Raw genomic sequence first — 56,996 nt, 5'->3', positions numbered from 1 at the left:
CAGGATTTCCTGCACGGCTGTTTTTTGCTTACTTAACTTCATGGCCTCCCGAATGCAGATGGGGAATGCCGCCGCTGTTGACCTCGTGCTCCTGCGCAGCCGCAGGGAGCAGGAAGCCGAGCAATAACGGGAGAAGGAACAATCCGTAGACAAGAAGGCTTTTTAGAGGGGACATGGAATGATCGTGATCGTGGTCATGATTGTGGTCGTGGTCATGGTCATGATGGGAATGAATATGGCCGCATTCCTCGCAGTCCGCATCGGGCTTGCGCTTCATGGCCAGCATAGCCTGGTGAATGGCGGCGACGTTCAGGACAACGGCCGACAGCTTGACGTATAGCTTAATCCCGGGGGATACATACAGCGGCAGCTGGCCTAACCGGTCGAGGTAAATGATCAGAAAGGCAAATCCCGCAAGAAAGCCAGCCCGTATCCAGTTATGATTCATCGCAGCACCTCCAGCAGCCATACGCTAACCAGCACAAGGGCGAAGGCCATCAGCGTAACCGATAGAACGATTCGCGCGCGGAAAGCGGACAGCATCATCAGCGTATTTTTCAAATCGATCATAGGGCCAAACACGAGAAAAGCAAGCAGCGGTCCCGTATGGAACATGCCTCCGAACGAAGCGGCTATAAAAGCATCCGAGGTCGAGCAGATGGACAGCAGAAAGGCTAGCCCCATCATGAAGAAATAGGAGAGAAGCGGCTGACCGGCAACGGCCTCAAACGCCTGACGGTCAATGAAGGACTGGATAAAGGCCGTGAGCAATGCGCCAAAGATCAAATATTTGCCCATGTCGAAAAACTCGTCTGAAGCATGGCTAAGCGTTGCCGACAGTCGCCTGTTTTTCTTGACCGGTTCGGGCGAATGTTCCTTTGCATGCCGATGTGCATGTTCAATGTGATGTTCATGGCGATGCGCAGGGATGTTGACGGACGACGCTTCTTTCAGAGGGCTGCCTTTCATGAACCGGTGAAGGAGAAGCCCGATGACAACCGTAACGATAAAAGCAATGATAAGGCGGTCGTAGGCCATTTGCGGCTGCGAGCGGAAAGCGGCATAAGTGGACGTAAAGACAATCGGGTTAATAATGGGTCCCGCGAGCAAGTACACAATACCGATATAAGCGGGCATGCCTTTTCGGATCAAACGCCGCACAACGGGAATCATTCCGCATTCGCATAACGGGAACACAAGACCAAGCAGGGTGCCGAAGAGAATGCCGACCAAGTGATGCTTGGGCGTGAGCTTCCGGATCATCTCGTCGGTTACGAATACCTGGAGCAGGGCAGAGAAGATAACGCCAAGAAGGATGAAAGGAAAAGCTTCCAATATAATGCTTAAACATACAATTTTAAACTCTTGAGCGCCATCGGACTCGAGCAGAGCAAGGGACCAGGGTTGTCCTGCCAATATGAGGCAAATCATCACAAGACATCCGATCCCGAGCAGCGGGGTCCCAAACCGGAATAACATGTTCAGCATGAGCCAACCTCTCTTTGATTACCAAGAAATGTTTACGTTACTAATCAGCTTATGCGAGGCTTGACCGGGATAGGACAACTTTTGCGTCATAGGCTTGACATGCCGGTAGAGACTTGCGCTATAATCAGGGTACGAAATGCGATGAAGGGAACAAGTAAGCAGCAGGGATTAATGCGTTACAGAGAGCTGGCGGACGGTGCAAGCCAGTGCAAGCCTGATTGCTGAATGGATCCTGGAGCCGAGAGCGGAACGCAGACTTCTGAAGTGCTGTCTATGCTTATCCGGCCGTTCCCCGTTACGGAACAATGAAGGCTTATTGTCTTTAACCCGCCCCGATGCGTTTCGGATATCAGCGGGGGGCAATGAGTAAATTAGGGTGGCACCACGGTCCCTCGTCCCTTGCGGCGGGGGATTTTTTGCGTTCGAATACGCACTAGAAACTGATTAGCAGAAGAGGGGACGAGCATTTTATGAAAAAGGTACTTTCTGGCATTCAGCCGAGCGGACAGCTTACGCTGGGCAATTATATCGGCGCCATGCAAAACTTTGTAAAGCTGCAGGAAACGGAAGAATGCTTCTTTATGGTCGTGGATCTTCACGCGATTACCGTGCCACAGGAGCCGGCTATGCTGCGCGAGCAGATCGAATCCGTTGCGGCTTTGTTTATTGCTGCGGGCCTTGACCCGGCTAAAGCAAACATCTTCGTGCAATCCCATGTGCGCGCGCATGCCGAGCTGGGCTGGATTATGACGACTCTGACCGGTATGGGCGAGCTTGAGCGCATGACGCAATTCAAGGACAAATCGGCCGGCAAGGATTCGGTTGGCGCGGGCTTGTTCGTTTATCCTTCGCTGATGGCCGCGGACATTCTTGTGTACAATGCGGACCTTGTGCCGGTAGGCGACGATCAAAAGCAGCATCTGGAGCTTACCCGCGACCTCGCGAACCGCTTCAATTCAAGGTTCGGAGAATATTTCACGGTTCCCGAACCTTACATCCCGACGGTTGGCGCAAGAATCATGTCGCTTGACGACGCGAGCAAGAAGATGAGCAAGAGCAATCCGAATGCCGGCAGCTATATTGCCCTTCTCGACGAGCCAAGCGTCATCCGCAAAAAAATCAGCCGCGCCACAACGGATTCCGGCCGCGAGGTGAAATATGATCCGGCGAACAAACCGGAGATCAGCAACCTGATCAGCATCTACTCGCATTGCGCGAACATGACCATCGCCGAGGTAGAAGCCCGTTACGAAGGCCAAGGCTACGGTCCGTTCAAGAAGGATCTGGCCGAGCATGTCGTAAACGTCCTTGAACCGCTGCAGCAGAAGTACAAGGAGATCCGCGAATCCGGCGAGATTCACGCGATCCTGAAGCAAGGCGCGCAGCGCGCATCGGAGCTTGCGGACCGCACGCTTGCCGGGGTCAAAGAAAAGATGGGCTTTCTTGCCCCGCGAAATTAATAAAAAATAAAAGGCTGGCGCTATTAGCGTCAGCCTTTATTTTCGTTGCGGCGCCGGATTCTTGCTTTCACCACAAAACCTCCGCCAATCATGCACAGAGTCAGAATAGCAAACAGAATGGCCAGCCAGGCGTTAAAAGATATCGAAATCGCGGTAGCGCACATAAGCAGAACAGAGACGACGGCGAAGAACAGGGATAGCGGTTTAGACAAGGCGGAAACTCTCCTTTACGGATGCTTAATATTATTTTTTCGAGCTTAGCATATTTTGCGTCAACATGCTCATAATAAGCTTGCAAGCTTGCAAAACATCACAGCTCTTAACTGAAGGGAGATTATCAGCATGGCTAGCAACAGATCGAGCAATCAATTGGTGGTACCACAAGCACAACAAGCTCTTAACCAAATGAAAATGGAAGCAGCTTCGGAGCTTGGCGTACAAATTCCGGCAGACGGTTACTACGGTAACGTTACATCGCGCGAAACAGGCGCGTTGGGTGGTTACATTACTAAGAAACTTGTCCAAATCGCTGAACAACAATTGTCCGGCGGCAGCTTCCGCTAATCGTTTATAAATACACAACGCTTCAGAGGAAGCCACGAAGCTCAAGGGTAAAACCTTGAGCTTTTTCCATGCGCGCCAGCCAGCGTGATCACGAAAAAAAGCCCCTTCTTATTGTGCGTCAGGGGCTTTCCTTCGTCAAGTCGGATTGTTAATAAGAGTTCATGCGAAGCCGCTTCATTAAGCGGTCGTCGCTTAACCAGCCGACATAAGAGCCAACCGTTTCATATTCCTTGTTCATGAGGAGCACGGCTACAAACGGATATTGCTTGCGGTGCCGGTACCGGACATCCGACCAGCGGACTTCATAGCCCCAAGGATGCTCCTTTACTTCGGCGCAGGCGAATTTGGTGAAATACAAAAAGCTTCGAATCGCGTTGTCATTCCTGGATTTGGCAACGGCTGGATGGTCGGAGCAGCGGACATTGTCCAGCCATCTGAGCTTGTTGCCGCGAAGGTCCCCGATAACAAAGCTGCCGTCCGTTGCGCGCTTGACGATATTCCAATGCGACAGCGAGATCGTTGGAATGGCTACGTACGCTTGCGTTCCGTCCGGTTCGGGGTCCAGGGATTGAAGCCTGCGAAGCGTGCTTCTGTGAGCGAGCGTCCGCCATGTATAATAGATGATGGTAAGCACGTACAAAACCGGAAAGACGGCAACGGGACTCGCAAGACCAAACGCCCAAAACAATATCGCAATCACATGGGTAGTGAAGATAACCGGATCAAAGATATGGATGATGTTCCAGGAGATCCATTTCTCCGTGAACGGCCGCATGGCTTGGGTTCCGTAAGCGTTAAACAAATCGGTGAATACGTGAAGGCAGACGGCTAACAGCACCCATGAGCCGACATGCAGCCAAGGGAGGCTGCCGCGGTAAACGAGCTGAATCAATCCCGTAATCAGAATCGTCCAGATGGCAATAGCCGGCAAGGAATGGGAGATGCCGCGGTGATTCCGGATATAGCTGGCATTTCCTTTCAGCCTTAGAAAGGTGTCAAAGTCCGGGGCCTGCGAGCCGATGACGGTTCCGACCAAGACCGCGGCGAAGATGGATGGGTTATTGGCGACAACGGGATCGATGCAGGCCAGTCCGGCAAGTCCGATACCCATGACAAGATGCGTTCCTGTATCCATGTCTAGAGACCTCCTTATCATTATTGCGGGGACTTTAACTCAATTAGCTGTAGTATCAACGGAGGAGCTTTACTTTATCAGTGGTAAAAAGAAAGGGGTTATCGACAACGATGTATATTTGTTTCGCTGAATATAAAATCGCGGCGGGCGAAAGGGATGCTTATTTAGCCTATGTACATGCATTAATGAAGGAATCGGGGCAGAACGTCCAAATATATGAGGGTACGGATCAAATCAACCTGTTTGTCGAGATCTGGACGGCTGCAACCGAAGAGGAAGCAGAAGCCATAAAAAAAGAACGCTGCGATGAGCGTTCTTCTTGGTACCGGGTTGCCGAATGGATTCCCGGCGGTGCGGACAAAATGCATGTATGGACATTCAAGCCGGCGGGGGCAGGCTTAAATGCAGGGTAGCACTTAGCCTTCGCGGCTTGTCAGCGGAGTCGTATTCGTGATTGTTCCGCCTTGGAACGGGTATTCGTACGCGATTTCGCCTTCGAAAGTTACATAATCCAGGTTCAAAGTGAGCAGCAGGTAACGCATGCCTGTGGAAGGATCGCTAATAATGATATGGTCGCGGCCAGCTGCTTCGATAATGCCGCGGAATACTTTGGCGTTCCATTCGCGGTTGTTTTCGTATGTCATGTAAAAGGTAGCCATTTTGCCGCGGTTTAGACGCAAAATGTTCTCTACATAAGATTCTTCCACACCCACTGTTACAATGTTTCCGCCGGTTGGCGTAATGAACGAACCGCTAGGCACCTGCGGAGGCGATTGCACTCCAAGCGTTCCTTGCATAGCTGGCATACCTTGCATAGCTGGCATACCTTGCATACCTGTCATACCTGGCATAGCAGGCATAGGCATTGGCATTGCCATGTTAGGCATAGTTGCGGCAGGAGATACGGCATTCGGGAAGCCGCCGCCGAAACCGCCGCCTGCAAAAGGGCTGACTCCACCGTAACCGCCCGTGCTGGCCGGACTTACTGCATTTTTGTAACCATAACCGTAAGACATGCTGTTGATCCTCGCTTTCAATCTTTGAAATTTGTTGACTGATCCTTACACTCGTGGACGCTTGCTTTGTTCGGATTATTCCTTGTCGCGTGCGCTCTGCACAGAAGAAACCTTGCTATTGCGTAGCCTCAAAGCCTCCGGGATTCTGATGCTGATGACTGCCGTATGTTCGGGCTCTTTGCTTCCCTTTACCCTATACAGAGCTGGGCACTTGACTACATACCTATAGTATTGAAGAGCGGTCAAAAGGGTTCCACATTTATTGTCACAATTTGAATGGCGAATTGATGAACAATAGCTCCGAACGTTGTCATGGCATCTATTTTTCTGTATGATTAAGAACGATTCATCAATGAAAATGTATAGGCGCGCGTGCTTGCGTGCCTTGTTGCATAACTCGGGAGGCTCGCTTCGTGTTGAAAGATTTAATTGCATTGACCAAACCACGGCTGCTCCGGCTTAATGTATTTGCCGCAATTGGCGGTTTTTGGGTCGCTTCCAAATGGGATATTGACTGGCTGACATTGCTGTGGGTCGTTATTGGCTCAGCGATTACGATAGGTTCGGGTTGCGTCATTAATAATTATTGGGACCGAGAGCTGGATAAAAAGATGGAGCGCACGAAAGAACGCGCGTTGCCGATGGGTCGCCTTCAGCCTGGCTTTGTGCTCGGATACGGCATCGTTCTTGGCATAATCGGCCTTGCGATATTGTTTGTTCTGGTAAATCCGGTTACGGGCTGGCTTGGCTTTTTGGGCTGGTTTGTTTATATCTTCATTTATACAATCTGGTTGAAACGCACGTCCACCTGGAGCACGTCGATCGGCGGTATTTCCGGGGCAATGCCTCCGGTGCTGGGTTATTGCGCCGTAACGAACGAAGTGGATATGGGAGCATGGCTGCTGTTTGCCTTCTTGTTCCTGTGGCAGCCGGCGCATTTCTGGTCGCTTGCCATCCGCCGGGTTGAGGAATACCGTACGGCCGGATTTCCGCTGCTTCCGGTTGTGAAAGGCATTAAACGGACCAAGCTGCAAATGATTCCGTATGTCGTCCTTCTGATTCCAACCTGTGTACTGCTATACACCTACGGATACACGGGCATTGTATTCCTGATCCTGTCTGTGATCGCCGGGGTTGTTTGGGCTGTTCACACGATCCAGGGCATTAAAGCGGAAAATACCGAGAAATGGGCGAAGGTCAACTTCCTTATTTCCGTTAACTATTTAATGGTTGTCTTTATTGTCATGATGGCAAATACCGTGAAGTAATCTGTTCAGCTATTGCTTTGGATGATTCCTATTAGGGAGGACGAGAACCGAAATGGCATTTCTCAAAAAGCACAGCTTCAAATTCGCTGTACTGGCGCTCTGCTTGGCAATGGGCATTTATTTATTCATTACGAACTACTCGCAGTCGAGCGGCGGCAGTAAAATGCCCGTCCAAATGGCTGCTCCGTCATTTGCATTGAAAGATATTAACGGCAATGAGGTTTCGCTGGATTCCACAAATGGCAAAGCGAGGCTGGTCTACTTCTATTGGGCAAGCTGTCCGGATGTATGCCCTCCAACAACGTTTATGATCTCCGAGGCAGAGGACCAACTCCGTGAAGCAGGGCTTCTCGGCACGAAAGCTGAGCTGATCTCGATTACTTTCGATCCGGCTCATGATACGCCTGATGTCATTCGGGACTTCGCAACCCGCAACTTTGCGCAGCTGGATGAAGGGGGCTGGGACTTTCTGCGCGGCGATGACGAGGAAGCCGCGATCAAGCTGGCAAGAGATTTTGGCGTCAGCGTGAAGAAGGATGAGGCAACCAAGTCATTCATCCATATGAATGTCATCACGCTCGTTGACAAGAAGGGCCAAATACGCAAATGGATTAACGGCAGCGATGAATCACTTACGCCCGAGAGCTTGGTGTCGGATTTGAAGCAGCTCGCGAAGGAATAAGCGATGGACATATTTTGGCATATATTATGGAGCAATGTCCTGCCGCTCACATTGATGATAGCTGTCGGCTTCACAATGCAGCGGCTTTTTTCTTTGGATATCAAAACCTTGTCGAAGCTGAACTTTTATGTATTTTCTCCGTCTGTTATTTTTAATTTGCTGTACACAACGGATATCTCCGCGGCTTTGATCGGCCAGGTCTTATTGTTCGTTATTCTGTTTATGACCCTGCAGGCTTCGTGCGTAGAGGCAACCGTCCGGCTGCGCGGGCTGGAGGGGGGCATGCGCGGGGCGATGCGCAACAGCGTCCTGTTCTATAACAGCGCCAATTACGGGATTCCGCTTAATCAGCTTGCTTTCTCGGCGAACCCTTATACGCTGTCGATTCAGATTATTGTAATGGTTACGCAGTCTCTGCTTCCAAATACATTCGGCATTTATAGCGTCAATGCGCATAGGATGAGCTTCCGCTCTACGCTTCGTACCATACTGTCGCAGCCGATTATTTACGTCATTCCGATTGCCTTTCTGCTTCACGGTCTTCAGGTGCAGCTGCCGCTATCCGTCGAGACGCCTATTACGTATTTGTCCAACGCCTTTATCGGTACGGCTCTGGTTACGCTGGGCGTACAGCTTGGCAATATGAAGTGGGAGCTTAACCCGGTTCTGATCAAAAACGTTCTGCTTTCGAACGGCTTGAGGCTGATAGGAGGTCCGGCTTTGGCCGCGCTGGTCGTGTGGGTGCTTGGATTCTTTATGACGATCGACCATATGATGGCGGCGGCGCTTATCGTATCGTCATCCGTGCCGACCTCGCTGAGCAGCGTGCTTCTCGCGGTCGAGTTCGACAACGAGCCGGAATTCGCCTCGCAGGCCGTATTCCTCTCAACCGTGATCAGCATTATTACGGTGGCCTTCGTTATTTTTCTTCTTCATATTTAACGGGATATTGGATGAATGCCTCCAGACCGGCCTTCTCCAATTGCTCGATCAGATAATCCTCCGGGGTATGCTCGACTCCAGGGTAACCCCGGCGGGTGTAGATATGCTCGGCGTCAGGGAACAAATCGCGGAGGATGCCGCGGATGCGCTTGCCCGATGAATCGTTGTCGGTGAAAATATAGACGTCCTTGTCCCCAACCTGCTTGCGCAGCTTCTCCAGCTGTACGGTACCCGGCGTACCAAAGGTGCAGAAGATGGGGACGGATTCATCGAGCACGCGGCGAATACGGCTTCTGTCGTTTTTTCCTTCTACAATAATGGCGATATCCATAGCAGTCACCAGCCTTTTATTCTGTAGCATCTTACATGTAGTGTAGCGATATTCGCCGGCCGCGGGCAAGAAAAAGATTGTTAATGGAAAAAGGGACGGAGCCAGTTGGGCTCCGTCCCTTTTCATATTCATAAAAGAGTTTCTTAGTATAATCCGCCGCCGCAAATCGTGCAAACGATGATAACGAGCAGGATGAACAATACGAGGATGGACCCCACATTGTTAAAGCCGCCACCGCGATGATCGTTTAAAGGTGAAACATGAATTTCAGACATCTAAGTCACCCCTCTCTAGCAAGCTTCAACGTCATGTCGACCGGGTAATGTTCCTTCCGGAGCAGCCGTCCTTCCGGAACATCCGTCCTTCGTGGCCACCTGACATAGTGCATTATATGCCCGGGTGAGCGAATGGCCTTGTGCATTCACCTAGACTTGGGAAAAATGGGTGTGAGCGTAGTTTTTCTGCGGTGAAAGGGCAATACGCAGACGCCAATCATCAGTCCAAGAAAGGCAAGATAGTAAGGGGACAGATTGTCCCGCAGATGGCCGGCAAGCATTGGTCCAAGGAAGGCGCCAACCGAGTAGGCGATGGAAAGAACCGAGAAGGTACGGCCGTACTTGGCGCCGCCGCTAAGCTCGATAAGCAGGGTTGAGATAGCCGGAAGAACGATGCCCTTGGCCATTCCGACAAATAGCAGTAGCATAAAGAAGGGCAGCGGGGGTTGGGCAGCGATCGTAAAGTAAACGAGAGCTAGTCCAAGCGCCCCCCACAAGGTCCGGTAATAAGATGAAAGCTTATTTAAGAAAAGCATGCTGAGCGTAATCAACGCGCCGATGCTGACGACGGAGAACAGAATGCCGGTCTCCATCATGCCCTCCGAGGACGTCGCCATCAGCGGCAGCTCGAACGAGAGGATGCCTTGCGCGCAGCTCATGGCAACCGGCAGAAGGAACACCAGCCAAGGGATGGGAGTCCCTTCGTTCAGAACAGGCTTCGCACTGCTTGGCGCGGGCTCAACCTGGGCGGCAGGCGCGGCCTTAATATCCCGGATGAAAAACAAGGCGCAGACCGCGGTAATAATGAGCACCCAGCCGAGTAGATAAAAAGCGGTTGTGAACCCGATTCTGGCAACCAGATACGCGCCGGCTGCCGGAGAGACAACCGTGGCCAGCGTATGCACCAGTCCGTTGCCGGCCATAAATTTGCCTTGCTTGGTTACGTCGCTTGAGATACGGGCCAGCAGGGCAAGACAGGCGGGAGACAGAAAGGCCAGCACGAATCCGCTGATCGAGCGGAGCACCAGCAGCTGCCACGGATCGGTTACTTTGGATTGAAACAACAGCACAACGCCCGCGCCCATCAGGCTGAATACGATAAACAATCTGCTTCCGAACCGGTCAACCCCGTATCCGGCCATAATATTGCCCGGCAGGTGGGTGATGGAGTACATGCCCATCATCAGTCCGATGAAGGAGGGTGCCGCGCCAAGGGAGATGGCGAAGGGCGTAAGGATCGGGTACTGCGCATGCAGATCAAAGAAAGCGACGAACAGAAATAGATAAAGCCAGATTGCGGTTTTCAACGGCCATGTTCCTCCTTGCATATCCTCTTAATTTACTTGTACGTGAAAGATGGACAGGATATGTCTTTCGGCGCGGATATGAGCCTTACGTTTACGGCATATTCTGGGTGGGTTATAATGTTTGATAATAGGACATTGCGCGAGTTATAATAGGGCTAATGCTTACGAACTGAGAAATTACCACAGTGTAAGCAAAATCCCGCCTGCTTGTGTAGATAATTCTTTTTGGGAGGGATTGTTTGTTGAAAAATTACTTTGATTTTTCCGGCTACGATTGGGATGCATGGAGCACGTTCCTGCAGGATCATTGGCTGGTGCTTGTCATTGCTCTGGTTGTACTGCTCTTTATTATCCGAGTCGTTAAGACCTTCGTGAAATGGGCACTGGTGCTCGTCATTGTTGTCGGTATTGTCGCTTACAGCGGATATACGCTGGATGACGTGAAATCGATTGGCACGCAGGCGATCGACAGCCTGAAGCAGGAAGCCGTATCGGCCATGGCGGGAGAAGTGGATAAAGCAACGTTTACCTCGAATTCCGACGGAACCTTTACCGTGAAAACCGAGAATCTGGAATTGACAGGTGTTCCCGGCTCCGGTGAAGTGAACGTAAAATTCCGCGGCAAATCGGTTGGTACGATGAAAATAGATTCAACCATTCAGGCGCTTATCGATCAAGCGAAGGCCAATGGTAAAGTATAGATAGAGAACAAATACAACAACGCAATGCAGGTAGAGGCAAGGAGGGGCAAAAGATGATGGAATGGATTCGCGCAGGGACGGCCTGGGAACCGGTCTCGCTTATCGTTCTTCTCCTTCTGCTGGTTTCGCTGCTGCAAGGAATGAGAAGAGGCGCGTCGGGTTCAGCGAGGCGCCTTTTCTTTTTTGTATGGGACGGCATTCTGTTAATCGTGTGTCTTGTGCTGGCCGGGAAAATCGCGGGCAGCTTGTCTCCGCTCGCAGCGGATTGGCTCAGCGGGCATGTAACCGTGCCGCAGAAGGAAATGGGTGCAACCTCCCAAGCTTGGTATACGTTTATAACAAGCCTGCGCGATTTCGCCCTGCTCCGGTACGGCATCCTGTTTTTGCTCTCGTATTTGCTGCTGCGGCTGGCCGCTTCCTTTCTTGCGCCGCTGCTGGAGACTTTGTTTGCCGGCAGACAGCAGCGCGGCAGACACGAGAGCATGGAGCGTCTTCCGGGTGGAGGAGCGGCAAGCCGCGCGGCGGGTGCGGTTTTCGGCACGGTTCACGGAGCGGGGCGGGCATTCGTATTCGTAGCCGCTTTGTTTATTTATGTCTCGCTGGCTCCTAACGGCCTCTGGTCCGGATTGATTCAGCAATCTCCGTTATACATGAAGGCATCGGATGTTCTTGAGCCGGTTGCCGGAGATATGCTGGCCGGACGCGGGCCCGTTCTGGCGGAAGCCGTGCAGGAAGAGTTCCAGAATGTGCTGCAGCGCAAATACGAGATAATCGACTACAATATCCCGTCGGACATTGAGCAGGCAGCCTTGCAGATTACGAAGGACAAGAATAGCGATGAAGAAAAGGCAAGGGCTTTGTATGACTGGCTCGGCAGCCGAATCGCATATGACTGGGACAAGGCTAATAATTATGTAGACAACGGAGTATGGAAGGAACAGAATCCGGAGGAGACGTTTGCAACGCGCAAAGGCGTATGCATCGACGTAGCCAGGCTGTACGCCGTGATGGCGCGTGCGTCGGGCCTGGACGTGAAGGTCGTTACCGGCACGGGGCTTGACGGGCGCGGAGGCTCCGGGCCGCATGCCTGGAACGAAGTGAAGGTAGGCAGTGCCTGGATTCCGCTTGATGCGACATGGGCATCCTCCGGCGATTGGTTTAACCCGGTTGATTTCGACAAGACTCATATCCGGGCCGTTTAAGTTAGAATTGGACAAGAGGTGAACAGGTTGCATGATGATCCGCAGAAACGGGAAATAACGAATCGGCGTCATTTCTCGTTTCGTTTGAACTTTTTCTTCTTTATCGTATTTGGACTATTTAGCGTTCTTATTATTCAGCTTGCTATCTTGCAGTTCGTCGAAGGCCCGAAGCTGAGCGCGCAAGGCAGCCAGAAGAGCACCAGAAGCGTAAAAATCGCTCCGATCCGCGGCAATATTTACGATTCGTCCGGCAATCCGATTGCCTATTCGACATCAACGCAATCGCTCTATTTCACGATTTCGCCTGATTTCAAGGACGGGGATGCGGAAGCGATTGCCGCAAAGCTGGCTGCCGTTTTTAAAGAAAAAGGCGATAAAACTCCTGAAAAACAAATGACGGTCGAGGATATTATCCGTCAGATGGACTTGGATTTCCGCCGGAATACGATTTCTACCCCGCGGCGGATAAAAACCGGCTTAACGGAGCAGGAGATCGCTTACTTTAGCGAACACAAGTCGGAATTCAAAGGGATCGATATCGTTGAGGAAAGCGTACGCAATTATACGAATGATTCGGTAGCTGTGCAATTGGTCGGCTATTTGAAGAAATTCAGAGGCGTCCGGGATACGCTTGATTTCTATAAGGATAAAGGGAACGAAGAGGATCCGCAGCTTCAATATCTGGATGACGAGGACGTTGGTTTTGACGGCCTTGAATATATGTACCAGGATATTTTGCGCGGCAAAAACGGTCTGAAAACTTATCCGGTTAATAACGCGGAGCGGATCATAGGTCCCGTACAGATTACCAACCCGAAAAAGGGCGATGACCTGTACCTGACGATCAACCGCAACGTGCAATTAACGACGGAGCAGGCGATTGTCGACCAGATTAAGAAAATCAGCACGTCGACCAATAAAGCGGAGCGTGCCGAATACGCGAAGATCGGCTTCGCCGTCGCGATGGAAGTAAACACCGGTAAAGTCGTCGCAATGGCGAGCATGCCGGATTACGACCCGAATATTTGGGCGGGCGGCAAGATCAGCAACGAAGACTATAAAAACTTCTCTTCTGTTCTAAACAACGGGACGATCAGAGAGGTATTCCCTCATTACGAAACCGAAAAAGAACGGAATCAGCATCCGTCGTCCTTGGTACCTCCCGGCTCGACGATGAAGCCGCTGTCCATTCTGATCGGTTTGAATGAGAAGCTGTTTACGACGACAAGCACGTATTACGATAACGGCGCTTACTTCTTTGGCGCCAAAGGCCATGAAGTACGGATCGGCAACGCCTCGAACCATGCTTACGGCTTGCTGGACCCGGCATCGGCGATTGCCCATTCCTCCAACCCGTTTATGGCAAAGATGGTAGGCAACAATCTTTATGAGAAATACGGCAAAAAAGGCGTCGACGTGTGGGATAATTACATGAAGCAATTTGGGCTTGGCGTCTTGACCGGCAGCGGTCTAAGAGGCGAATCCAAAGGCACGATCGACTACTACCACGAGCAGCAAACGGCCAGTTCCCAGTCCGCTCTTGTGCGGGCGGCGTTTGGCCAGCAAGCGCGTTACACGCCGCTGCAGCTCGTGCAATACGCGTCCATGCTCGCAAACCACGGCAAGCGGATGAAGCCGCAATTCGTCAACCAGATTAAAGACGCGGACGGCAATGTGGTTCAGACGTTTAAGCCGGAAGTACTGAACACGGTCGAGTTCCCCGAAGCTTATTGGAACGAAATCGAGGACGGCATGTCACGGGTTAACGTTCAAGGCTTTGATGGCGTAACGTACACGTACGAGAGGAAAACAGGTACGGCACAGTCTGACGTAGCCGGCCGCCGTGCGGATAATGCGGTATTTATCGCTTATGCGCCAAGGGAAAATCCGAAGCTGGCCGTAGCGGTTGTTATTCCGGACGGCGAGTTTGGCGGCTGGGGCGCGGCTCCAATCGCACGGAAAATTTTCGATGCTTACGATTACGAGGTTGGCTTGAACGGCACGCCGGGCAAGCTGAAGGACCAAGCGAACAATACGGCAAATACCGGTACTAACGGTACAACGGGTACAGCCCAATAATAAGAAGCGCTGTGAAGCTGTTTCCGGAGATTCGAAAAAGAATCTTCGGGAGCAGCTTTTTTTTTGAAACTTTATATAGACAAATTTCGTAAGAAATGTTGCATCAGTGAAACACTTTTGAATAGTATAAACAAAGAGGCGTTGAGCTAACTAATGTTCGTCCAGGCAAAACACGGGTAAAACTCAAGGATGGGGGAAATGGTATGCGGTTTTCGAAAAAGCCAAACTCCGCGATAAAGCGGTTTATAATGACCCTGTTATTTTTGGCGGTAAGTGCTTTACTGGTAACGGCCTGCGGGATCGGGGAGCACGACGGATATGCGGGCAAGGGAAAATTGAAGGTAACGGCTACAACCGGCATGATTGCCGACGCGGCCCGGGAAATAGGCGGAGAGGATGTCGTGGTTACCGGACTGATGGGCTCGGGCGTTGACCCGCATTTGTATAAAGCGTCCTATGGCGACGTGAAGAAGCTTGACCGGGCGGACATTATTTTTTATAACGGGCTGCATCTGGAAGGGAAAATGGCGGAGATGTTCGAGAAGCTGGAGAAGCGTAAGCCTACCGTAGCGATCTCGTCTCGCATACCGGAATCGGAGCTGCGGTCGTTCCCGGGCGGAGGCAGCCAAGCGCATGACCCTCATATCTGGTTTAACGTGAAAATGTGGATTTCGGCAGCGGAGGTGATCCGGGACAGTCTCGCGGAAAAGGATCCGGTTCATGCGGAGGGCTACCAAGCACGGTCTGCTGCATATATCGGGAAGCTGGAGGAGCTGGACCGTTACGTTACCGAGCAAATTCAATCGATTCCGGAGGAGAGAAGGATACTCGTGACCGCCCATGACGCGTTTGGTTATTTTGGCGACGAATATGGACTTGAGGTCACGGGGCTGCAAGGAATGAACACCATGTCGGAGTATGGCTCGAAGGATGTCAGCTCCTTGCGCGATTTTTTGGTGGAGAACAAGATCAAAGCGGTCTTTATCGAGTCCAGCGTGCCAAAGAAAGCGATTGAGTCCGTCATCCAAGGCGCGCGTTCGATGGGACACGAGGTAACGATTGGCGGCGAGCTTTTCTCCGATGCGATGGGGGAAGCCGGTACCGTGGAAGGAACGTACATCGGGATGGTCAGACATAACGTGGATACCGTTGTTCAGGCGTTGAGATAAACGAAGGAAAGGGAGTGTTGTTCATGTCAGAAGCACAAGTACAGCCTGCATTATCCGTAAGGGAGCGGGAGGATGCCGCACCTCCATTAACGATAAGAGGGCTTAGCGCGGCCTATCAGAAAAAGCCGGTATTGCGCGGCGTCTCCTTCACCGTAACGGAAGGGGAGCTGATTGGAGTTATCGGCCCTAACGGCGCCGGCAAATCAACGATGATGAAGGCTGCGCTTGGTCTTATTCCCCGACTTGGCGGAGAGGTGCTCGTATACGGCAAGCCTTATAAACAGCAGCGCAAGCTGGTTGGCTATGTGCCGCAGCGCGAATCCGTCGATTGGGATTTCCCGACCAATGCGCTGGATGTCGTTATGATGGGCAGGTACGGACATCTCGGCTTATTCGGACGCCCGGGTGCGAAGGAGCGTGCGATTGCAATGGAATGTCTGGCCAAGGTTGGCATGGCGGACTTTGCCTCCCGCCAGATCAGCCAGCTGTCCGGCGGGCAGCAGCAGCGGGTATTTCTCGCCCGCGCGCTAGCCCAGGATGCAAGCCTGTACTTTATGGATGAACCGTTCGCCGGTGTGGATGCCGCTACGGAGAAGGCTATCATTACGCTGCTGCAGGAGCTGAAGCGGCAGGGAAAGACCGTTATTGTCGTCCATCATGACCTTGCGACGGTAGAGGAATATTTTGATTCCGTCCTTTTGCTGAATGTAGAGCTCGTTGCGTACGGCAAGACAAAAGAGGTGTTTAATCAGGAATTGCTGCAGCGCACGTATGGCGGCCGACTAGCGTTCCTGGACAGAAACAGCCTGGCGAAGACGGACAGCGCGAAAGGGTGAGTGAACGGATATGAATACGTTATGGACGCTTCTCCAGGATCCGAACATGCAGTGGATTCTGATCAGCTGCACGCTCCTGGGGCTGAGCAGCGGCATTATCGGCTGCTTCTCCTACCTGCGGAAGCAAAGCCTGATGGGCGATACGCTCGCGCATGCCGCCCTTCCGGGTATCTGTATTGCTTTTATGCTGACCGGTACCAAGTCCATCTTGTACTTTCTGATCGGAGCGGGCCTTGCCGGGGTTGCGGCAACCTTCGGGATCGGCTGGATTACGCGGCATTCGCGCATTAAGCACGATGCGGCGATGGGTATCGTATTATCCTCTTTCTTCGGCCTTGGCATTGTCTTGTTGACCCTTGTCCAGCATGGCGGCTACGGCAATCAGGCGGGGCTCGATAAATTTTTGTTCGGCCAGGCGGCTTCAATGGTAGGCTCGGATGTTCTAACTCTGTCGATCGTGAGTCTGCTGCTGGTGACGATCTGTTACTTCTTATTCAAACAGTTCAAGCTGGTGTCTTTTGACCCTGGCTTTGCCAAAGGAATCGGCTATCCCGTCGCGCTGCTCGAACAGCTGCTTATGTTCCTTATGGTTGTAGCGGTAGTCGTAGGCATTCAGGCGGTGGGAGTCATTCTGGTTGCTTCCTTGATCATTACGCCGGCGGTATCCGCCAGGTATTGGACGGACCGTCTTGGCGTCATGGTAGTCGTATCCGGCCTGTTCGGCGCGATTAGCGGGGCTTCGGGAGCGATCGTCAGCTCGACGGGAGACAGCCTGCCGACCGGTCCGCTTACGGTGCTTGCTGCAACCCTGCTGTTTGCGCTATCGCTATTGTTCGGCACCAAGCGGGGGATTCTTGTCCGGAGAATGGTGCAGCAAAGAATGAAGCGGTCGCTTGGCTATGGCTATGAGGAGCAGGCGGCGACTGCTTCCGTGGATGATCGCTTGAACAAGGAGGCGTCGTTATGAGCGACTTCTGGATTCTGTTAACCGGGATGCTGGTGGCAAGCTGCAGCGGGATACTGGGCGCTTTTCTTGTTTTGCGCAAAATGGCCATGATCGGCGACGCCATCAGCCATTCCGTCATGCCGGGTATCGTTATCGCTTTCCTGCTAAGCGGCTCGCGGGATTCGCTGCTTATGATGGTTGCCGCTATGGCCTGCGGCTTGTTTGCCGTCTTCCTCATTCAGCTCTTTCAGAACAAAGGCGTGCAGGCAGACGCCTCGATCGGAGTCGTATTTACCGCTCTGTTCGCGATTGGAGTCCTCCTGGTCAGCCTGTTCGCGCGGCAGGTCCATCTGGACCAGGATGCGATTCTTTACGGCGAAATCGCTTATGTGCACTGGAACACCTGGATCGTAAACGGCGTGGATCTTGGGCCCAAAGCGGTATGGCTGCTTGGCGTAACGCTGATCGTGATTGTGACGGTAATCGGCTTGTTCTATAAGCAGTTCAAGCTTTGCTCCTTCGACCCGGCGCTGGCCGCGGCCTGCGGCATTCCGGTAGCGCTGTTCCATTACCTCTTGATGGGAATGGTGTCGATGGCTACCGTCAGCTCGTTCGAAAGCGTAGGGGCCATTCTCGTTGTCGGGATGCTGATCATCCCGGCGGCAACCGCCTATCTGTTGACCGACCGGCTGGGCCGGATGATCGTACTCAGCGTAGGCGTCGGCATGCTAAGCGTCTTTGGCGGTTACGTTGCCGCGGTCATGCTTGATGCTTCCATTGCAGGCTGCATCGTATGCGCGGCAGCCGTGCTGTTCGCGCTGGCCTTCCTGTTCTCGCCTTCGCATGGCGTCGTAGCCAAGAAGCTCCGCCTTCGCAAGCTTGCGGCTTAATAAGTTAAGCATTGCTCCCCTTTCTTTCGGCAACCGAGGAAGGGGATTTTTTTATGGACTAACGATCCAATTCGTTGAACCCTTCGAGCTTGTCCCAACGTTTAAAACAATATCAAACGCTTCATTTGGAATCTCCCTAATCTGTGCTAAAATATTGCATAGTAGAAACAGGCAGGAGGATACCGAGCATGGGGAATTACAAATTAGTCGCACTCGACATGGATGGCACGCTGTTGAATGACCAGAGCGAGATCAGCGAGGAGAACGCGGAATGGATTCAACGGGCGCTGGATGCCGGCATTACGGTCAGCTTTTCCACGGGCCGGGGCTTCCGCGGGGCGCTTCCGTTTGCGGAGCAGCTGAAGCTGGAGACTCCGATGATTACGGCCAACGGCAGCGAGATTTGGCAAAAGCCGCATGTGCTGCACAAACGCACCTTGCTGAGCCCGGTATACGTCAAGCTGCTGCATGAGCTCGCGCTGAGGCATGCGGGAACCTGGTTCTGGGCTTACTCGACAACGGGCATTTACAACCTTGAGAAGTGGATCGACCCGTCAACGACGTATGAGGACCATCATTGGCTGAAGTTTGGTTATTACACGGAGGATGATGTTGTCCGCAATCGCATTCTCGAGGAAATTACCGAGTGGGATGCGCTTGAGATTACGAATTCCTCCACTGAGAACCTCGAGCTTAATCCGAAAGGAATTACGAAGGCCAGCGCGCTGCGCGAATTATGCGTCATGCTTGGCATCGAGATGTCGCAGGTTGTTGCGGCGGGAGACAGTTTGAACGATATTGCGGCGATCCGCGAAGCGGGACTTGGCGTAGCGATGGGCAACGCGCAGCAGGCGGTCAAGGATGCGGCTGACGCGGTGACGCTCACCAACAACGAGAACGGCGTTGCCGAGATCATCAAACAATATGTATTGAAAGGTTGATGCCTAAGTGGATATTTTAGGCTGGTCGCTGGTTGTCATTTTATTCGTAGTCGGGATGGCCGGGGCCGTCTGGCCGATTCTGCCGGGAGTTTTCGCGATATACGGCGCTTTCTTCGTATATGGCTTTTTCTTCTCGTTCCAGCCGTTTGGCTGGGTGTTCTGGACGGTGCAGACCTTAATCCTCATCGTTCTGGTTATAGCCGACCATGCGGTCAGCGCGTGGGGGGTTCACCGGTTCGGGGGTTCCAAGGCCTCTATCATCGGCAGTACGATTGGGCTTATACTAGGTCCATTCGTTATTCCTGCCTTTGGCCTTATTATTGGGCCGTTCGCCGGGGCCGTTATCGGGGAACTCGCGGTGGGCTCCAATATCGAGAAATCGTTTAAGGTCGGCATCGGCTCATTGGTCGGGTTATTGACCAGCGTCGTTGTCAAAATCATTCTTCAGGCAGCAATGATTGCGTTATTTATTATTTGGTTAATGGCCAACTAAGGAGATGGAGCAAATGGTAAAAGTAACGGTATGGAACGAGTTTCTGCACGAGAAGGAGCATGAAGAGGTAAAAGCGGTGTATCCAAGCGGCATTCATAACGCGCTTGCCGAGGGGATCCGCTCGGAGGGCATCGAGGTTCAAACCGCAACGCTGGAAGAACCGGAGCATGGCCTTACGGAAGAAAAGCTGAACAACACCGACGTTCTGATCTGGTGGGGACATATGGGCCATGACCGCGTAGACGATGCGATCGTGGAGCGGGTACATCAACGCGTAATGGACGGCATGGGACTGATTGTCCTTCACTCCGGCCATTTCTCGAAAATTTTCAAAAAGCTGATGGGTACGGGCTGCGACCTGAAATGGCGCGAAGCCGGCGAGAAAGAACGGATCTGGACCGTTAATCCGGCCCATCCGATCGCTGCGGGCATTCCGGAATACGTAACGATCGACCATGAGGAGATGTACGGCGAGCATTTCGACATTCCGGCTCCGGACGAGCTGGTCTTCGTAAGCTGGTTCGAAGGCGGAGAAGTGTTTCGCAGCGGCTGCACCTTCTTCCGCGGACAAGGCAAGATTTTCTACTTCCGTCCGGGTCATGAGACGCATCCGACCTACTATCATCCGCAGGTGCTGCAAATTATCCAGAACGGCGTGAAGTGGGCAGCTCCATCCCAGGCAGGCAAGCCCGTTCGCGGCAACCATCAGCCGCTCGAGCCAATCAAAGGCGAGGCTTAACCTGCTTCAGGCAAGTCATTATAGAAAGAGAAGGACAACATGAAAAAAGATTCTCTTATAAAAGGTACGTTAATTCTGGCGGCAGCCGCGCTGATTGCCCGGTTTTTAGGGATTTTTCAGCGGGTTCCGCTGGACCATATCCTTACCGAGAACGGCGGGCTTTATTTCGCGGTCGCGAACAACGTGTACTTGACGCTGCTAGTCGTGGCCACCGGCGGTCTTCCGAGCGCCATCAGCAAGATGGTATCGGAGCGTTACGCGCTCGGCCGCGAGCATGAAGCGAAACGGGTCTATCAGGCCGCGCTGCTCTTTGGCGTCGTAACCGGCATCATCCTGACGATTGCTTTGTACATTGCGGCTCCGTATTATGCCGTGCATATCGCCAAGACGCCAGGCGCGGAAGTAGCGATCCGCGCGGTTGCGCCAACGCTGCTAATTTTCCCGATTATCGCGATGATGCGTGGTTACTTCCAAGGCCGTCAGTTCATGATGGCGGGCGGCATGTCGCAGATCGTGGAGCAAATCCTGCGCGTTATCGTAGGCGTGGCGCTCGCTTATTATGTGGTCTCGATCGACTGGGGCGAAAAATGGGGCGCAGCCGCCGCATCGTTCGGCAACGTGATTGGCGGCGTGGGCGCTTTGCTTGTCATGCTGTATTATGCGGCAAGGCTGCGCCGGGGCGACCTCGCAGACCGGCCGGCGGTGGATATCGAAGCGGTCAAGGCCGCAGCCAAGATTCCTTTCCGGTCCATTTACCGCGAGATCTTCACGATGTCCATTCCGATTGTCATTACCGCGATGACCGTGCAAATTATTTATACGTTCGACTCGTCCTTATTCGTCCGTCTAACGGAATCGTATTACGGCTATCATGACGCGCTGCTCGTATTGAGAGATCTCAGCTTCAAGGCTCAGACGGTTGCGGGTATTCCGCCGATTCTGGCCATCGCGCTCAGCACGTCGATCATTCCGGTAATTTCATCGGCCTATTCCTTGCGGAATATGGCTGAGGTGGAGCGCCAGACCTCCCTCGTTATGCGGATTGTCTTGTTCACCGGCGTACCGGCAGCCTTAACGCTCGCAGCCGCATCGTATTCGGTTACGGGACTTATCTTCACGGGACCTAGAGGTTACGGCATCGTTGCCGCTCTGACGGCGGGCACGATCTTCCAGATTACGATGATGACAAGCAACTCGATTCTGTTCGGGCTTGGAAAAGCCCGTATCCCGATGATGAATACTTTTGTGGGAATCGGGCTGAAAATCCTGTGCAGCTACGCGCTTGCCCCGATTTATGGCGTATACGGCGTTATTATGGCGACAAGCGTCTGCTTTGTCGTTATGACATGGATGAATATCGAGGCGATCCGCAGGGAAGTGAAGTTCACGGTGCTTGGCAGCCGGTGGCCTTCTTACCTGGTAACCATCGTTGTATCCGTGGCGGCAGGATGGGGAACCGAGGCGGGAATCCGGCATCTGCTTGGCAGCTGGCCGGACAAGCTGACGTATCTGGTCTCCGCCGTCGCGGCCGGCGCCGTGATCGGAGTCCTATACCTGTTCCTGCTTGTGCTGCTCCGCGTCGTTACAATGGAGGATGCGAAGTCCTTCCCGGGGCCGCTGCGTAAGCTGTTTGTTCTGCTCCTGAAGGTGCTGGGACGCACGCAGGCGCAGAAAGAACGACATTAATTCTTTAATTTCCATACATTTACAATCTCCCTGAACCTCGGGTACAATAGATAGAGTTATAGGTCTATTAATCTATCTACTACTGGCTGTGAAGGGAGATTTGTAAATTGAAAAGTCTGAAAAGATTCAAGAGGGGGCTCATCCTGATTTTGGCGCTGACGCTTGTCATCGTTGCGGGCTGTCAGGCGATTCAGGGCGTGGACTTTAACACCGTATTGAAAAATACGCTCAAAGTGACCTCCGCGGAAAGCAAGCAGTCGGTAGAGCTGAAGCTTCTCATGAACGAAGAAGCGTATGAAGGAATGCCTGAAGAAGATATCGCTCTCATGAAATTATTCTCGAACATGAAGCTACAGTTGGATAACGTAAAGGTTCAGGATGCAAGCCATGCGTCCTATGCGGGCAAACTGATTTTCGGCGATAATGTCAGCATTGGCTTCTCGATCAAGCAATCGGATACCACCGCGGTTATCGAGGTTGAAGGCGCGAAGCTTCCAATCGTGCTTGACGTGACGGGAGCCGGCATAGGCTCAATGCTGGGTACGGTTGAGCTTGACGAAACGGCTGCAGGCTCGGATGACGAATCGGTAACGGCAATCGGCAAAGAAATGATGGACAGCGCAACGTCCTTCTTTATCGACAATCTGCCTAATCCGGACAAAATCTCGGTGAATGCGGTTCAAGAGCCTATCAATGGCGTTAACACATCCCTGTTCCATGTGAAGGCGGAGATGAGCGGCACCGAGATCTGGGCATGGATCAAGAAATACGTGGACGTTCTCGCAAGCGACCGCGAAGGCCTTGAAACGTTCGTGAAAGAAATCGTGGCGATCATGAGCAGCCATCCGGAGTTCTGGGAAGAAATCGGCATGAATCCACTCGAGCAAACCGGACTGGATATGCCAACCACGGATGACATGATGAAGGAAATGACGGACGAGCTTGAAGCTACACTTGTTTCGCTTCAGGAAGAGCTAAAGGCGATGGAAGAAGAGGGCGGAGAGGATCTTAAAGCGATCTTCAACGATGACTCCTCGATTAAAGCGGAGCTTTACGTGGACAGCAAGATGGATATCCGCAAACAGGTTATTGACGTTACGCTGAAACCTAGCGATCAAGCCTTGTTCCCGCTTGACGGTCTCTCGCTGCGTATGGAGAGCGAGCTGTGGAACGTTAACGGCAAGGTAGAGGCTGATACGCCGGTAATCCCTGCACAAGCTATCCATTCCGATCAGCTGGATACCATGCAGGGCTATCAGTTCCTACGCATGTTCGACAAACAATCGGCTGCTTACTCGCTGCTTGATAAGCTGGGCCTTGGAGAGCAGACGGTCGAGCTGTCCGTCGATTCTCGTTTTAACCCGGCCATCGTTACTCCTAAATACGTAACCATTATTCCGTTGCGCATCACTGCCGAACAGCTTGGCGCTTCGGTGAAATATGATAAAAAGACGAAGAATGTAACAGTCTATGACGAGGCGACCAATACGACGATCGCCCTGAAGGAAGGCTCTGACCGCGTAACGGTAAACGGCAAACCAGCGACTTGGTCGTTCGTAGCCAAAACCGTTGACGGCACCCTGTACGTAGCGGGACGCGATTTCGCGAACGCGCTTGGAGCGAAAGTTCGTTGGGATGACAGCTGGGGCAGCGATACCTTTGTCATCGAGCGTGCCGTACATTAATTTATTTGCAAGAGCAGGGAGGATGACAACGATGAACAAACTGACAACGGACGCAGCCTTCCGGGAAGCCGTCCAAGGCGACGGGGTTACGGTGGTCGTCTTCAAAACGACATGGTGCCCGGACTGTCACTACATCGATCCGTTTATGCCGGACGTAGAGCAGCAATACAGCGGCAAGATCTCGTTCCATGAAATCGACCGGGACGAATTGCCCGATCTTTGCTCCGAGCTGAACATTCTTGGCATTCCAAGCTTTATTGCTTTCCGTAACGGCAAAGAGCTGATCCGTTACGTGAACAAGCTGCGCAAGACGCGGGAGGAAATCGAACAGTTTCTGGACCGGGCGGTGCAGGTGGCAGACGCATTACCCCAAGATGAATAAATGGCAATCGTGCGGCTTCAGGAACTCCTTCCGAGCCGCACTTTTTTATGCCCGCGCATCATTGCCACGGAACTGTCACACCCTAGGAAGTGTCACATTTTCAACATGGCTTTTGACCCCTATAATGGCTATAATGAGGTGACAACAAAACCCGAAATAAGGTGATTTTATTATGGTTACCGGCCGTTTTCGCGCGCTTGCTCTCGCATCGTGCATCGGAATGCTTTTTGTTCTTCTTGCCGGAGCATTAGTTACGAATACCGGATCCGGACGCGGATGCGGTGATGATTGGCCGCTTTGCAACGGTAAATTTATTCCTGCGTATACAATGGAAACCGCAATCGAATTTTCCCATCGTCTGATTACCGGATTTGAAGGACTGCTCGTCGTGGCAGCCTTTATTGCCATATACCTGCTGTTCCGGAAAAACAACGCGGATTATAAAGAGCCGCTTATCTATGCAAGCGGCGCTCTGCTGTTCACGGTCATTCAAGCGCTTATGGGCGCGGCCGCTGTCGTATGGTATCAGTCCGACGCCGTTATGGCTATTCATTTCGGCATTTCCTTAATTGCATTTGCCTTTACCTTGCTGCTCGTTGTATGGTCGTATCGCGCAAAAGACGGCAGGCCCGCGGAATTTACGGTGCCCCGCGCGATTTATCCCCGGATGCTGGCCGTAACCATCTTCTGTTACATCGTTGTTTATCTCGGCGCGTTTATCCGCCATACCGAGTCAGCAGGGGGCTGCCTGGGCTGGCCGTTATGCAACGGCGAGGTGGTGCCTGAGCTTCAAGGCGCGACAGCAGCTGTTTTTATCCATCGTTTAGGTGCACTTATTTTTGGTCTTGCTCTAATTGGTCTGTATATCCATGTCCGCAAAATCAGCGGCAAAGGCAAAGGTCTTACGAAATCCGCCGGCTGGGCTCTCGTTCTCGTTATCGCTCAAATTCTGAGCGGTGCGCTGCTGACGGAGACAATCGGCAACGATGACTGGTTCCTGTTTACGAACCTGCTTCATAATTTAATTATAACGGGCTTGTTTGGGATATTGTGTGATATGCTGATACGTTCCTGGCGGCTGCGGGAAGGACGGGAGAACGCTTGAGTTTTCAAAACCTGCGTGAATTTGTAGAGGTATTAAAAAAAGAGAAAGATCTGCTTGTTATCGACGCGCAAGTAGATCCTTATTTGGAGCTGGCGGAAATTCACCGCCGCGTTATCGAAGAGGAAGGACCGGCACTGCTTTTCACCAACGTGAAGGGCAGTCCTTTTCCCGTTCTGACGAATATGTTCGGGACAAGCCGCCGGGTTGACCTCGCGTTTGGTACACGCCCGGAAGAAATCATGAAGCAAATCGTTGGCGCTGCGGACCGTATTATGCCGCCAACGCCAAAAGCGATATGGGGCGAGAAAAAGCTGATCTGGGACATGATGAAGGTAGGCATGAAGGAAGTGCCAAGCGGCACGGCGCCCATTCTGCAAGTGTTGAAGCGTCAGAATCCGCTGGCCGGTCTGCCGCGCGTAACAAGCTGGCAGGAGGACGGCGGTCCGTTTATTACGTTGCCTCTTGTCTATACGGAGAGCTTAAAATCACGCAAAGCGCATAATCTAGGGATGTACCGCATGCAAATCTTTGACGATTCAACGACCGGCATGCACTGGCAAATACATAAAGGCGGCGGCTTCCACTATCATGAAGCCGAACAGCGGAACGAAGCGCTGCCGGTATCCGTTTTCCTCGGCGGACCGCCGGCCTTGATCGCTTCCGCGATTGCGCCGCTTCCGGAGCATTTGCCGGAGCTCTTAATGGCTTCGCTTATCCTGGGCGGCAAGCTGCCGGTTGTATCCGACCCGCACGGCAAGCACCGCATTCCGGCGGAAGCCGAGTTTGTCATCAGCGGACAAGTGCCGCCGCATCTCCGCCGTCCGGAAGGTCCGTTTGGCGATCATTTCGGTTATTACTCGCTTATCCATGATTTCCCGGTCTTTAACGTCAATCATGTCTGGCACCGCAAGGATGCGATTTATCCGGCGACGATTGTGGGCAAGCCCCGTCAGGAGGATTACTATCTGGGCGAATACTTGCAGCGCCTTCTGGCACCGGCCTTCCCGATGGTTATGCCGGGCGTGCATGAGCTCTGGGCATACGCGGAAGCCGGCGTACACGCGCTTGCCGCAGCCGTTGTCCGGGAATCCTATTCCCGCGAGGCGCTGTCGACAGCCTTCAGTATTTTGGGCCAAGGCCAGCTGACCTTGACCAAATTCCTGATGCTGACGGATCAGCCGATTGACCTGTCTAAGTTTGACGTATTGCTTGAGACCGTGCTTGAGCGGTTCCAGCCGCAGACGGATCTGTTTGTATTCGATGAAACCTCCCATGATACGCTGGATTATACGAGCGGTAAATTCAACCACGGCAGCAAAGCGGTTATGCTTGGCGTCGGCAAGCCGGTCAGAGAGCTGCCTTCCAGCTATAAAGAAGGCGTAATCGAGGAAATTACGAACGCCCAAGTGTATTGCCGCGGATGCCTTGTTGTATCGGGCGCATCCTATGAAGCAGAGCCGCAGCTTGCGGAGCGCCTGCTGACAAGGCTGTCGGAGCGCGGCACGGAATGGCCGTTTGTTATCCTGGTGGATGATGCTAACGTTGCGCATGGGCAAACGTCCTTCTTGTGGACGGTGTTCACACGGTTTAATCCGGCGGATGATATTTACGCGAATGCCGAAATTCGCCGTCATCATTTTGGCTACAAGCTGCCAATCGTTATCGATGCGAGAATGAAGCCGGGCTATCCGGCAGAACTGTTCGCGCGCGAGGATATTACCAAGCTGGTTGACAGCAGATGGAACGAGTACTTCAAATCCTAAGTTGCGAAGAGAGGCGGGGATGGCCGATGCTGCGATTTCTATTTGATGAACCGGAGAGGGAGCCGCAAGGCCGCCTTGCGGAAACGTTACAGCTGATGAATCAGTTTGTCGCCATTTTGCATGAGAAGATCGAAGCGGGCAAAGACAACGACCATAAGCTCCGTACGTACGAAGTGTGGACGAAGGGCTTAGTCGCTTCCTTGAACGAAATCGAGCAAAGCTGCTACGCGGCCAGGCGGTTTAAGGAGAAGATCAAGTCCCCTTCCGTCAGCCAGATGTCGGAGGAGGAAGGGCTCAATTACCAGCGCTACGTTTATTTTGACAAAAACGCGTTTATCCGCATTTTTGCCTTGCTGGATAAGCTGAGCATCTTTCTTAATGACATCCTTGATTTGAAAACGGAGAAGATCAAGCCGCATTTCTCCTACTTTACGGTTCTGCGCAATATGCGCGACAAGAAGGCGCATCCGGATTTGACTTGGAAGCTGAACGACATCAAGGAGAGTCTGAAGGAACCGATGGGACGGCTGCGGAAGCGCCGCAACACCGAAATTCATTACATGAATACGGAGATGCAGGATGATCTTGCGCAAGCTCATAAAATGTACGGACAGGAAGTGCAGTTAGAAAATATCGAGGCACAATCGGACGATCTCCAGCATGGACTGCAAATGGTGACAGGATCATTACGCCTAACCTTTGACTATGCTTGCGGACTAATACGAACCAGGTAGGCTAAATCGCGGGGAGGAATGCGCGTGGAGCTGATGGGCAGAACGGCGCTTGTAACCGGAAGCGCCAAAGGGCTTGGCAAACGGACTGCATTGCAGCTCGCAAGTCTTGGCTGCAGCATCGTGTTAAACTATCTGGGGAGCAGGCAGGAGGCGCTGGAGCTTCAGCGCGAGATTGAGCGGCTTGGCGTAAGAGCAACCGCCATGCAAGGCGATATATCCGTTCCGGCAGGGGTAGCGCAGCTGGCAGCCGAAGCGGAAGCCTGGAATGGCGGCATCGATATCCTGGTGAACAACGCGGGCCCGTTTATACGCGAGCGGCGCTTGTTTGCGGATTATAATGAAGACGCTATCATTCAATTGTTAAATGGCAATTTGCTTGGCGTGATGCTGCTGGACCATAAGCTGCTTCCGGGCATGCGCAAGAGGGGTTGGGGGCGCATCATCCATCTGGGCTTCGGACACGCGGACGAAGCCAGAGCGTGGCCTCATAGGGCCGTTTACGCCGCGGCGAAGACGGGTCTCGTCTCCTTCACCAAGTCGCTTGCGGTCGAAGAGGCGCCTTCCGGCATTACCGTCAACATGATTGCGCCCGGCGATATCCGAGGCTTGAACAAGGAACGGACGATTGACGAGGCGGCTTGCGAGAAGGAATTCGAGTCGCCGGTCGGAAGACCGGGAACCGGGGAAGATATCGCGAGAGTGATTGGCTTCCTTTGCCAGTCGAGATCGGATTATTTGACCGGCAGCATCATTAACGTAACCGGCGGATTTGATGCGATTCGATCGAATATTATCGGGTTATAAGGAACAAAAAAAAGAGTCTTGCCAGCTTGAAGCGGGCAAGACTCTTGCATTTTAGAATACCTGAACAACTTCCTGTACGCCTTCAACTTCCTCGAGCAGCGCGCGCTCGATACCGGCTTTCAGTGTAATTGTCGAACTTGGGCAGCTTCCGCATGCACCCATCAGACGAAGTTTAACGATGCCGTCCTCTACGTCTACCAGTTCAACGTCACCGCCGTCGCGTTGCAGGAACGGACGCAATTTATCCAGTACGTCCAATACTTCGTCGTACATTGTATCTTGTGCTTGACTCATTGCAATCATCTCCTTTCTCCCCTATTATAGTACAAAGTGCGAGGAATGAAAATGGATATCAACCGTTAAGGCCAGGTGATCAAAAAATTGTCAAAACCGCTTATCGAGTTCTGCAACGGCAACATGCATCACGGAACGGAAAGCATTATGAAGCAGCTTGAACAAGACGAACGGCTGAAGGTGGTCGAATACGGCTGTCTCGGCAACTGCGGAGAATGTTATTTGAAGCCATTCGCGTTAGTTGACGGCAGGATTATCGCTGCCGAATCCATAGAGGACCTAGACCGCCGTATTCGTGAAACCATCAGCGCCAAGCAAAATTAACCGAAGTGGCGTTTCGATTTCCAGAGTATGCCGCTCTTGATCAAGCGCGGAATTTTACCCATCATAGGCGTGTTGCCCATGAGGCCAAAGCCGCTCTTCTTGCCAAGGGAACCCATAACGCCCTTCAGCTTGAGTTTGCCAAGCTTAGGCGTTTTGTTGTTCCAGATGGCATGAATAACTTCCGCAATTTGTTTGCCTTGCGCGCCGGCCGCTTGCCCGCTAGGGGAGAACGGCAGCGATGCGCAGTCGCCGCATACAAAGACATCGGTATAGTCCGGCAGCTGATGGTATTCATTGATGATAAGCCGGCCTTGTTTGTCCTTCGGCAGATTCATGCGCTGTACGATTTCGATCGGCTGAATGCCGGCTGTCCATACCGTAACGTCGGTTAGAATCGTTTGATTCGAGTTCGAGTCATGCAGAGCGCCTTGCTCAAGCCGGCATAACGATATGTGGCTGAGCATCTCCACTTCATGCTCTCTGAACCAGGAAGCCACAAACTTCTGCAGCGGTCCAGGGAAGGCCGACATGACGCTTGGTCCGCGGTCAATGATGCGGATGTTCAGGTCGGATCGCGCTTCGCGCAGCTCCGCAGCCACTTCTACGCCGCTAAGACCGCCGCCAATGATCGATACTTGGCCATAAGGCTTCACATCGTTCAGCAGCTGGTAAGTTTTGCGCGCATTCGAAAGGGTTTGGATGCTGGTCGAGAACTCTTCCGCGCCTTCGATGCCGTGGTAATTATCCGTACAGCCAAGTCCAATTACGAGCCATTCGTAATCGATTGGATCCTGACCTTCCAGGTAAACAAGCTTTTTATCCAGGTCAATATCTACAACTTCCCCAAATCGGGTTGTCAGACGCGGATCCTGCGGGAATTTCACGCGGATCTCCATATCCGAAACCGTTCCGGCCGCAAGCGCGTAATACTCTGTTTTAAGGCCTTGATAAGGCATGCGGTCTACGAGGATGACTTCCACGTCGATTGGCAGCTGTTTCTCGATCACGTCCGCCGCGATAGCCTGGCCGCCGTAACCGCCGCCCAAAATAACAAATTTTCTCATATGATTCCCTACCCAACTCCAAAATGATGAATGACTTGTGTGTGCCTAATATGTGCGTCTAGCCGCGTGATTACTCATATACTTTAATTTCGTTATAGAACGTATCTCTCTCCACTGGGATACGTCCGGCTCCTTTAATGAGCCATAAGAGGTCCTCGCGCGTAATGCCTTCCGGCGTAAGAGCGCCCGCCGCATGGCTGATTTTTTCTTTTACAATGGTGCCGTGAGCGTCGGATGCGCCCATCGTCAGCGCGACCTGCGTCAGCTGCGTGCCGATGTTGATGAAGTAAGCTTTAATATGCTGAATGTTGTCCAGCATCAGGCGGCTGATCGCGATCGTCTTCAAATCCTCGAAGGCCGAGTTGCGGCGTCGGATGCCTGCTTTCGGATTAATCGGCTGCATCGACAAAGGAATGAATACCTGGAATCCGTTCGTTTCGTCTTGAAGCTCGCGGATCTGTATCATGTGACGGATGCGGTCCTCATGCGATTCGATCGAGCCGTACAGCATGGTCGTATGCGTGCGCATGCCAAGATTATGAGCGGTGCGGTGCACCTCTAAATATTGGCTGACGTCGGCTTTATCGACGCGCATTTTTTTGCGGTAATGATCGGATAATATTTCTGCGCCCCCGCCGGTCAGCGATTTGAGGCCGACCTTCATAAGCTCTTGCAGTACTTCCTTGTAGCTTAAGCCGCTAATACGCGAGAAAAAGTCGATTTCCGCAGCTGTGTAGGCTTTAAGCGTTACTTCGGGGAAGCGCTCGTTTAAGGCCTTCAGGGAATCGACGTAATATTGGAACGGAACATGCGGGTTATGCCCGCCTACAATATGGAATTCTCGTACACCGGGATGGAAGTGCTGCTCTACGTATTCAATCATTTCTTGACCGGATAAGGTGTAAGCGCCCGGAGCGCCTTCGTCTTTGCGGAAATTGCAGAATGCGCAATGCGCTTCGCAGACGTTCGTAAAGTACAAGCTCATGTTTTCGATAAAATAAACTTTTTTCCCGTTCTTGCGAAGGTTAACTTCATTAGCTAGTTGCCCAATCGTAAGCAGATCATCCGATTGATACAGGAATACACCGTCTTCAAGCGTAAGGCGTTCCCCGTTTCGGACTTTGTCGATAATCGACTGCATTTGCTTATTATCAGATGGAATGGCGATGTTCATCTTGGCAACCTCCTTTTTCTCAAAAGTTAGTTAGGTGTGGTGCTGCGGCATGCTGCCATTTACCGTTCAAGGAAGAGTGGAATAAATTCAGGCTATGCCTTTGTGAAAAAAATAACTTGCTCATCCGATTAAGAAAGCTTCCATTATTATAAACCCGTACGCAAAAGGCGGCAACACCTAAAGTCTTCAACTCGTTCCAATAGGAAGGCTCTCATCTCTTGAGGAAGCGGAGGAAGAGGAGTATACTGTAACTATAACGGTACATTTATTTTTATTTATATAGAGGAGGGAAGAAGCATGATCACGATTAGTGAATCGGCATCTGACAAAATTAAAGAAATGCTTGAGGAGGAAGGCACTCCCGGGCTGTTCCTGCGCATTGGCGTGAAGGAAGGCGGCTGCACGGGCTTCTCCTACGGCATGGGCTTCGACGATGAAGAGAACGAGAACGACAAGTCGATGGAAGTCGCGGACCTGAAAGTGGTCGTAGACGACGAAAGCTTGAAGTACCTATACGGTCTTATCATCGATTGGAAAGAGTCGGCCATGGGCGGCGGCTTTACGATCGAGAACCCGAACGCAACCGCTACTTGCGGCTGCGGCTCGAGCTTCCGTACCGCTGCGGCGGCTGGCAAGCCGGATAGCGACTGCTGATATTGGGCTGAGCACGCCTGTGCTCAGCTTTTTTGTTGGGGATTCGCCAGTATGCAGGCTCCGCAAAAGAATGTTCTTCCAATCGCCATTGTTCCCGGAATCTATGAATGAACCGTACAAGGTACGATTCCGGGAACAAAAGCGAGCACTCCGTTTCTCCAGAACATTCTTTTGCTCCGCCTGTACGGCGCACAGCACCCAAACAAAAGCGTTCGCAAAAGGCCAGGCTCAGCCAGCCTTTTGTGACCAATTAGACAGGTTGCTAACACAACCTGTCTAGCCTAAACCAAACCGGCGTCCCATTTAGCGGACGCCGGTTTTTTGTTAAAAAAAAGAAGTCGGCCGAGGAACGGAGGAAGTGAATGCTCTTGAGAAACGAAGTGCCCGCCTTTGCTCGGGGATTCCTACCTTAAAATATAATCAAAGAAATCGCGAGCAACAGCGGTCGAAGGAGCATTTACTTAGGTAGTGACCTCCGCTTACCTCTGCATCTTACGAGAATTCATCCAAAGAGGAATACGGAACACCAGGTTGATGAGCAGAACGAAGAACACGAGTACCGCCGCCGACTTCTGGGCGATATCCTGGGCGTCCGGAACGATAGCCTCGGACTGGACATACCACAGGTGAACGGCAAGCGTCTCGCCCGGCGAGAAGAGGCTGAAATCCCACATTTCGCCGGAGGTCGTAACGCCGGCCGTCAGGATAATAACGGCGCTTTCACCGAATGCGCGGCCAGCGACAAGACAGATCCCGGTAATAATTCCGTTCATGGCCGCAGGGATCAAGACGCGAACGATCGTCTGTAAATGTGTAGCCCCCAGCGCAAAGGAAGCATTTTTCAGTTCCTTCGGCACGGCACGGATGGACTCCTCCGTTACGCGGGTCAGAACCGGCAGGTTCAAGAACGCCAGGCTGACAGCACCGCCGAGAATCGTCAGGCCAAGCTGGAACATTTCCACGAACAGGGCGATGCCAAACAATCCGAAGATGATTGAAGGGACGGAAGCGAGACCCTCTACGCAAATCCTCACAAACGAGATCAGCTTGTTATCCGGCGCAAATTCGGCGAGATAAATGCCTGCCGCCATCCCCAGCGGAATAGCGATCACAAGCGACAGGAACAGGATATAGAAGGAGTTCAGAAGAGCAGGGCCGATACCGCCGCCTTCTTCAATCTCGCTTGGCAGGCCGAACAGGAAGTTCCAGGAGAGCTTCGGCAGGCCGTCCTTCAGTATGAGGAACAGGAGGCCGAGAATAAAGAGAACGATGGCGATGCCAACGGTCCAGACCAGAATCGTAAACAGACGGTTATTAAAGCTGTTGATTCCTCTTTTGCCGCGGAAAGGATTCGTTGCGTTTACTGCGGTGTTTACGTTGCTCATGATTGTACTCCTCTCCGTTGCAGCCAGCGTACGCCTACGATCATCAGAAGCGAGATGGCAAGCAGCAGGAAGCCCATCAGATACAGCGCATAGTTCCAAGTGGAGTCGAACGGAACGTTGGCAATCTGCATAACGATATTACTCGTTAATACCGAGGTAGGCTTAAGCAGGCTGTCCGCGATTTGCGGGGTATTGCCGATAACCATAACAACCGCCATAGTTTCGCCGATTGCGCGGGCCATGCCAAGAATAACGGCATACAGGATACCGCTGCGTGCGGAAGGAATAAGCACCTTTACGACCGTTTGGAAACGGGTAGCGCCAAGAGCATAGGACGCATCGCTGTATTTCTTCGGTACGGCGGTAATGGAGTCATCGCTGATCCTGCTGATCGTCGGCAGGACCATGATGGTCAATACGAGAGACGCGGCAAGCAAGCCGTCGCCCATGCCCGTACCGGTAACGTCCCGGATTAGGGGAATAAGAACAGTGAGACCCAGATAACCGTAAACAACCGACGGAATGCCGACGAGCAGGTCCATGACCGGACGAAGCGTATTTTTCAGCCATGCCGGTACGAAGGTCGACAGAAAGACCGCGATCAGGAGCGAGAGCGGAACGGAAATGATCAAAGTCAGCAAAGTAAGGGCAAACGTGCCGAAAATGAATAACAATCCGCCGTATTGCTCGGTCTCCGGACTCCATTCCGTGGACAGGAAAAATTCGGAGAAGGATACGTCGCCAAAGGTCAATACGCCGGTGCGGAACATAAGCGCAAGGATAAGGAAAAGGATCAGACACACAAAACCGGCGCAGGCAATACAAACGTAACGGAACAGGCGGTTCATCACAAACAGGCGTTTCCTGCGGTCAAACGGCTTGCCGCTTCCCGTCAAAAGACTGCCGCCCAGATCGATCTGGCCCGCAGTGGATGAAGTATCTAACATAGTGATTGATCGGCTCCTTCGGTAGCAAGCAGCCGCCTGTCGCTTCGCGAAAGACGGCCGCCGTTACCTATATTCGATTGACTAGGATTATTTCATTGCGGAAAGCGGGATGAATTTCAGCTTTTTCAGCGAACCGTTTTGGAACTTGGCGCTTTGCACGTATTTGATGAATTCTTTAACAACGCCTGTAGGTTGGCCTTTCGTCATGTAGTAGCCATAGCCCCAAACTTTGTATTTGCCGTTGATCACGTTGTCTACAGTAGGAGCAACACCGTTGATGCTTACGCCGGTCATTTTTGTCGTGATGTAAGCGAAGTCGAGGTAACCGATAGCGCCAGGAGTCGACTCAACGGCTGTTTTCATGTCGCCGCTTGTTTTAACTTCTTTGTAGTTGGAGCCTTTTGTCATGAAGTCCGTACCGTTCAGCGCTTTTTGTTGGAAGTTAACGCGGGTGCCGGAACCAAATGCGCGGTTAACGACGATGATATCCGCATCTTTGCCGCCAACTTCTTTCCAGTTCGTTACTTTGCCGGAGAAAATGTCTTGCAGCTGTTTTGTAGTCAGGTTGGTTGCCGTAACGCTTTTGTTTACTACGGCAGCGAATGGAGTAACCGCTACTTTGTTAGCGACTTGGCCCGTAAAAGCTTCGAAGCCGGGAACCGCTTTTGTAGCATCCCAGTCAACCGCGCCGATATCGGCGATGCCTTTGCGCACGGATTGAGGACCCGTGATGGAACCGGCTGCCGAAGCGGAGATTTTAACCTTCGGATTCAGTTTTTTGAATTCGTTAGCCGCTTGAAGAGTAAGCGGGAGAAGAGCGGAAGAGCCATTGATGACGATTTTGCCGGACAGCTTGCTAGCTGCTTCCGTCTTGGTAGGGGCTTGAACGGAGCCAAAGCCGATGGTTGCGATAAGAGCGGCTACCGTAGCCGCTTTAAGCCATTTCAGTTTCATTTTCATTATTCCTCCTAAATGAATGTGAAGCCTTCACGCTTCGTATGCATTAGCTAAAATAGTTGTGCTTGTGGATCGATTAGCGGGTAATCGTTGTGAAATTGCCGTTAACCGGAACAGCCAGCTGGTCGTTGCTGATTGCGGCGATATCGCCTTTGCCCGATACGATCAGCTCGGATACCGCATCCGATACGCCGTACAGCTTGCTTGCCGTCCCAGTTGCAGGATCGATGGCGCTGATGCTGTTTGCATCGCCTTTTGCAGTCAAGACGATCAATTTGCCGTCAGCTTGGTTCAATTGGTACACGTCTTCTGCGTTGTAGACGTTTGCCGCTTCAAGAGAAGCCGTGTTTACCGAGGCAACGCTGCCAACGTTATCCTCGCCGATGCTTACGTAGTAAACCTTGGAGCCGTCAGCGGACAGTTCCAGGAACGCCTTGTCGCTTGCATCCTTCGTCAGCTGAACCGGTTTATTGTCGCCTTTAGCCGAGTCGTAGAAGAAAGCTTGCGTTTCCGTACCTGTTGGGTCGATCGTGACGTCATCCTTGCTTACGTCCGTGGCGTCGTTTTTAACAACAGGCTGTTTGATTTGGAAGTAAGCCACTTTAGTGCCGTCAGCGGATACCGTAAGGTTAGCTTTGTAGTCGACTTTGTCTTCCAGAATTTTTGTTACGCTGCCGTCAGCCAGGCTGAGCTTGCAGATAACGGAGTTTTTGTCGCCTTGGAAGAAGAAGATCGAGCTGCCGTCAGCCGAGAATACCATTTCGTTTTTGATCGAAGTATCCGTGCTTACTTTTGTCGATTGTTTCGTGCTCAAATCAATGACGTTAACCGTACCGTCTTCTTCGGAATAAGCGGCTTTCGAACCGTCCGGGGACACGATCAGCTCGGAGGTATCGGACGAAGTAAGCAGCAGTTCATTTTTGCCTGTCGCAGCGTCAACCAGATAATCCTCGCGGCCGTTCTCGCCAGTGATCGACGCGATCAGCTTCGAAGCGTTTACCCAAGTCACTTGATCGACATTCTCGAGGAATTTGATCGAAGTGATGTTGCCGTTGGAGTAGCCTGCGCCCAGTTTGCCAAGGAAGCTTACCGGTTCAACGAATGCTGTGCCGTTTACAGTCACGGCATCGCTCAGCTTAACGACATTGTGGTTCAATTGAACGGTAATTGTGCTGCCCGAAACATTCAGGGAAGCTTCAAGAGCTTTCGCCAGGTCGCGAACGGATGCGAGCGTTACGCCTTGCGCGTCAATCGTGCGGATTGCGACAGAGTTGCCGTTGATGGAAACGGTAATGGAACCGATTTGAACCGCTTGTGCCGTTTGTACGGCCGATTGCGCCATTACGGGTGTAACAGCTGCTGCTCCAATTGCTGTAGCGAGCACGGAAATGACTACTGCTTTTTTCATTTGAAGTTCGTCACCTTTCTTATTTTCGAATAATTGCTAGGTCCGACGGCACTACGCCGGTATGTATGAATGGCCTTGATTTTTCCCCCCGTCAAGCCGCGTCGGAACTATTTCGATTTCATAGCTAGTCTAACAGCGGAATATTATCCCATTATTTAGAAATTGTAATGATTTTGTGAAGAAAGACCTAGGTTGAATGGGACTGGCGAAATTGCTATCCTAAAATGACAATGGGGAGGAATGCCGGCATGTATCGGATATTCATCATCGAAGACGATGACAAAATAGGAGCAATACTGAAATCAACCATGGAGAAATACGGATTTGAAGCGAAGAGGGCTGCTGACTTCAAGGATTTGCTGGCGGAGTTTGCGTCGTATGATCCGCATCTGGTTCTGCTCGACATCAATCTGCCGTATTTCGACGGCTTTTATTGGTGCAGGCAAATCCGGACAAGGTCTAACGTCCCGATTCTGTTTATCTCAGCCCGCGAAGGAGAGATGGATCAGGTGATGGCTATTGAAAATGGCGGAGACGACTATCTTTCGAAGCCTATTCATCTGGATTTGCTGCTCGCGAAGGTAAAGGGAGCTTTGCGCCGGGCATACGGGGAATATGCCGCGGCTTCGGCCGCTTCGGCGGCGGCATCCGCCGAGCTCGAATTGAAGGGACTGCGCCTTAATCTTAGCCGCAACGAGCTGGAATGGCAGGGAGAGCGGACGGAGCTGACGAAGAACGAACGGCTGCTGGCCGAGGCTTTCATGAAGAGGCCCGATGAGATTGTGGCAAGGGAGCAGCTGCTTGAGGCATTATGGGATGATGTTCAGTTTGTGGACGACAATACGTTAACCGTTAATGTCACCCGGCTGCGCAAGAAGCTCGAAGAGATCGGCATTCTAAAAGCGATTGAGACGGTCCGGGGACAAGGCTACCGGCTGAGCGCCGAAGCGCTGCAGGAGGCCAAAGCATGATCCGTGCTTATCTTTGGGATCGGAAAGTTCTGATCGCAACCTACCTGACAGGCTCCTTCATGGCGTGCGCGATGTTTTCTCTCGATAAGCTTCGTTACGAGAGAGCGGACGCGGGGCTTGTCTATTATTACGCCGAGCTTGCGGTTTTCCTGCTGATTATTGGACTGGCCGTTGACTACCTTCGTCAGCGCGGCTATTACAAGCAGCTTCAGGATGCGATTGAACACGGAACGGAGCTCAATGCTTCGATGGTGGTATCCTCCGGCGTCACCAAAGAGCAGCTTGCCGTGCAGAAGCTGTTGGCTGCGCAATACGGCGCCTATTTGACGGATCTCAGTCAGTACCGCCGGCAGCAGGAGCAGCATAATCATTTCGTTCTGCAATGGGTTCACCATATGAAGACTCCCGTCTCGGTCATTGATCTGCTTGTCCAGGAAGCGCTGCAGGAGCGGGATGTTCCGCCCGCCCATTCCGAAAGACTGCAAAGCATCCGCGAGGAGACCGGCAGGATGACAAGAGGGCTCGATATGATGCTGCATACGGCGAGGCTCGACAAAATCGAATTTGATCTGCATCCCCGTTCGGTGGCGCTTCACGAAGCGGCCCGCAGCGTAATAAACGCCCACAAGCAGCTCTGCATACGGCATGCTATATATCCGAGAATAGACGGAGAGGCGGTTGTGGAGACCGATGAGAAATGGCTGACGTTTATTTTGAATCAGCTGATCGGCAATGCGATCAAATACTCGAAGCGCAAGCCGGGCTCAAAGAAGCTGATCGTCAGCATCGAGCAGGAGCCGGATTTAAGCGCCGTCAGGATGTCAGTTATAGATGAAGGAATCGGAATCGAGGCGCATGATCTGCCAAGGGTTTTTGACCCGTTTTTCACCGGAGAGAATGGCCGTTCGGTTGAGGAGTCAACGGGGATGGGGCTTTATTTGGCCAAGCAGGTATGCGGCCGTCTCGGTCACGAGCTGTATGCCGAATCAGAGGTTGGTTCCGGTACGAAGGTTACGGTTGTGTTCCGTCCCGAAGGGATCCATTTGTTGCGTTAAATTCGCCGATGCGAGCGAAACATGACAAAATCGTAAGATTCATAGCCTCCAATTGAAAGGTAAATCGATGGGTTGATAAGGGCGGATGGAGCTATACTGAGTCCATAATCAAAACAAATGAGCAAGTCTTGGGGAGGCTGTTACGATGAGTGTATTGCGTACGAAAGGGATTGGAAAGATCTATCATTCAAAAGGGAATATGTCCTATCGGGCGCTTGAGGATATCGATCTGAACATTGAAGCGGGAGAGTTTGTTGGCGTCATGGGCCCTTCGGGCAGCGGGAAAACAACGCTTCTCAACCTGCTCGCTACGATTGACCGTCCGACATCCGGCGAGCTGGAAATCAACGGCGTACAGCCTGGCAAGCTGAGCGACAAGAAGCTGGCGCTGTTCCGCCGCAGAGAGCTGGGCTTCGTGTTTCAGGACTTTAACCTGCTTGATACGATGACGATTAAGGAAAATATTATTTTACCGCTTGTGCTTGAAGGCGCAGCGCCGCGCGTTATCGAAGAGAAGCTGAAGCCGCTGGCGATTATGCTGAATATCGACAGTATCCTGGACAAGCGGACGTACGAGGTGTCCGGCGGACAGAAGCAGCGCGCCGCTATTGCCCGGGCAATCATTCACCAGCCTGCGCTGGTGCTTGCCGACGAGCTCACCGGCAACCTCGATTCCAAAGCGGCGAAGGATGTTATGGACGCGCTCAAGGATATGAATGAGCGCCTTGGCGCAACGGTTCTGATGGTTACGCATGATCCGTTCTCGGCAAGCTATTGCAAACGCATCGTCTTCATTAAGGACGGCAAGCTGTTCAGCGAAATCCGGAGAGGTGCGAACCGCCAGGCGTTCTTCCAGCAGATTCTGGATTCTTTGAGTGTACTGGGAGGTAATTTCGATGACGTTCCGTTCGCTCGCGCTTAGCAATATGAAGGGAAACTGGCGTTCGTACAGCGCCTTTTTCCTAAGCTGCGTATTTTCCGTACTGATCTTCTATATGTATTCATCGTTTATTTTTCATCCGGATGTCGTAAACGGACATATTGAACAGGCGGCAAAGGTAAGAAGAGGGATGCTTTTCTGCCTTTACATTATCGGAATCTTCTCCTTTCTGTTTGTTCTGTATTCCAACTCGGCTTTCCTTAAAACGCGCAAGCAGGAGTTTGGCTTGTTATCCTTATTCGGGATGACCAAAGCGCAGCTGAGAAAGCTCGTTATTTATGAAAGCATTGCCCTGGCTATTCTGTCCATCGGCGTTGGAATCGGGCTTGGGATGCTGTTCAGCAAGCTGTTCTTTATGGCCCTGTCGGTGTTTCTGAAGGTAACGGACCCGATACCGTTTGCCGCTCCGCTGAAGGCGGTTGGAATGACCGGTCTTGGGTTCTTTGTCCTGTTTGTCGCGATTGCCGTTCTTACTTCCCTCCGGATCGGCAAAGCCGAGCTGGTGGAGCTCTTCAAGGCCGGCCGCAAGCCCAAAGGCATGCTGCTGTTCTCGCCTTGGCTTGTAGCACTGGCGCTTGTATCCCTTGGCGCGGGATACACGATGGCGGTTATGTTGAATCCCTTTAATTTCTTTTATATGGCCCTGCTTATCCTCGTAACGGTGACGGTGGGAACTTATTTCCTGTTCACGCAGTTCAGCGTGCTGCTGATCCGTTTCCTGCAGAGGCGCCATTCGTTCTTTTATAACCGTACGAATATGGTGGTTCTGTCGCAGCTTGGCTACAAGCTGAAGGATAACGCGCGGATTCTGTTTATGGTCTCGATTATGAGCGCGGTTATTCTGACTGCCTCCGGAACGTTTTATTTGATGCAGGTAAGCGCGAAACAGCAGATTTACCAGTTCTATCCTTATGCGGTTGCGGTGATGGAGAAGGGTCTCCAAAGCCATGAGGTGATTGATCCGGAAGAGCTGAAGACGCATCTTCGCGAAGCCGGCCATCCCGTTACCGATGCAAAGATTGTGAACGGAGCCAGCGTAACTCATATTAAGCTGACGCGGAGCAACGGGAACAATATCGATTATAACCCGGACACCATGATGATCTCGGAGTCGGATTATAACCGTCTGGCGAAAGCGCAAGGGAAGAAGACGATTCATCTTAAGCCGAATACGGTAGCGCTGCCGGGATCGTTCAGCCCTCCTATTGAACGGATTCAGGGGACTGTGCAGGGCAAAGCGATTGATTATGCCGTATCGGTAACCCTTTCCGACAGTGTCATGAATCAGACCGATTTCAACTGGATGACGATTATTGTGGAGGACGGGGAGTATAAGAAGCTTCTTGCAAATGTACCGGAGAACGAGCAGCTTGTCTGGTACGGCTATGAAGTGAAGGATTGGGAAAGCGCGGGTCCGGCGATTAAGAAGCTGCAAATTCGGGAAGACCTCGAAGGGCAGGTCAATCGCAATCGCGCGGATAACTTTGCCAATATGAAGGAAACAAGCCAGCTTACGCTGTTTATCGGCTTGTTTATCAGTCTGCTGTTCTTTATCGCATCGGGCAGCTTGATTTACTTCAAGATGTTTACGGAGCTGCAGGAGGATCAGGCGCAGTTCAACGCGTTGAAACGGATCGGAATGACAAGGCAGGAGATTCGGAAAATAACGGTGACCCAGATTGGCATTATATTCTATCTGCCTTGTCTGGTTGGCACCATCCATGCGCTGTTCGCGATGAAGGCGCTGGACGGATTGATGGGATCCAGCGTATGGCTGTATTCGTTTGTGATTATCGGCATCTTTGTCGTTATGCAGACGATTTACTTCCTGCTCGCAAGCATGAGTTATTCCAAAGGATTGAATAGAGGAACGGCCAGCGCTTAACGCGCCGGCCGTTTTTTTCTCATGCTTGCTGCTGTTCCAGCCATGAGATCCGTTTTGTCTTTAATCCGCTGAGCGCCGCCTCTGCGGTTGTATATTCCGCCTGCAGCTTTTTAACTACCGTCCTGACCTCATGCGCGGCTTCGCAGGTGCGGTCCTGCGTCTCCTTGATCCTCTTCTGCACGATCCAGTCCGTGATCAGCCCGTCGAACCAATAGTCTCCGAACTTCAGCAGGCCGCTGATATCGAATTGGATATCGAGACTGCGCTTCAGGTCCGCCAGCTCATCCCGGAAGCTCTTCAGCTCATGGTTGGCTGCCGCGATAGAGGACTTGGCATCGTCAATATGCTCGTGTTTAATATGGGTAGAAATAAGTCCGCCGTTGCCCCACGTATCCCAGTTGCCCCAGTTGATGGCTTTGTCGAGGCTTTCGATGGCCGGCTCCAGAGAGGCAAGCACTCTTCTGCCGGCCGTAAAGGCTTCATTCAACTCGCGTACCGTAACCTGATGGGCTGCAATCTCGCTTTCCATGGCCATTAGCTCGGCGGCTTTGTCTGGCATGCTTCTTAGGAATTGTTCCTGCTCGGCTAGAAGCCGGTTATAATCCTGCTCAGCGCTGTGATTGGCGCTAATCACCATTCCGGCCTGCATAATCTCATCTTTCAGCTTGCCCAGCTCCTGCTTGGCCTCCGTAAGCTTGAGCGCCGCGGCCAGCGCCTGTTGCCGCTCCATTTCGAGCTGTTCGTCCTTGCTCCGAAGCAGCGTGTGAAACAGATTCGTCAAGGTCATTCGCGTAAGCTTATCGACGTCGGCCTGCTCGGCTTCCAGATCAAGCTCCAGACGGATGATCTGCCGTTCCAGTTCGTTTAACCGGGAGCGGAATTGACTCTGTCTGCGGATGGCTCTTTCAAGCTCGTATTTGCGTTCCTTGGCTTCCGTCAAACGATCAAACAAAGAATTTGTCATAAGTAGGAATTCCCTCCTGGAATAGGGTGATGGTTGCGACTCTATACGAGGTTGGGGACTTATAAGTTTCATTCCCTGCCCACAGGTCTAAGGCTGCGGCTGAAACATTAGATCGATCTGAATGATCTCGGAGCGGCTGCCAAGGCGGATCGGCGGGCCCCAAGAGCCGAAGCCGGAGGATACGATGGCGTGCAGATTGCCCTTCAGCTTATAGCCCCAATCGAGCTCGAAGATCCGGCGGGTGATCAGATGGTTAGGCGCCATTTGCCCGCGGTGGGTATGACCGGATAAGGATAAGTCTATGCCGTTCACGGAAGCCTGCTCCAGATCGGATGGCTGGTGATCCATCATAATTAGCGGACGGGTTTTGTCCAGACCGGCAATCAGTTCGCTGATCGGTAAGCGGCCTTCCGGATCGCTATGACGCGCAGCAAGATCTTTGCGTCCAACGATGTAGAAGCTGTCTTGAACAAGAATATTTTCATCCAGAAGAACTCGAATGCCGATCGCCTTCATCTGGGCGGTGTACTCTTGAATGTGTCCGCCGATATATTCGTGGTTGCCCAGCACGGCATAGATCCCAAGCGGTGCCTTAAGTTTGCTCATGGTAGCCGCCATATTGCGCTTGATGAACGGATCAATGCTGTCGTCAATAACGTCGCCGGGCAGCAGGATCAGATCCGGCTTCATCTCTTCCATGTGGCTGATGAGGCGGCCAAGATGCTTGTTGCCGACTACCGTGCCCAGATGGATATCGGAGGCAACTCCGATCCGGAGCTTCCGGACAGCGCCGGCCTGCTTCGGAACGGTCAGCTCATAACGGCGGACAATCGGAGTCCAGGCGTTCCAAGCTCCCCGAATAAGGATCGAGGCCAATAGAACGAAGGTAACCGTGCCGACGGACGCAACGGCTGTTTTGTAGGAAACGGAAGCAAGCGTCAGCAGCCAGACGGCTAAATCCGCCAGAGGGAGAATGAGGAGGCCGTATTCCATAACGGCAAACCAGTAGGAGCCCATATATTTCAGGAAATAAGCGACTTGCCGGACCGGCGAAGCCGAATGCTGTCCAAACCGTCCGATAAGCCAGGCGAAGGAGAGGATACCGACAATGATGCCATACGGCCAGGCATGCTCGAGGTCAAACAGCGTGGACAGGTAAACCCAGCCATTCCAGCCGATGTACCAGTTGACCAGGGCAAATACAAGGAGGAAGACGGTAATAACGGGAATAAATCTAGCTTTCACTTGGACATCTCCTTACTTGTCGCATATAAGTTTCGTTAAACTCGTGAACCTACTATATCACACCGCAAATGCCGGGTAAAATAAGGCGGATTGAGCGGCCGGCAATGGTCTCGCCGCCGTTTTTCTAGTATACTTGTACAATGATTTTACGGCAGGGAGAGGGATTCGAAATGAAATCGTTAGTGCTTGCGGAAAAGCCAAGCGTCGCAAAAGAAATTGCGCGCGTTCTCGGCTGCGGCAGCAAAAATAAAAGCTATATGGAAGGCCCTAATTACGTGGTCACTTGGGCGCTTGGCCATCTGGTGACGCTTGCGGAGCCGGAGGATTACGATCCGAAATACAAAACCTGGAACCTGGAGGACCTTCCTCTGCTTCCGGGAAAGATGAACCTGAAGGTGATGCGAGAGACGTCGCATCAATACAAGGCGGTTGCGCAGCTGTGCAAGCGCCCGGATATCGGCGAGCTGATCATCGCAACCGATGCGGGGAGGGAAGGCGAGCTGGTAGCCCGGTGGATTATGGAGCTGGTTTACTGGCGCAAACCGTTCAAGCGGCTGTGGATTTCGTCCCAGACGGACAAAGCGATCAAGGACGGTTTTAAGGCGCTTAAGCCTGGACAGCAATACAACAATTTGTACGCATCGGCCGTCTGCCGGGCGGAGGCGGACTGGCTGATCGGCCTGAACGTCACGAGGGCGCTTACGGTGAAGTACAATGCCCAGCTTGCGGCAGGCCGCGTGCAGACGCCAACGCTTGGCGCGCTGATCGACCGGGAGAAGGAGATTAACCAATTCCAATCGCAGCCGTATTGGACGGTTTCGGCGGATCTCGGAGCCTTCCAGGCGCTGTGGCGCCAGAACGACAATCATGACGGCAGAGTGTGGGACAGAAGCGAAGCGGACGCCGTAGTCTCACGTCTGCAGGGGAAGAATGCCAAGGTCGACAAGCTTCGGACAACCCAGAAGTCCGAGCCGCATCCGCAGGCTTTCGATTTGACCGAGCTGCAGAGGGAAGCGAACAAACGTCTCGGTTTCTCTGCGAAAATGACGTCCAATGTCCTGCAGAAGCTGTACGAGCAGCATAAGCTCGTTACTTACCCGCGTACGGACTCCCGTTATTTGTCGAGCGATATCGTGCCAACGCTTAAAGGACGCCTGGAGAGCGTTGCGGTGGGGCCGTATGCGCCGCTTGCCCGCAAGCTGCTCCGAGGTCAGCTGACCGTGACGAAACGCTTCGTGGACGACAGCAAGGTCAGCGATCACCATGCGATTATTCCGACCGATGAATACGTAAATTTATCGGCTCTCGGCAATGACGAGCGCAAGCTGTACGATCTGATCGTGCGGCGCTTTATTTCGTTATTTTACCCGCCGTATACGTATGACGAGACAAGCGTCGTGCTGACGGTTGGTCAAGACAAGCTGTATGCGAAGGGCAAAGTCCAGAGGGATATCGGCTGGAAAGAGCTGTACGGCGGCAGCGACGCCAGATTTGCCGCGGACGAGGACGATGAAGAGGAGGACGGCCGCGGCGAGGACAAGAGTACGCCGGAGCAGCTGCTGCCGGCGCTTGTCCAAGGACAAGCCGTTCCGGTCAAGCAGAGCCGCCTGAAGGAGCTGCGCACGCTCCCTCCGGCGCGTTATACGGAAGCCTCCTTGCTCTCGAAGATGGAGAAGCATGGGCTTGGTACGCCGGCCACCCGCGCGGATATTATCGAGAAGCTGCTGTCTACCGATACGATTGAGCGGACCCAGAACCGTCTAGTTCCGACAGGCAAAGGCAAGCAGCTGATCGAGCTGGTTGTCGACGAGCTGCGCAGCCCGGAGCTGACGGCGAAGTGGGAGCGGGAGCTTGAGCTTATCGCGCACGGCAAAGGAGACGCCAAGCGGTTCATGGCGGGGATCCGGGAGCAGGCTGACAAATGGGTTACGGCGGTCAAGAATGAGACGAAGGAATACAAGCCGCATAACTTGACCCATTCGCGCTGCCCGGAATGCGGCAAGCTGCTGATGGAAGTGAAGGGCAAGCGGGGCAAATCGCTTGTCTGCTCCGACCGCGAATGCAGCTACCGCCGCCAGGCGGAGCCTGCGTTGTCCAATAAGCGCTGTCCGCAATGCCACAAGAAGATGGAAATTCATAACGGCAAGGCAGGCAAATACGCGCAGTGCAGACCGTGCAACGTTATAGAGATGCTGGGCGACAAGCAAGGCGGAAGAATCAACAAGCATCAGCAGAAGAAGATGATTGAGCAGTACAGCGATAATGTATCGCTGTCCAATAGTCTCGCCGACGCGCTGAAAGCCGCAATGAATAAACAAGATAACGACTAACGAAAAGAGGGAGTGCCAATAAGCGGCACTCCCTCTTTTTTGCTCGGACAATCATCCAAGAGACAACCGTTCCTCCTTCATATGCTATTAATAGGAAAGGAGATTGATAGCATGGAAGAACAACTTGGCCGGCCAGTCCCCGACAAATGGGCAAAGCAGGCGGCTCTTCTCGCCGATCCTTTTATTGCCCCGCATATTCCGCCAACGAAGCTATACAATGCCGGCAACTTAAGAAGCATGCTCGGCAAGCATCAAACGGTTGTTATCAAGCCCGTTATCGGCACTGGCGGACACGGCGTTATTAAGGTGTCGAAGACAAGCGTAGGCTACAGCTTTACCTCCCATTCGACAACGCATTCTTATGCCAGCTTTGAAGCGCTTAAGTCGGCACTCGACAAGAAACGCAAAAATCGCCCTTATCTGATTCAGAAAGGTATCCGGCTCGCCAAGGTTGGCGGCCGCCCGATTGATTACAGGGTCAAGTATGTAAAGACCGAAACGGGCTGGGTATACCGTTCGATGGTAGGAAGAATCGCCAAGCCGGGGTTGTTCGTAACCAACCTGTGCCAAGGCGGCACGATGGTTACGGCGGCAGAAGGAATCCGCCGATCCTTGTCTCCGGCTCTAGTGGGAGCGAAGAAGCAGAAAATGCGCGATTTGACCGTGACGTCAACGCGAATACTGGAGGAAAGGTTTCCGGGCGTTGGGCAGTTAGGGTTCGATTACGGCATTGACGTGAACGGCAAGATATGGATCTTTGAAGTAAATACGAGGCCGCGATAAGAAGAATAGGGCCGCTTATAAAACCCATTTGGGTTTGTTTTTTTTTCACGGGGAATCTACAAGCCTATGCACGGAATTTCAATATATTCCATTAATAGGGGGATGAATTTCGATTAAAGTTTTTTATCGCGTTTTGGTAAAAAAAGGCTGTGTATAAAAGTATCCACATAACCCACTGCGTTAAATCCTCATTTTTCGACTTGTATTCACATCTCATGCACAGCCTGTCCACAAGGTGATGTGTATAATGGGGGTCATTGTTGTAGGGAAAAGGGCATGTTACGATGGGGACAGCTCAGGAAACTTTAGGAAGAAAGGATGTGTCCAGGTATGGATCTGCTGTCAGACGAGCTGCTGGAAGACACCTACCTTGCCGCTATTCAGTACAAACTGGAAGACGATTTCATCCGAATGCTTCTGCTCGAGATGAAGCGAAGACAGCTTAACAAGGCTGCCGCCTCAAACGCTGTTTAACGAATCCATTTCTACTTCGGTAACGGCAGCCTCAACCGTCCGTTCACAGGACGAGCAGTATACGATATGCATGCAGTTTTTATTATCGGCCGATTGATTCCATGAAGTCATTTCCGTCTCAAGTGGCACGTAAGGTGCATAAGGACCAATCCAGTCTGTCATTCGGCCCCAATCTTCCATCGCTTGGCCACAATTGGAGCAGGCCGCATTCAGCGGCTGCATGCCATTGCATACAGGACAAAACATAAGGGTATCCTCCTTGGCTTGTGCAGATTGCCTGCACTTGAATGAAACGCCAACGTTAGGATACCCTTGTCATTTTTATTTTAGCACAATGAAATTCAAGTTCTTAAGTGTCATGACGTTCCGCCTTGTGCTACAGCTTCATGTTGCTGCTATGCCCCGGGGATAGCTTCGCGTCCGGATCAATATAGACCTTCGCGTTATTAATGGCGGTAGGGGCTTCTCCGAATCCAACGGCAATCAGCTTCAGCTTGCCCGGATAGGTCGTAATGTCCCCCGCGGCAAAAATGCCGCTGACGCTGGTCTCCATTCTCGTATCCACAACAATGGAGCCGCCTTGAATCTCAATGCCCCATTCGGCAATCGGGCCGAGAGAGGAGACAAAGCCGTAATTGACGATTACCGCATCTACATCGATCTCGGTTTGATCCTTCGTTTTGACATCCGTTAGCGTTACGCGGCTGATCCGGCCGTCCCCGTGGAGGGAGGTGATCTCTTTAGGAGTCTGCACGTTAACCTTCGAGTTCATCAGATTCTCTACGCTATGCTCATGCGCGCGGAACTTGTCGCGGCGGTGTACAAGCGTAACCGACTCCGCGATGGGCTCCAGCATCAGCGCCCAGTCAACGGCCGAATCGCCGCCGCCCGTGAGCAATACCTTTTGCCCCTTGAACCGGTTCAGATCCCCGACAAAATAATGAAGGTTGCTCTTCTCGTATTGCGCGGCTTCGGGCAGCTCCAGCTTGCGCGGCTCGAACGCGCCAACGCCGGCCGTAATAATAACGGCTTTTGCATAATGTACGGCTTTATTGGTAATGACTTCAAATAAACGTTCGCTCTGTTTGTTCACTTCAACGACTTTTTCTTCTAATAACACTTCCGGCTGAAAAAGACTGATTTGCTCAATTAACCGATCAACAAGCTCTTGGGCTGTAACTTTTGGAAACCCGGCCACGTCATATATGTACTTCTCCGGATAAAGGGCTGCTAGCTGACCGCCAAGCTGAGGCATGCTCTCGATAATTTTAACGGATGCCTGGCGCATTCCGCCATAAAAGGCTGCAAACAGGCCGGCAGGCCCGCCGCCAATAATGATAATATCTGCAAGGTTATTCGGCTGCTCTACGGATGACATGGAAAGCACCTCCAATATATTGATGATCTGCTTCCTATTATATGCCTGCCAATTCCAAGAAGGAAATATTTAATTTGTATGCTGCTCTAAAGTTTTTCGTATATTTTGCTCTTGAAGTTTAAGTAAAAACTATGTAATATTTCTGATGTATTGTATGTATGGCCCCGAATTTGGACAGTCAACAGTAGATAAATAAGACTGAAACGCATGTATTTAAGGCGTACGATCGGAGCGATAAATCGGACCAAAAAATGACACAATTCGCTGGGGTAGAAATATAAATCCAGCACGGATTGTGTAATTTTTCACAAACAAAAAGACACATAAACAAGCTAAGGAATGGATGGGATCATACGATGAGCAACATACCCAAAATTGTCATCTTAGGAGCTGGCTACGGTGGTGTGCTTACTGCGCTGCGGTTGCAAAAGGAGCTTAATTATAACGAGGCTGACGTCACTTTGGTGAATAAGCACGACTATCATTATATTACAACGCATTTGCATATGCCCGCTGCGGGAACGGATAATCCTGAGAATGCGCGCGTCAGCATCTCCAAGCTGATTGACGAATTCAAGATCGACTTCGTGAAATCGACAGTCGTGCAGATTCGTCCGCAGGACAAAAAGGTTATTCTTGAGGATGGAACTCTTTCGTATGATTATCTGGTCATCGGTCTTGGCGGCGAGCCGGAAACCTTTGGCATTCCCGGCCTTGGCGAATATGCAATGAATATTAGAAGCATCAACTCTGTCCGCCTGATCCGCGAGCATATCGAGTATCAATTCGCGCGCTTCAAGCGTGAACCGCACCGTACCGACTACCTGACCTTTATCGTAGGCGGGGCGGGCTTTACCGGCATCGAATTCATTGGCGAGCTGTCCGACCGTATCCCTGAGCTGTGCAAGCAGTTCGATGTCGATCCGGCACTCGTGAAAATGTACAATATTGAAGCGGCGCCAACCGCGCTTCCGGGCTTTGATCCCGAGCTCGTCGAGTACGCGATGGACGTATTGACGAAAAAGGGCGTAACATTCCGCATCGGAACGGCGATCAAAGAGTGCACGCCGGAAGGCGTCGTAGTTGGCGAAGGCGAAGAAATCAAATCGCAGACGGTTATTTGGACCGGCGGTATCCGCGGCAACCGTCTGATTGAGGATGCAGGCTTTGAAACGATGCGCGGACGCGTGAAAGTGGATGACAACCTGCGCGCTCCCGGCCATGAGAACATCTACATCGTCGGCGACAACTCCCTCATGTTTAATCCGGAGGGCCGCCCATACCCTCCAACCGCGCAAATCGCCATGCAGCAAGGCGTCGTATGCGCGCATAACCTGATTGCTTCGATCCGCAACCAGCCTTTGAAGGCCTTTGCCTTCAGCAACAAAGGCACGGTAGCGTCGCTGGGCAAAGGCGAAGCGATCGGTATCGCATTCGGCAAAAAGTACAAGGGCCGTACGGCTGCTTGGCTGAAAAAGTTGATCGACCTGCGCTATCTGTTCATTATCGGCGGTATTCCGCTTGTGCTGCGCAAAGGGAAGTTCCTGTAATGCGCCACGCAAGCGTGCAGGTCCGCGGATTATTGACCCGGGATGAGCTCGACCGCTACAATGCGTTGATGGAGGTCGGCTCGTTCCTCGAGTCCCAGCAGCGTTACGATCTGTCGTACACGGTGCAAAAAGAAGTGGATATTCTCATTCTGCCCGCGATCGAGCGGCTGAAAGAGAAAGGCCGCGAGCGCGACCGTGCGACCGAGCTCTATCTCGAGCAAAAACGTCTCGGCCTATTGGACGAGGACGACGAGGATTAATAAAAAGCTTTCGCTCCGGCGACAATGTCATTAAGTTAAGCTAACTTAATGACATTGCGCCTCGACGAAAGCTTTTTTGTGCCCGGAAGTTCATCCGACCCGCGACTTCGCTATCGATATCAGGGTTTGTTAGAAGTCCCCAAACCGCCATTTTGGAACAAATAGCGTTACGTAAGTTTCGTTTATCCACCCTAAATAACGCCACCGGAATCATCCGGTGGCGTTATCGATCTAAAAAATAGGTTAACGATGCCGTAGCAGCTCAAATGATTCTGGAGAAACGGAGTGCTCGCCTTTGTTCACGGATTCCAACCACCTATCAACCCTTTAATCAAAGAATCCGGGAACAACAGCGATCGGAAAAACATTTGACTGTGTAGGCTCGCTTGAACCTATTACAGCGACAGCATCGACTTAAACTTCTCGTCCGTCAGCAGATTCCCTACGAAGAACTCGCCAAAGTCGCCGTAACGCGCGCTGACTTCGTCAAAGCGCATCTCGTATACGAGCTTTTTGAACTGAAGCGCATCGTCGGCAAACAGCGTAACGCCCCATTCCCAATCATCGAAGCCGACGGAGCCGGTGATGATCTGTTTAACCTTGCCGGCATACTTGCGTCCGATCATGCCGTGGCTGCGCATCATGCCGCGGCGGTCCTCCATGCTCAGCATGTACCAGTTGTCGTTGCCCGAACGGCGTTTGTTCATCGGATAGAAGCAAATATGTCTCGCTTTCGGAAGGGATGGCTTCAAGCGTGCCACAACCTCCGGATTTTGCATCGGGTCGCTGCCCGGCGAATTGACGTAGTTGCTAAGCTCGACAACGCTCACGTACGAATGAGCCGGCTGCGTGAACTCGGCGAACAGCGTTTTGTTAAAAGCGGTTTCGATATCGTTCAGCTCTTCCAGCGTTTCGCGCAGGTGCATAAACACGAAATCGGCCTTTTGGCCAACAATGGAATAAACCGCCGTGCTGCCTTGCTTGTTCTCGTCAACGCTGCTCCATTCCTTCAGGAAGGATTGAAGCTCGTCGAGCGCCTGACTCCGTTCTTTATCGCTTGCAAGTCGCCATGCCGCCCAGTCCATCGAACGGAAATCATGCAGGGCGTACCAGCCTTCTAACGTAATGGCTACTTCACTCATGGGTAAATTCTCCTCTCGTCGCATTGCTTTTAACATTGTATCGTAAATAATTCGGCTAGAGCAAATGGCGGACTTGTGACAAATGGACATCTCCGATTGACTTCCTTATTTCCATTATTTAAACTGAGAAGCGAGACTTTCCATAAGGAGAAGAGGACATGCTTCAATTAATTGTAGCCACCGTGCTGTTCCTGGTCATGATGTTCGGCATCGGCTTTATACTTAACATGCTTCTCAAAACAACCTGGTTTCCTATTTATGTCTTTATCATCGTTTTGCTTCCGCTCGGCATCTGGTACACATGGAATGATTCAGAGTCGTTTGCGAAGAATTTTACGGATTTTACATATGTCGATGTTATTCCGGTTATCGGCGCCTTAGCCGGTGCTTATATCAGCGGATGGGCCATTCGCGCGTTGCGCCGCGGCGGTTACAAAATGTTCTAAATCATCTAACGGCTTTCGTTATTCCGAAGGGGATCGCGGAGCCGTTTTTCAATTCTAAGAAAAGGTTTAGTGTCCCCTTAAGCCGCGCTCCGTCAAGGTTAAGGGGCGCCTATTCCGCCTTGCACCTCATATTTCTAGTTTTGAATTCGTCCCCGGCCCTTCTTTTTATGTTAGAATAATAGAAAGTACCAATGAGATGGAGAGATGCAATTGCGCATCGGTAATCTACTGCAATACACAGAACATCACCGTTACTACATTTTTCGAGATTTTTCGCTAAGCAGCTTGGACTATAAAATGTTGTCGCTTATCTATCAGCCGATGATAGGCGCCTTTGCCATTGCGTTATACCAGCAGCTGTACCATGGCATTGCCGAAGGCACGTCCGGTTATTCCGCCATTGAACCGCAGCGCAAGCTGTTCCTTGGACTTGGACTGGACATGAACGAGCGCGGCAGAAAATATTTAATCGAGCAGGCATCGCGCCTGGAGGCGGTTGGACTGCTGCAGACCTCGCGGATAGGGCTGCCGGATCAGGCAGACGTCATTTACGAATACGAGCTGTCGCAGCCGCTGACGCCCGGGGAGTTTTTCCGCAATCAGCATTTGACGCTGCTGCTAACGGACAAGATCGGCAAATACGCGGTTATTTCGCTTCGCGAATCGTTTGGGGCGCAAGAACCGGACGAGCTGTCGCAGAAGCAGCTGAGCAAAGAAAATATTTCGGTGCCTTTCTATGAGCTGTTCCAGCTGAACACGCAGTCGGTGGATCAGGAGCTCGAGCAGGCTTTAACGGAAGTGGCGCCAACCCGTCAGGCTGCGCCTCGGGCACAGCTTGAGACGGCAGGCATTCCTTACGGGGAGATCATCCTTCGTTTCCCGCGCAATTCGGCGAACCGGAGTTATGTAGAGCGGATGCGCGGCAATTCCGAGCAGCTCGCGCAAGTCAATTATGTCGCTTACAAATACAATCTATCCGTCGCGGATATTTGCCGGCTATTGGATGAAGACGGCATTTTCGCTTCGAATGGCGAGCTGATCGTTGACGAGATTCAGCTGCGCGCGAACCAGCTGTACCGGCAGGATAAGAAGCGCGAAGGCGAACGGCAAAGAACGCTTGCCCGCGTACAGGCAGCAGCCGTTCAACCTAACGAGACGGAGGAAGAGCTCGTCGAGTTTGGGGTTCAGGAAGAGTATTACATGCTTGTGCCAAGCCAATTGGCGGGCAGATGCGACGTGCAGCAATATAATATGCTCATGCGGAATGAACCGCATACGCGGTTTTTGCAGCGGTTTTTCCCCGGAGCCGTACCGGACTGGATCGAAAGATCCTTTGAGCGGATCGATCTGAATTACAAGCTTCCCGCACCGGTAATCAACGTACTTATTCATTACGTGATAGGCATGAACGATGCGCAGCGCGTAACGAAAACATTCGTGGAGGCCGTTGTGTCCAACATGCTGGTGAAGCAGGTGGATACATTCGAGAAGGCTGTTCTTTACGTTAGAGAGCAGACTGAGGTGGAGGCCGACAAGGAACGCCGGAATGCCAGAGCGGCAGCCGGTCCGGGCGTGAGAGGGGCATCGCGCAACAGTCCGCGCGGGGGGACGTCCCGCAAGCCGTCTATTCCGATTGTACAGGATGAAGGAGCGGGCGATACGGCGATTTCGCCGGAGAAGTTGGAGCAAATGCGCAGGCTGGCCAGAAAGCTGGACGGCAAAGGTTAAACCATAAAGCGGGGTGAAAACGGATGGAATCGCTTGGTGAAATGTTAAAAGCATGGCCCGGCGGCAAGGCAATGACCGATCAAGCGGAACAAAAACTAGGAGAGCTTATGGCGGACCCTCTTGTTGAGCGTCTGTTCGTCAAGCACCCTGAGCTGAATGAACGCGCGATTCGGATGAATATGAACCGGGTCTATCAATACGTGAAAGAATTCCGGAATTGTTCGAACTGCCCGGGACTAAACAATTGCCCAAATGACTTTGAAGGCCATTATACATTGCTTTCTTGCGAGACGGTAAATGATCAGGTTCAATTGATTGACCGGAAGGTATCCTGCAAGAAGTTCCTCGCGCGTCGCAGCGAAGAACAGATCAAGAACCGGATCCGCAGCTTCTATGTGGACGAGACCGCGCTGAATAACGGCTATTCGGCCGATGAAATATTGTTCAACGATCCGAAGCGCACGGAAGCAGCCTATCAGATTCTGGCGTATATCGACAAGACGAAGGAAGAGGGGCTGCAGAAGGAAGGGTTGTACCTGGCCGGCAAGTTCGGCACGGGGAAGACGTTCCTCATGTGTTATCTGCTTCATGAGCTTGCGAAGGCGGGTTACTCGGGAGCTATCGTCTACATGCCGGAGTTCGTCGAAGATTTGAAGTCGATGATGCATGACCAGGCTAAGCTTCGCGAGACGGTAGAGATGATGAAGGAAACCGATCTGCTTATTTTTGACGATATCGGGGCCGAGAATCTGAATCCGTGGGTACGGGATCATGTTCTTGGTTCGATTCTGAATTACCGGATGAACCGGAAGCCTACCTTATATACTTCCAACTATGAGCTGGATGCCTTGGAGAGGCACTTCAGCTTTACCAGTAAGGACGGCGACGAGCAGTATAAAGGGGAACGCCTCATGAACCGGATCAAGCCGTACGTTCAGGTTGTTATGGTCACCGGCGAGAATAAGCGGGGACGCAAATGAGTGATACGAAAAAGAGGCTGCACATTTGTTCAAATGTGCAGCCTCTTTTTATGAACATACTTTAACTATTTACCGCGTTAATAACTTATAGTATACTCTCCTCAGGGGAGGTGAGAGAATGTTACATACTTGGAAAAATAAAGTTCAAGATGTACATCTATGGAAGTCGGAATCGGTGAGCAGAAATTCAGAATGAGCGATTAATAGACCTTACTAGTAAATTATGTAGGCGATGTAAACAGAATGCAATACTTATGTTCATAATAATCAGAAAAATTAAAAGATTTGAACAAATGGAAAGGCAGCGATGTTAAACAGACAGCATAGACTCGATTACGTTCAAATTAAAGGAGGAGATAGGATGATTACCCGAAAGAAATCCATGAAGTTTTTGTTCCTATTAAGTATTCTGGCAATCCTAATTGCAGGCTGTTCCAACAAGAATACCAATAACAGCTCCAATTCCCCTTCGCCTTCGGCAACAACGGCCGATGAATCGGCTTCTCCTTCCGCAGAACCTTCAGAGGATCCCAATACGCCTAAAGTAGGCGGTACGTTAACGGTAAGCACATTCTCCGACATTGTGTCGGTAAACCCGATTTTTGTGAATGATACGGCTTCCGGAGATATGCAATATTTGTTATTCGCCCAATTGTACGATCTTGACCGTGACGGTAACCTGGTCGTGCAGCCGTGGTCTCTCGCCGCTGAACTTCCGCAAATTTCGGAGGACAGCAAAACCTATACCGTAAAAATGAAAAATACGGCCAAATGGAGTGACGGTCAACCGATTACCGCAGATGATTTGGTCTTTACTATTAATACGATCATTAATCCAAAAGCCGGCGCGCCAGGCATCAGCACGTTTGACAAGGTTGGCAGCGTCGAGAAAATCGACGACTACACCGTCAAAATTACGCTGAAGCAAGTTTACGCGCCATTCCAATATTCGCTCATGCTTAATCCGGTGCCGAGCCACATTCTCAAGGACGTGAAGCCTGAGGATTTGCAGGCGAATCCGTACGGCAAAGACCCTGCCAAGACGGTTACCAGCGGACCTTGGAAATGGTCGGAGTGGAAAGCGGGCCAATACGTAAGCCTGGAAGCCGATCCGAATTATTGGGGCGAAGTAAAACCTAATATTCAAAAGGTCGTTTACAAAATTTACGCCGACCAAAATACGGAGGTTCAAGCGCTGATCAAAGGCGATGTGGATACAACGCTGGCCATTCCGATCACGCAGCTTGAGGCGGTTGAGAAAAACGACAAAATCAATGTCATTAAAGGATCTACCTCGACCTACGAATATATCAGCTTTAACTTTGACGCGAACAACTTCCCGGATAAATTCATTCCGTTCTCTTCGCAGAAGAGCCGTCAAGCCATTGCTTACGCGCTGAACCGCCAAGGCATGGTTGATAACGTTCTGAAAGGCACCGGGGCGCTGATGAACGCGCCATTCCTCCCAGGCTCCTGGTCGGATCCCGGCGACAAAGCCGTAAACTACAATTATGATGCCGAGAAGGCAAAAGCGCTGCTGGCCGATGACGGTTGGGTAGCCGGCAAAGACGGCATTCTGGAGAAAGACGGCCACCGTTTCTCCTTCGAGCTGCAATATAACGCGGGCAACAGCCGCCGCGAGGCGGTTGCTCAAATTATTCAACAGAACTTGAAGGACGTAGGCATTGAAGTAAAACCGACGGCTATTGATTTCGCAACCTGGATTGACCAGAATATTACGCCAGGCAAATACCCTGCCATTCTTCTAGGCTGGTCGCTTAGCAATCCGGATCCGGACGGCGAGAGCATTTTCTCGTCCAAATACTTCCCGCCAGCAGGACAAAACAGCGGCTGGTACAAAAACGATAAACTCGACAAGCTGTGGGTAGATGGCTACTCCGTTGTCGATCAAGCCAAACGGAAAGAAATTTACAATCAAATTGCGACTGAGATTTCGACGGATCTGCCATACGTATTCCTGTATCAATACGGTAACCCTCAAGGCATCGGACCTAAAGTGAAATACGCGGAAGAG

The 56,996-nt window shown here is 52.0% G+C and carries 58 protein-coding genes (1 of these 58 cut by a window edge); 38 read left to right on the top strand and 20 right to left on the bottom strand.

Going from position 1 to position 56,996, the window contains the following annotated elements:
* Positions 1–28: 28 nt before the first annotated feature.
* Positions 29–448, bottom strand: coding sequence for a DUF1980 domain-containing protein (locus tag EV294_RS14700; protein WP_132307962.1), 420 nt, complete (start codon positions 446–448; stop codon positions 29–31).
* Positions 445–1,488 (bottom strand): permease, encoded by a 1,044-nt coding sequence (locus tag EV294_RS14695; protein ID WP_132307960.1) that lies wholly within the window; start codon positions 1,486–1,488, stop codon positions 445–447. Before EV294_RS14695 ends, EV294_RS14700 begins: the two co-directional genes overlap by 4 nt.
* A gap of 470 nt (positions 1,489–1,958) precedes the next feature.
* Here EV294_RS14695 and trpS point away from each other — a divergent pair, with 470 nt between their 5' ends.
* Entirely contained in the window at positions 1,959–2,948 is a 990-nt protein-coding gene (gene trpS / locus EV294_RS14690) for a tryptophan--tRNA ligase (RefSeq protein ID WP_132307958.1), read from the top strand.
* Between the two features lie 29 nt (positions 2,949–2,977).
* On the opposite strand, the gene EV294_RS14685 is transcribed toward trpS, so the two are convergent.
* On the bottom strand, positions 2,978–3,160 hold the full coding sequence (locus tag EV294_RS14685) for a DUF5325 family protein (RefSeq protein WP_132307956.1): 183 nt from the start codon (positions 3,158–3,160) through the stop codon (positions 2,978–2,980).
* A 130-nt stretch (positions 3,161–3,290) separates the two neighbouring features.
* Here EV294_RS14685 and EV294_RS14680 point away from each other — a divergent pair, with 130 nt between their 5' ends.
* Positions 3,291–3,512 carry an alpha/beta-type small acid-soluble spore protein gene (locus tag EV294_RS14680; protein WP_132307954.1) on the top strand — a complete coding sequence of 74 codons (222 nt, stop codon included), beginning with the start codon at positions 3,291–3,293 and terminating at the stop codon, positions 3,510–3,512.
* A gap of 148 nt (positions 3,513–3,660) precedes the next feature.
* Here the strand turns inward: EV294_RS14680 and EV294_RS14675 are convergent, their stop codons facing one another.
* Positions 3,661–4,647, bottom strand: a complete 987-nt coding sequence (locus tag EV294_RS14675) for a metal-dependent hydrolase (RefSeq protein ID WP_132307952.1) — start codon at positions 4,645–4,647, stop codon at positions 3,661–3,663.
* Positions 4,648–4,727: 80 nt separating this feature from the next.
* Between EV294_RS14675 and EV294_RS14670 the strand changes: the two genes are divergently transcribed.
* Entirely contained in the window at positions 4,728–5,060 is a 333-nt protein-coding gene (locus EV294_RS14670; RefSeq protein WP_243711666.1) for a hypothetical protein, read from the top strand.
* Between the two features lie 3 nt (positions 5,061–5,063).
* Here EV294_RS14670 and gerQ read toward each other — a convergent pair whose 3' ends face one another.
* Positions 5,064–5,534, bottom strand: coding sequence for a spore coat protein GerQ (gerQ, locus tag EV294_RS14665; RefSeq protein WP_481856075.1), 471 nt, complete (start codon positions 5,532–5,534; stop codon positions 5,064–5,066).
* A gap of 521 nt (positions 5,535–6,055) precedes the next feature.
* On the opposite strand from gerQ, the gene cyoE reads away from it, so the two are divergent.
* From cyoE to EV294_RS14650, 3 genes are read left to right on the top strand one after another with little or no spacing between them, the layout of a single operon-like run.
* Positions 6,056–6,931 carry a heme o synthase gene (gene cyoE / locus EV294_RS14660; protein WP_279513583.1) on the top strand — a complete coding sequence of 292 codons (876 nt, stop codon included), beginning with the start codon at positions 6,056–6,058 and terminating at the stop codon, positions 6,929–6,931.
* Positions 6,932–6,983: 52 nt separating this feature from the next.
* On the top strand, positions 6,984–7,613 hold the full coding sequence (locus EV294_RS14655) for an SCO family protein (RefSeq protein WP_132307946.1): 630 nt from the start codon (positions 6,984–6,986) through the stop codon (positions 7,611–7,613).
* Positions 7,614–7,616: 3 nt separating this feature from the next.
* Positions 7,617–8,555: an AEC family transporter gene (locus EV294_RS14650; protein WP_132307944.1), complete on the top strand. Its 939-nt coding sequence runs from the start codon at positions 7,617–7,619 to the stop codon at positions 8,553–8,555.
* On the opposite strand, the gene EV294_RS14645 is transcribed toward EV294_RS14650, so the two are convergent.
* The 3 genes from EV294_RS14645 to EV294_RS14635 form a co-directional block, all read right to left on the bottom strand.
* On the bottom strand, positions 8,533–8,886 hold the full coding sequence (locus EV294_RS14645) for a toprim domain-containing protein (RefSeq protein ID WP_132307942.1): 354 nt from the start codon (positions 8,884–8,886) through the stop codon (positions 8,533–8,535). The two genes, EV294_RS14650 and EV294_RS14645, sit on opposite strands and share 23 nt — an antisense overlap.
* 143 nt (positions 8,887–9,029) lie before the next feature.
* Complete coding sequence (locus tag EV294_RS14640) at positions 9,030–9,161, bottom strand: dihydroorotate dehydrogenase (RefSeq protein WP_132307940.1); 132 nt, start codon at positions 9,159–9,161, stop codon at positions 9,030–9,032.
* Positions 9,162–9,307: 146 nt separating this feature from the next.
* Positions 9,308–10,468, bottom strand: a complete 1,161-nt coding sequence (locus tag EV294_RS14635; RefSeq protein WP_132307938.1) for an MFS transporter — start codon at positions 10,466–10,468, stop codon at positions 9,308–9,310.
* 242 nt (positions 10,469–10,710) lie between these two features.
* Between EV294_RS14635 and EV294_RS14630 the strand changes: the two genes are divergently transcribed.
* From EV294_RS14630 to EV294_RS14550, 17 genes are all read left to right on the top strand, one after another.
* Positions 10,711–11,169 carry a hypothetical protein gene (locus EV294_RS14630; RefSeq protein ID WP_127495584.1) on the top strand — a complete coding sequence of 153 codons (459 nt, stop codon included), beginning with the start codon at positions 10,711–10,713 and terminating at the stop codon, positions 11,167–11,169.
* Positions 11,170–11,222: 53 nt separating this feature from the next.
* Complete coding sequence (locus tag EV294_RS14625; RefSeq protein ID WP_132307936.1) at positions 11,223–12,371, top strand: transglutaminase domain-containing protein; 1,149 nt, start codon at positions 11,223–11,225, stop codon at positions 12,369–12,371.
* A gap of 27 nt (positions 12,372–12,398) precedes the next feature.
* Positions 12,399–14,450, top strand: coding sequence for a peptidoglycan D,D-transpeptidase FtsI family protein (locus EV294_RS14620; RefSeq protein WP_132307934.1), 2,052 nt, complete (start codon positions 12,399–12,401; stop codon positions 14,448–14,450).
* Positions 14,451–14,653: 203 nt separating this feature from the next.
* On the top strand, positions 14,654–15,619 hold the full coding sequence (locus EV294_RS14615) for a metal ABC transporter solute-binding protein, Zn/Mn family (RefSeq protein WP_132307932.1): 966 nt from the start codon (positions 14,654–14,656) through the stop codon (positions 15,617–15,619).
* Positions 15,620–15,642: 23 nt separating this feature from the next.
* Positions 15,643–16,455 (top strand): metal ABC transporter ATP-binding protein, encoded by an 813-nt coding sequence (locus EV294_RS14610; protein WP_132307930.1) that lies wholly within the window; start codon positions 15,643–15,645, stop codon positions 16,453–16,455.
* A gap of 10 nt (positions 16,456–16,465) precedes the next feature.
* Positions 16,466–17,422 (top strand): metal ABC transporter permease, encoded by a 957-nt coding sequence (locus EV294_RS14605; protein ID WP_132307928.1) that lies wholly within the window; start codon positions 16,466–16,468, stop codon positions 17,420–17,422.
* Positions 17,419–18,291 carry a metal ABC transporter permease gene (locus tag EV294_RS14600; RefSeq protein WP_132307926.1) on the top strand — a complete coding sequence of 291 codons (873 nt, stop codon included), beginning with the start codon at positions 17,419–17,421 and terminating at the stop codon, positions 18,289–18,291. Before EV294_RS14605 ends, EV294_RS14600 begins: the two co-directional genes overlap by 4 nt.
* Before the next feature lie 188 nt (positions 18,292–18,479).
* The gene (locus EV294_RS14595; RefSeq protein WP_132307924.1) at positions 18,480–19,232 is read left to right on the top strand and encodes a Cof-type HAD-IIB family hydrolase; all 753 of its coding nucleotides are present in this window, start codon (positions 18,480–18,482) and stop codon (positions 19,230–19,232) included.
* A 7-nt stretch (positions 19,233–19,239) separates the two neighbouring features.
* On the top strand, positions 19,240–19,725 hold the full coding sequence (locus tag EV294_RS14590) for a DUF456 domain-containing protein (RefSeq protein ID WP_132307922.1): 486 nt from the start codon (positions 19,240–19,242) through the stop codon (positions 19,723–19,725).
* Between the two features lie 13 nt (positions 19,726–19,738).
* Positions 19,739–20,464: a ThuA domain-containing protein gene (locus EV294_RS14585; protein WP_015846412.1), complete on the top strand. Its 726-nt coding sequence runs from the start codon at positions 19,739–19,741 to the stop codon at positions 20,462–20,464.
* Positions 20,465–20,503: 39 nt separating this feature from the next.
* A complete protein-coding gene (locus tag EV294_RS14580; protein WP_132307920.1) occupies positions 20,504–22,150 on the top strand; it encodes a putative polysaccharide biosynthesis protein in 1,647 nt (548 codons plus the stop codon).
* Positions 22,151–22,257: 107 nt separating this feature from the next.
* Positions 22,258–23,835, top strand: coding sequence for a copper amine oxidase N-terminal domain-containing protein (locus tag EV294_RS14575; RefSeq protein ID WP_132307918.1), 1,578 nt, complete (start codon positions 22,258–22,260; stop codon positions 23,833–23,835).
* Positions 23,836–23,866: 31 nt separating this feature from the next.
* Entirely contained in the window at positions 23,867–24,217 is a 351-nt protein-coding gene (locus EV294_RS14570; protein ID WP_132307916.1) for a thioredoxin family protein, read from the top strand.
* 172 nt (positions 24,218–24,389) lie between these two features.
* Positions 24,390–25,322 (top strand): COX15/CtaA family protein, encoded by a 933-nt coding sequence (locus EV294_RS14565; protein ID WP_132307914.1) that lies wholly within the window; start codon positions 24,390–24,392, stop codon positions 25,320–25,322.
* Positions 25,319–27,085 carry a UbiD family decarboxylase gene (locus EV294_RS14560; RefSeq protein WP_132307912.1) on the top strand — a complete coding sequence of 589 codons (1,767 nt, stop codon included), beginning with the start codon at positions 25,319–25,321 and terminating at the stop codon, positions 27,083–27,085. The genes EV294_RS14565 and EV294_RS14560 overlap by 4 nt, the downstream gene beginning before the upstream one ends.
* Before the next feature lie 26 nt (positions 27,086–27,111).
* Entirely contained in the window at positions 27,112–27,819 is a 708-nt protein-coding gene (locus EV294_RS14555; RefSeq protein ID WP_132307910.1) for a Cthe_2314 family HEPN domain-containing protein, read from the top strand.
* 33 nt (positions 27,820–27,852) lie between these two features.
* Positions 27,853–28,623, top strand: a complete 771-nt coding sequence (locus EV294_RS14550; protein WP_243867325.1) for an SDR family oxidoreductase — start codon at positions 27,853–27,855, stop codon at positions 28,621–28,623.
* Positions 28,624–28,674: 51 nt separating this feature from the next.
* On the opposite strand, the gene EV294_RS14545 is transcribed toward EV294_RS14550, so the two are convergent.
* Positions 28,675–28,917 (bottom strand): NifU family protein, encoded by a 243-nt coding sequence (locus tag EV294_RS14545; protein WP_015846404.1) that lies wholly within the window; start codon positions 28,915–28,917, stop codon positions 28,675–28,677.
* Positions 28,918–29,004: 87 nt separating this feature from the next.
* On the opposite strand from EV294_RS14545, the gene EV294_RS14540 reads away from it, so the two are divergent.
* Complete coding sequence (locus EV294_RS14540) at positions 29,005–29,241, top strand: YuzB family protein (RefSeq protein WP_208403340.1); 237 nt, start codon at positions 29,005–29,007, stop codon at positions 29,239–29,241.
* Here the strand turns inward: EV294_RS14540 and EV294_RS14535 are convergent.
* The gene (locus tag EV294_RS14535) at positions 29,238–30,305 is read right to left on the bottom strand and encodes an NAD(P)/FAD-dependent oxidoreductase (RefSeq protein ID WP_132307904.1); all 1,068 of its coding nucleotides are present in this window, start codon (positions 30,303–30,305) and stop codon (positions 29,238–29,240) included. The two genes, EV294_RS14540 and EV294_RS14535, sit on opposite strands and share 4 nt — an antisense overlap.
* A 70-nt stretch (positions 30,306–30,375) precedes the next feature.
* On the bottom strand, positions 30,376–31,479 hold the full coding sequence (gene mqnE, locus EV294_RS14530) for an aminofutalosine synthase MqnE (protein WP_132307902.1): 1,104 nt from the start codon (positions 31,477–31,479) through the stop codon (positions 30,376–30,378).
* A 297-nt stretch (positions 31,480–31,776) separates the two neighbouring features.
* Here mqnE and erpA point away from each other — a divergent pair, with 297 nt between their 5' ends.
* The gene (gene erpA, locus EV294_RS14525; RefSeq protein ID WP_127495565.1) at positions 31,777–32,133 is read left to right on the top strand and encodes an iron-sulfur cluster insertion protein ErpA; all 357 of its coding nucleotides are present in this window, start codon (positions 31,777–31,779) and stop codon (positions 32,131–32,133) included.
* Between the two features lie 479 nt (positions 32,134–32,612).
* Here erpA and pstA read toward each other — a convergent pair whose 3' ends face one another.
* The 4 genes from pstA to EV294_RS14505 all read right to left on the bottom strand — a co-directional run bounded on the left by pstA (position 32,613) and on the right by EV294_RS14505 (position 36,830).
* Positions 32,613–33,518, bottom strand: a complete 906-nt coding sequence (pstA, locus tag EV294_RS14520) for a phosphate ABC transporter permease PstA (RefSeq protein WP_132307900.1) — start codon at positions 33,516–33,518, stop codon at positions 32,613–32,615.
* Positions 33,515–34,465 carry a phosphate ABC transporter permease subunit PstC gene (gene pstC / locus EV294_RS14515; RefSeq protein ID WP_132307898.1) on the bottom strand — a complete coding sequence of 317 codons (951 nt, stop codon included), beginning with the start codon at positions 34,463–34,465 and terminating at the stop codon, positions 33,515–33,517. The genes pstA and pstC overlap by 4 nt, the downstream gene beginning before the upstream one ends.
* A gap of 87 nt (positions 34,466–34,552) precedes the next feature.
* Positions 34,553–35,419, bottom strand: coding sequence for a phosphate ABC transporter substrate-binding protein (locus EV294_RS14510; RefSeq protein WP_132307896.1), 867 nt, complete (start codon positions 35,417–35,419; stop codon positions 34,553–34,555).
* Between the two features lie 79 nt (positions 35,420–35,498).
* On the bottom strand, positions 35,499–36,830 hold the full coding sequence (locus EV294_RS14505) for a TolB family protein (RefSeq protein WP_132307894.1): 1,332 nt from the start codon (positions 36,828–36,830) through the stop codon (positions 35,499–35,501).
* A 248-nt stretch (positions 36,831–37,078) separates the two neighbouring features.
* Between EV294_RS14505 and EV294_RS14500 the strand changes: the two genes are divergently transcribed.
* The 4 genes from EV294_RS14500 (at position 37,079) to EV294_RS14485 (ending at position 41,681) form a co-directional block, all read left to right on the top strand.
* A complete protein-coding gene (locus EV294_RS14500) occupies positions 37,079–37,801 on the top strand; it encodes a response regulator transcription factor (protein ID WP_132307892.1) in 723 nt (240 codons plus the stop codon).
* The gene (locus EV294_RS14495) at positions 37,798–38,856 is read left to right on the top strand and encodes a sensor histidine kinase (protein ID WP_132307890.1); all 1,059 of its coding nucleotides are present in this window, start codon (positions 37,798–37,800) and stop codon (positions 38,854–38,856) included. Before EV294_RS14500 ends, EV294_RS14495 begins: the two co-directional genes overlap by 4 nt.
* Before the next feature lie 145 nt (positions 38,857–39,001).
* Positions 39,002–39,778: an ABC transporter ATP-binding protein gene (locus tag EV294_RS14490; protein ID WP_132307888.1), complete on the top strand. Its 777-nt coding sequence runs from the start codon at positions 39,002–39,004 to the stop codon at positions 39,776–39,778.
* Positions 39,753–41,681: an ABC transporter permease gene (locus EV294_RS14485; RefSeq protein WP_132307886.1), complete on the top strand. Its 1,929-nt coding sequence runs from the start codon at positions 39,753–39,755 to the stop codon at positions 41,679–41,681. Before EV294_RS14490 ends, EV294_RS14485 begins: the two co-directional genes overlap by 26 nt.
* A gap of 19 nt (positions 41,682–41,700) precedes the next feature.
* Here EV294_RS14485 and EV294_RS14480 read toward each other — a convergent pair whose 3' ends face one another.
* Both EV294_RS14480 and EV294_RS14475 read right to left on the bottom strand, forming a co-directional pair.
* On the bottom strand, positions 41,701–42,645 hold the full coding sequence (locus tag EV294_RS14480) for a hypothetical protein (protein WP_132307884.1): 945 nt from the start codon (positions 42,643–42,645) through the stop codon (positions 41,701–41,703).
* An 87-nt stretch (positions 42,646–42,732) separates the two neighbouring features.
* Positions 42,733–43,890 (bottom strand): metallophosphoesterase, encoded by a 1,158-nt coding sequence (locus EV294_RS14475; RefSeq protein WP_132307882.1) that lies wholly within the window; start codon positions 43,888–43,890, stop codon positions 42,733–42,735.
* A 170-nt stretch (positions 43,891–44,060) separates the two neighbouring features.
* On the opposite strand from EV294_RS14475, the gene EV294_RS14470 reads away from it, so the two are divergent.
* The 3 genes from EV294_RS14470 to sda all read left to right on the top strand — a co-directional run bounded on the left by EV294_RS14470 (position 44,061) and on the right by sda (position 47,477).
* Positions 44,061–46,220, top strand: a complete 2,160-nt coding sequence (locus EV294_RS14470; RefSeq protein WP_132307880.1) for a DNA topoisomerase III — start codon at positions 44,061–44,063, stop codon at positions 46,218–46,220.
* A gap of 111 nt (positions 46,221–46,331) precedes the next feature.
* Complete coding sequence (locus EV294_RS14465) at positions 46,332–47,003, top strand: YheC/YheD family protein (protein WP_132307878.1); 672 nt, start codon at positions 46,332–46,334, stop codon at positions 47,001–47,003.
* A gap of 330 nt (positions 47,004–47,333) precedes the next feature.
* The gene (gene sda / locus EV294_RS14460; RefSeq protein ID WP_132307876.1) at positions 47,334–47,477 is read left to right on the top strand and encodes a sporulation histidine kinase inhibitor Sda; all 144 of its coding nucleotides are present in this window, start codon (positions 47,334–47,336) and stop codon (positions 47,475–47,477) included.
* Here the strand turns inward: sda and EV294_RS14455 are convergent.
* Positions 47,463–47,723, bottom strand: coding sequence for a hypothetical protein (locus EV294_RS14455; protein WP_132307874.1), 261 nt, complete (start codon positions 47,721–47,723; stop codon positions 47,463–47,465). The two genes, sda and EV294_RS14455, sit on opposite strands and share 15 nt — an antisense overlap.
* A gap of 130 nt (positions 47,724–47,853) precedes the next feature.
* Positions 47,854–48,855: an NAD(P)/FAD-dependent oxidoreductase gene (locus EV294_RS14450; protein WP_132307872.1), complete on the bottom strand. Its 1,002-nt coding sequence runs from the start codon at positions 48,853–48,855 to the stop codon at positions 47,854–47,856.
* A 356-nt stretch (positions 48,856–49,211) separates the two neighbouring features.
* On the opposite strand from EV294_RS14450, the gene EV294_RS14445 reads away from it, so the two are divergent.
* Together EV294_RS14445 and EV294_RS14440 are read left to right on the top strand one after the other, a co-directional pair.
* Entirely contained in the window at positions 49,212–50,405 is a 1,194-nt protein-coding gene (locus tag EV294_RS14445; protein WP_132307870.1) for an NAD(P)/FAD-dependent oxidoreductase, read from the top strand.
* Entirely contained in the window at positions 50,405–50,665 is a 261-nt protein-coding gene (locus EV294_RS14440; protein WP_132307868.1) for a hypothetical protein, read from the top strand. The genes EV294_RS14445 and EV294_RS14440 overlap by 1 nt, the downstream gene beginning before the upstream one ends.
* Before the next feature lie 395 nt (positions 50,666–51,060).
* On the opposite strand, the gene hemQ is transcribed toward EV294_RS14440, so the two are convergent.
* Positions 51,061–51,807 carry a hydrogen peroxide-dependent heme synthase gene (hemQ, locus tag EV294_RS14435; RefSeq protein ID WP_132307866.1) on the bottom strand — a complete coding sequence of 249 codons (747 nt, stop codon included), beginning with the start codon at positions 51,805–51,807 and terminating at the stop codon, positions 51,061–51,063.
* Positions 51,808–51,965: 158 nt separating this feature from the next.
* On the opposite strand from hemQ, the gene EV294_RS14430 reads away from it, so the two are divergent.
* The 4 genes from EV294_RS14430 to EV294_RS14415 form a co-directional block, all read left to right on the top strand.
* On the top strand, positions 51,966–52,253 hold the full coding sequence (locus EV294_RS14430) for a YuiB family protein (RefSeq protein ID WP_132307864.1): 288 nt from the start codon (positions 51,966–51,968) through the stop codon (positions 52,251–52,253).
* Between the two features lie 210 nt (positions 52,254–52,463).
* Complete coding sequence (locus EV294_RS14425; RefSeq protein WP_132307862.1) at positions 52,464–53,981, top strand: replication initiation and membrane attachment family protein; 1,518 nt, start codon at positions 52,464–52,466, stop codon at positions 53,979–53,981.
* Between the two features lie 23 nt (positions 53,982–54,004).
* Positions 54,005–54,961, top strand: a complete 957-nt coding sequence (dnaI, locus tag EV294_RS14420) for a primosomal protein DnaI (RefSeq protein WP_132307860.1) — start codon at positions 54,005–54,007, stop codon at positions 54,959–54,961.
* 361 nt (positions 54,962–55,322) lie between these two features.
* A protein-coding gene (locus EV294_RS14415; RefSeq protein WP_132307858.1) for an ABC transporter substrate-binding protein crosses the window boundary here: on the top strand, positions 55,323–56,996 show its 5' portion. The gene runs 69 nt beyond the window's last position; 1,674 of the gene's 1,743 nt are visible here — the first part of the coding sequence; it begins with the start codon at positions 55,323–55,325; its stop codon lies beyond the right edge, outside the window.

This window comes from Paenibacillus sp. BK033 (assembly GCF_004345425.1).
GTDB lineage: Bacteria > Bacillota > Bacilli > Paenibacillales > Paenibacillaceae > Pristimantibacillus.
Note: the sequence above shows the minus strand (reverse complement) of the source record. Positions and strands in the feature narration are given on the sequence as shown.

What these genes read in the sequence shown, in the direction of transcription:
- EV294_RS14700 (WP_132307962.1), bottom strand. Translation starts at nt 448, where the DNA reads ATGAATCATAACTGGATACGGGCTGGCTTTCTTGCGGGATTTGCCTTT.
- EV294_RS14695 (WP_132307960.1), bottom strand. Translation starts at nt 1,488, where the DNA reads ATGCTGAACATGTTATTCCGGTTTGGGACCCCGCTGCTCGGGATCGGA.
- trpS (WP_132307958.1), top strand. Translation starts at nt 1,959, where the DNA reads ATGAAAAAGGTACTTTCTGGCATTCAGCCGAGCGGACAGCTTACGCTG.
- EV294_RS14680 (WP_132307954.1), top strand. Translation starts at nt 3,291, where the DNA reads ATGGCTAGCAACAGATCGAGCAATCAATTGGTGGTACCACAAGCACAA.
- EV294_RS14675 (WP_132307952.1), bottom strand. Translation starts at nt 4,647, where the DNA reads ATGGATACAGGAACGCATCTTGTCATGGGTATCGGACTTGCCGGACTG.
- gerQ (WP_481856075.1), bottom strand. Translation starts at nt 5,534, where the DNA reads ATGCCTAACATGGCAATGCCAATGCCTATGCCTGCTATGCCAGGTATG.
- EV294_RS14655 (WP_132307946.1), top strand. Translation starts at nt 6,984, where the DNA reads ATGGCATTTCTCAAAAAGCACAGCTTCAAATTCGCTGTACTGGCGCTC.
- EV294_RS14650 (WP_132307944.1), top strand. Translation starts at nt 7,617, where the DNA reads ATGGACATATTTTGGCATATATTATGGAGCAATGTCCTGCCGCTCACA.
- EV294_RS14645 (WP_132307942.1), bottom strand. Translation starts at nt 8,886, where the DNA reads ATGGATATCGCCATTATTGTAGAAGGAAAAAACGACAGAAGCCGTATT.
- EV294_RS14640 (WP_132307940.1), bottom strand. Translation starts at nt 9,161, where the DNA reads ATGTCTGAAATTCATGTTTCACCTTTAAACGATCATCGCGGTGGCGGC.
- EV294_RS14625 (WP_132307936.1), top strand. Translation starts at nt 11,223, where the DNA reads ATGATGGAATGGATTCGCGCAGGGACGGCCTGGGAACCGGTCTCGCTT.
- EV294_RS14615 (WP_132307932.1), top strand. Translation starts at nt 14,654, where the DNA reads ATGCGGTTTTCGAAAAAGCCAAACTCCGCGATAAAGCGGTTTATAATG.
- EV294_RS14610 (WP_132307930.1), top strand. Translation starts at nt 15,643, where the DNA reads ATGTCAGAAGCACAAGTACAGCCTGCATTATCCGTAAGGGAGCGGGAG.
- EV294_RS14605 (WP_132307928.1), top strand. Translation starts at nt 16,466, where the DNA reads ATGAATACGTTATGGACGCTTCTCCAGGATCCGAACATGCAGTGGATT.
- EV294_RS14600 (WP_132307926.1), top strand. Translation starts at nt 17,419, where the DNA reads ATGAGCGACTTCTGGATTCTGTTAACCGGGATGCTGGTGGCAAGCTGC.
- EV294_RS14595 (WP_132307924.1), top strand. Translation starts at nt 18,480, where the DNA reads ATGGGGAATTACAAATTAGTCGCACTCGACATGGATGGCACGCTGTTG.
- EV294_RS14585 (WP_015846412.1), top strand. Translation starts at nt 19,739, where the DNA reads ATGGTAAAAGTAACGGTATGGAACGAGTTTCTGCACGAGAAGGAGCAT.
- EV294_RS14580 (WP_132307920.1), top strand. Translation starts at nt 20,504, where the DNA reads ATGAAAAAAGATTCTCTTATAAAAGGTACGTTAATTCTGGCGGCAGCC.
- EV294_RS14570 (WP_132307916.1), top strand. Translation starts at nt 23,867, where the DNA reads ATGAACAAACTGACAACGGACGCAGCCTTCCGGGAAGCCGTCCAAGGC.
- EV294_RS14565 (WP_132307914.1), top strand. Translation starts at nt 24,390, where the DNA reads ATGGTTACCGGCCGTTTTCGCGCGCTTGCTCTCGCATCGTGCATCGGA.
- EV294_RS14555 (WP_132307910.1), top strand. Translation starts at nt 27,112, where the DNA reads ATGCTGCGATTTCTATTTGATGAACCGGAGAGGGAGCCGCAAGGCCGC.
- EV294_RS14550 (WP_243867325.1), top strand. Translation starts at nt 27,853, where the DNA reads ATGGGCAGAACGGCGCTTGTAACCGGAAGCGCCAAAGGGCTTGGCAAA.
- EV294_RS14545 (WP_015846404.1), bottom strand. Translation starts at nt 28,917, where the DNA reads ATGAGTCAAGCACAAGATACAATGTACGACGAAGTATTGGACGTACTG.
- EV294_RS14535 (WP_132307904.1), bottom strand. Translation starts at nt 30,305, where the DNA reads ATGAGAAAATTTGTTATTTTGGGCGGCGGTTACGGCGGCCAGGCTATC.
- mqnE (WP_132307902.1), bottom strand. Translation starts at nt 31,479, where the DNA reads ATGAACATCGCCATTCCATCTGATAATAAGCAAATGCAGTCGATTATC.
- erpA (WP_127495565.1), top strand. Translation starts at nt 31,777, where the DNA reads ATGATCACGATTAGTGAATCGGCATCTGACAAAATTAAAGAAATGCTT.
- pstA (WP_132307900.1), bottom strand. Translation starts at nt 33,518, where the DNA reads ATGAGCAACGTAAACACCGCAGTAAACGCAACGAATCCTTTCCGCGGC.
- pstC (WP_132307898.1), bottom strand. Translation starts at nt 34,465, where the DNA reads ATGTTAGATACTTCATCCACTGCGGGCCAGATCGATCTGGGCGGCAGT.
- EV294_RS14510 (WP_132307896.1), bottom strand. Translation starts at nt 35,419, where the DNA reads ATGAAACTGAAATGGCTTAAAGCGGCTACGGTAGCCGCTCTTATCGCA.
- EV294_RS14505 (WP_132307894.1), bottom strand. Translation starts at nt 36,830, where the DNA reads ATGAAAAAAGCAGTAGTCATTTCCGTGCTCGCTACAGCAATTGGAGCA.
- EV294_RS14500 (WP_132307892.1), top strand. Translation starts at nt 37,079, where the DNA reads ATGTATCGGATATTCATCATCGAAGACGATGACAAAATAGGAGCAATA.
- EV294_RS14495 (WP_132307890.1), top strand. Translation starts at nt 37,798, where the DNA reads ATGATCCGTGCTTATCTTTGGGATCGGAAAGTTCTGATCGCAACCTAC.
- EV294_RS14490 (WP_132307888.1), top strand. Translation starts at nt 39,002, where the DNA reads ATGAGTGTATTGCGTACGAAAGGGATTGGAAAGATCTATCATTCAAAA.
- EV294_RS14485 (WP_132307886.1), top strand. Translation starts at nt 39,753, where the DNA reads ATGACGTTCCGTTCGCTCGCGCTTAGCAATATGAAGGGAAACTGGCGT.
- EV294_RS14480 (WP_132307884.1), bottom strand. Translation starts at nt 42,645, where the DNA reads ATGACAAATTCTTTGTTTGATCGTTTGACGGAAGCCAAGGAACGCAAA.
- EV294_RS14470 (WP_132307880.1), top strand. Translation starts at nt 44,061, where the DNA reads ATGAAATCGTTAGTGCTTGCGGAAAAGCCAAGCGTCGCAAAAGAAATT.
- EV294_RS14465 (WP_132307878.1), top strand. Translation starts at nt 46,332, where the DNA reads ATGGAAGAACAACTTGGCCGGCCAGTCCCCGACAAATGGGCAAAGCAG.
- sda (WP_132307876.1), top strand. Translation starts at nt 47,334, where the DNA reads ATGGATCTGCTGTCAGACGAGCTGCTGGAAGACACCTACCTTGCCGCT.
- EV294_RS14455 (WP_132307874.1), bottom strand. Translation starts at nt 47,723, where the DNA reads ATGTTTTGTCCTGTATGCAATGGCATGCAGCCGCTGAATGCGGCCTGC.
- EV294_RS14450 (WP_132307872.1), bottom strand. Translation starts at nt 48,855, where the DNA reads ATGTCATCCGTAGAGCAGCCGAATAACCTTGCAGATATTATCATTATT.
- EV294_RS14445 (WP_132307870.1), top strand. Translation starts at nt 49,212, where the DNA reads ATGAGCAACATACCCAAAATTGTCATCTTAGGAGCTGGCTACGGTGGT.
- EV294_RS14440 (WP_132307868.1), top strand. Translation starts at nt 50,405, where the DNA reads ATGCGCCACGCAAGCGTGCAGGTCCGCGGATTATTGACCCGGGATGAG.
- hemQ (WP_132307866.1), bottom strand. Translation starts at nt 51,807, where the DNA reads ATGAGTGAAGTAGCCATTACGTTAGAAGGCTGGTACGCCCTGCATGAT.
- EV294_RS14430 (WP_132307864.1), top strand. Translation starts at nt 51,966, where the DNA reads ATGCTTCAATTAATTGTAGCCACCGTGCTGTTCCTGGTCATGATGTTC.
- dnaI (WP_132307860.1), top strand. Translation starts at nt 54,005, where the DNA reads ATGGAATCGCTTGGTGAAATGTTAAAAGCATGGCCCGGCGGCAAGGCA.